The following is a 57,671-nucleotide window of genomic DNA, read 5'->3' as shown; positions in this document are numbered from 1 at the left end:
GTTTCGAGGCCCGCCGGTCCGGTCGGTCCGGTGCACCATGCCTGACCTCCGGACGACCGGCCGCCACACCGCCGACCTCGCACCCGCCGACCTCGCCCTGATCGACCCCGCACCGGTCGCCCAAGAGCCGGTCGTCCAGGAGCCACTCGCCCACGAGCCGGTGCCCGGACGGGAGGCCGCCTTCCCCCGACAGCGAACCGGACACCACACCACCCCACCCGGCCGGCACCCCACTCCGCCGCCCCGAGCCACCGACCTCCACCGGCCCCGCCCGCTGCCCCCCGACCCGTCGAACCGTCCGCTGCCCCGCGCTGCTTCGAGCCGTCCGTTGCGGCCCGATCCGTCGAGCCGCCCGTTGCCCCGCGCTGCTTCGAGCCGCCCGCTGCGCCCCGATCCGTCGAACCGCCCGCTCCGGCCCGACCCGTCGAGCGGGCAGCCGGTCGTGGGTCGGCGCGGCGGTCACCGGCGCCCCGCCGGTCGCGCGGCGCGGTTCGGTCCGATCGTCGCGGTCGGTGTCGGCTGGCTGGTCGTGGTGCTCATCGCACCGCACCTCACCGTCGGGCCGGGCTGGCGGTCGTTCGCGCTCTTCTGCCACCTGACCTGTCTCGTGGTGGGCTTCGGGGCCGTACTCACCGTGGACTGGTTCAGTCTGCGTTGGCTTCTGCGCCGGGAACGGCTCGGCACCGTACTGGGCATGGCGAAGGGGGCGCACCAGTTGATCTGGCTCGGGCTGTTGGGCCTGGTCGCGAGCGGTGCACTACTGCGCCCGGACACCTCGTCCGGGCTGGTGCAGATCAAGTTGCTCGCCGTACTCGCGGTGGGGATCAACGGGCTGTTCCTGGGCCGCGTACGCGATCGCCTGGCCGGCCTCGGCGACGCCCCCGCCCCCTGGTACCGGCTACTCCCCGGCGCCCTCGCCGCGACGGTCTCCCAACTCGGCTGGTGGACCGCCACCCTCATCGGCTTCTGGAACTCCACCCCCTAACCCCGCGCCCCCACCACACCCCACGCCGCCGATCTAGGGCAGATGGGGGCTACTTGATCTCTGCGTACACGTATTTGCCCTAGATCGGCGGGGTGGGGGGCGGGGGGCGAGGGGCGAGGGGTGGGGGCGGGGTGGGGGCGGGGTGGGGGGCGCGGGGGAGGGGTTAGTTCATGGAGAGGTGGACGTGGTTGGTGTGGTCGCTGGAGGGGTCGCCGCCGCCGTTGTAGGCCTTCCAGCCGCTGCCGGGTAGCCAGATCTGCTTGAACCAGATCACGTAGAGCACACCGAGGCGGCTGGCGTTCTTGACGTAGTACGCCGCCAGGTTGTTGCCGTACGTCTTGTCACCGCCGGTGGCGACTCCGCCGAAGCCGCTCTTCTGCGCCGCGAAGTCACAGGCCCGGCCCTTCGGGTGCTCGCCCGAGCCGCCGCTGCGGAAACAGGAGACGAAGCGGGTGAAGCCGGCCGCCTTGGCCTGGTTCATCGCGTTGAGGGTGCGCGGGGTGATGCAACCGGTGGTGGTCGGGTCGTTGACGCTGCACGACTCCTTCGGCCACGAGCCGTCCGAGTTGCGGGGCGCCGGCTTGGCCGAGGGGGAGGTGGTGCTGGCGGTGACGCCGGGGCTGGAGCCGCCGCTGCCGGCCGCCGCCAACGCCCGTTCGGCCTGCTGCTTGCGCTTGGCCATGATGTCGAGCTGCTTGCGTTGCTCGCGTACCTCGTTGTCGATCGCGGCCTTGGCCCGGGCCTCCTGGTCCCGTACCGCGATCAGGTCGCGCAGTTGGCGGTCCTCGTTGGCGGCGACCGTGCCCAGGGACGAGGCGCGGTCCAGGAAGCCGTCCGGTGAGTCGCTGTTGAGCAGGGCGGTGAGGGGTCCCAGTCGGCCGGTGCGGTACGCCATGCCGGCGAGTTCACCGACGGTCTGGGACCGGGTGGCCAGTTCGGCCTCCAGGGTGACCAGGTGGGCGGCGAGTTGCTGCTGCCGCTTGGTGGAGTTCTCCAGTGCCGCCTGGGCGTCGAGGTAGCCCTTGGCCGCGACGTCGAGCTGCTCTCGCAGGCTGGCGCTGCCGCCCTCGTCGTCGGTGCCGCCGGGAGCGGCGCCGAGCACGCCGGGAGCGGCGGCGATCGGGGTGGGGGAGGCCACTGCGGCGGCACCGGGGGTGATCAGCCCGGCCAGCAGGGTGAGGGTGATCGCGATCGCGAACCGGGCCGCGCGCGGATAGCGGGGTCGTACGGGTGCCAACAATGGCATTCGGTGCACGTCCTTCCGTCAGCCGCCGACCGGGTTAGCTGACGGGTTCGGGACGGAAGATCCCTACCGCTGACGCGGATGCACCCCAATGACGCGATGGTTCCCCGGCTCGCACGTGCGATTAGGCGACGGTCACCGCAGGCGCCGGAGGGCGCCGCCCGGCGGAGACCGGAGCCGAGCCTACCGGCCGGGTCCAGTACGGACAGTGTTGGCTCGTCGAAGGATCAAAGCGAATCGAAGTGATATGCCGGATATAACCATAAAAGATCACCCGGTCGGGGGACAAAAATTAAGGACCAGGTAAGCGAAGAGTGGTCGCGTTGCGGTGCCCGGTAAGGGGCGATCGCCCCGGTGGCACCTAACTGGATCACCAGTCGGTGGGGCCGCAACCCTCGGTCGTGCTGCCCGGTTCGACCTGGAGGGTGGCGTGCGCGATGTCGAAGTCGTCGTGCAGCGCCCCACGGGCGGCGGCGAGCACCGCGCCGACCTCGGCGCCGGCCGACAGGGTGAGATGCGCCGAGGCGACCTCCATCCCCGAGGTGAGGGTCCAGACGTGCAGGTCGTGCACGTTGGCGACACCGGGTACGGCACAGAGTCGGGCCGCCACCGTGGGTACGTCGAGGTGCTCCGGCGCGGCCTGCACCAGGATCCGGATCGCGGCTCGGGCCAGTCGCCACGTCCGGGGCAGGATGAACACGCCGATCGCGACCGCGACCAGCGGGTCGGCCCACCACCAGCCGGTGTTCGCGATCACCAGGGCGGCGACGATGACCCCGGCCGAGCCGAGCATGTCGCCGAGTGCCTCCAGGTAGGCGCCGCGCAGGTTGATGCTCTCCCGCGCCCCGGTGCGCAGCAGCCCGAAGGCGACCAGGTTGGCCAGCAGGCCCACGATGGCGACCACCAGCACCGGCCCGGCCAGCACGGTCGGCGGGTGCTCCTGGCCGAACCGGCGGGCCGCCTCGACCAGCACGTAGATCGCGACGCCGAAGAGCAGCACCGCGTTGGCCAGTGCCGCGAGCACCTCCAGCCGGTAGAGGCCGAAGGTCCGCTGCGGGTCGTCGGCCGCCCGCCGGGTCGCGGTCATCGCGGCCAGCGCCATGCCGATCCCGAGTACGTCGGTGAACATGTGCCCGGCGTCGGAGAGCAGGGCGAGCGAGTCGGTGGTCAGCGCGGCGACCGCCTCGACGATCATGACGACGACGAGCAGACCGAAGGCGGACCAGAGCCGCCCCCGGTGCCGCTCGACGGCGCGCATCGCCTGCGCGCCGTGGTCATGACCAGCGCCCACGCACACACCCTCCGTCGCCCGTGCCGCTACGACCTAACATATGCTGATATCGCAATATGTGCCAGCAGGTTGGACCGGGTCGAACCGGACAGGCACCGGGTGGGTCCTCAGCCCTCGTTCGCCATCGCCGCCACGATCGGGGCCCGGCCGGCCCGACGGGCCGGCAGCAGCCCGGCCAGGACCGCCGCGCCGCAGGCCAGGCCCGCGCAGAGGGTCAACTGCCCCACCGGTACGACCGGCAGCCCGTGTCCGTAGCTGCTGATCAGCCCGAGCGCGGCGGTCCAGCCGACGCCCACCCCCAGGGCGATCCCGGCCAGCGCGCCGACCAGGGCGATCAGCGCCGCCTCGACCAGCAGCATCCGACCGAGCTGCCGCCGGGACAGCCCCAGTGCCCGGAGCGTGGCCGACTCCCGGGTGCGCTCGAAGACCGACAGCGAGAGCGTGTTGCTGATCCCGAAGAGCGCGATCAGCACCGACATGCCGAGCAGTGCGGCGAAGATGCCGAGCAACTCGTCCAGCGAGGCCGACAACGCGTCCGCCTGGTCGGCCGCGCTGCTCAGGCGGACCACCGGGTAGGCGCGCAGCAGCCCGTCGAGGGCCTGCCGGCCGGCTGCCGTACCGACGCCGGGGGCCAGGTCGATCAGCAACTGGTTCGGCCCGCCCGGCCCGTACGCTGTGGTGAACCGGCTCCAGTCGACCAGCGCCGCACCGCCGGTCGGGGCGTCGTCGTAGAGCGCGACCACCACCAACGATCCACCCGCGTCGGTGCCGCTCGGGTCGGCGGGCAGGCCGAGCGGGAACGGGTCACCCAGGCCGATGTCGCGGGCCTGCGCCACCCGCCGGCTCACCGCCACCGTGCCCGGCCCCAGCTCGGCCAGGTCCCCCTCGGTCACCTCGGGGCGGATCGGCCCACGCAACTGCTCCGGCGGCACCGACCAGACCCGAACCTGCGGGTCCGCCGGAGCCGGTGCCAGCCGCACCTCGGCCACCGTCGCGAACGCCGGGTCGGCCCGGAGTACGCCGGCCAGCTCCGCCGGCAGCGCGCCCCGGGTCACTCCCGGCGTGCCGTCGATCCGGGCCCGGTCCAGCACGAAGTCCACCGGGAAGTTCTCGGTCAGCTCCCGCCCGGTCTGGTCCCGCGCGGTCTCCAGCAGCACCGCGAACATCGACATCAGTGCCACCCCGACGGTCAGCGCCATGGTGGTCGCGGCGGCCCGGCGCGGGTTGCGCCGCGCGTTCGCCACCGCCAGCCGGGCCACCGGTCCGAACAGCCGGGCCGGCAGCCACCCCAGTACGCCGACCGCGCGCGGGACCAGCAGCGGCGCCGCCACCACCGTCCCGAGGAAGACGATCATCCCGCCGCCGAGCACCAGCGGCAGCCCCGGAAAGGCCAGCGGCACCCCGACCACGATCGCCAGCAGACCCGCCCCGGCCAGCCCGGCGGCGACCAGCAGCCGGACCCGGACCGGGCGACCGGTCGACCCGGCCAACTCGGCGGAGGCGCTGCCGTGCAGCGCGGCCAGCGGCGGCACCCGCCCCGCGCCCAGCGCCGGTACGAGCGCCGCCAGCACCGCCACCAGCGTGCCGAAGCCGATCGCCACCGCCACGGTCGGCCAGCGCACCACCGGCGCGTGCAGCGGGATGTCGGTGGCGACGAGTTCCCGCCCCCAGATCAGCCCGTAGCCGACCAGCAGGCTCATCGCCAGCCCGCCCAACGAGGCCAGTACGCCCAGCGCCAGCGCCTCCAGCAGCACCGCGATCCCGACCTGCCGGCGGGAGGCGCCGACGCAGCGCAGCAGGCTCAGCTCGCGTACCCGCTGGGCGGCCAGGATGGCGAAGGTGTTGTAGATGACGAACGCCGACACGGTCAGCGAGACCAGCCCGAATCCGATCAGCACGGCGAGGAAGCCGTCGACGTACTTGCCGGCCTGCTCGGCGAGCTGCCGTCGGAGCGTGTCGCCGGTGGACACCACCAGGCGTGGATCGCCGGTCACCTCGGCCACCCGGTCGGCCAGCGTCTCCGGGTCGACGCCCGGCGCGGCCCGGATCACCACCTGGGCGTACCGCTCGGTGCCGGTGAGCAGGGTCAGGTCGCCTCCGGTCAGGGCGGCCACCGGTGAGCCGCCGAAGAGCCGGTTCACGCCGAGGTCGAGCACCCCGACCAGGGTCAGCCGGTGCTGGGCGCCGGCCTGGTCGAGCAGGGTCACCGGGGCGCCGAGCGCGTAGCCGGTGCCGGCCACCGTGGTCTTGTCCACCGCGACCTCACCGGCCGTGCGGGGCAGCCGCCCGGCCGCCACGTCGTACGGGGCGAGCGACGCCACACCGGGCACCGAGAGTCCGTAGCCGACGTGCCCCTGCTGGGTCAGCAGCCGGCCGTCCCGGTCGAGCAGCCCCAACCAGGCGATCACCCGGCCGTCCACCTCGGCCACCCCGTCGACCGCCCGGATCCGCTCCACCGTCTCGGCCGACACCAGTGTCTCGGCCGGTTCCACCACCACGTCCACGTTCCGTGCCGAGCGGGCCAGGTCGTCGTAGAAGGCGGCCCGCGCGGTGTCGCCGTAGACCAGTGTGCCGGCGAGGAAGCTGACCCCGACCACCACCGCGAACGCGGTCAGCAGCAGCCGTACGGCATGGGCCCGCAGCCCGGCCGCGGCCAGGCGCAGCAGCGGCCAGCTCACGCCGCCCCGTGCCCCGTCATCGCCCCATGTTCCGTCACCGGCCCATGGTCCGTCACCGACGGCCGTCCGCACCACGACCGGACGTCCCGTCCCGAACCGGCGTTGGTCCACCCTTGCCCGCCACGGCGGTGCCCCGGCCGCTCACCCGCCGCCCCGGTAGCGGGCCGGCGGATGGCCGGGCAACATCGAACCGGCACACACACCGACATCAGCCGATGCCCGCCGTGACGGCGGGGGAGGAGATCGAGGATGCGAGTTCGACCCCGCACCACCGTCCTGTTTGCCGTGATGACCCTGGCCGGCGTACTGACCGCCGCCGCCCCGGCGGGTGCCGCTCCGGCCGGTTCCGTGCCCTCGGCCGCTGCGGTGCGCGCCGGCACGATCTTCCCGACCACGTTCGCGCTGCCGGACGGGTTCCAGCCGGAGGGGATCGCGATCGGGGCGCTGCCGTACGCCTTCTTCGGCTCGCGCGCCTCCGGTGCCATCTACCGGGTCAGCCTGCTCACCGGCCGGGGTGAAGTGATCAACTCCGGGTCGGGCACCCCGTCCCTGGGGATGAAGGTCGACCTGCGCGGGCGGCTCTTCGTCGGCGGCGGTAACACCACCACCGGTGCCACCGCCAAGGTGTTCAACGCCTTCACCGGGGAACTGCTGACCACGTACCGGTTCAACAGCGTGCCCAGCTTCGTCAACGACGTGGTGCTCACCCCGGACGCGGCCTGGTTCACCGACTCGACCAACCCGGTGCTGTACAAGCTGCCGCTGGACCGGTGGGGCGGCCTGCCGGACGCCGACGAGGCGGTCACCCTGCCGCTGACCGGCGACATCGTCTACGGCGCCGGGGTCAACGCCAACGGCATCGAGACCACCCCGGACGGGCGGGGCCTGCTGGTCGTCCAGTCCGTCACCGGCCAGCTGTTCCGGGTCGACCCGGCCACCGGGGTCGCGCGGACCGTCGACCTCGGCGGCGAGGTGCTCACCAACGGCGACGGCCTGCTGCGCGACGGTCGCACCCTCTACGTGGTGCAGAACCGCCTGAACACGGTCGCCGTCTACCACCTCGACCAGGCCGGCACCACCGCCCGCCTGCTGGAGAAGCTGACCTCTCCCACCTTCGACATCCCCACCACGGTCGCCGCCTACGCCAACCGCCTCTACCTGCCCAACGCCCGCTTCACCACCCCCGTCACCCCCACCACCCCGTACACCACCACCTCCATCCCCCGCCCCTAACCACACGCCCCCGCCCCTAACCGCGCGCCGATCTAGGGCAAATACGTGTGGTTATAGATCAACTAGCACGTATTTGCCCTAGATCAACGGGGAGGGTGGGAGGGTGGGGAGGGTGGGGAGAGTGGGGGAGGTCGAGGGTGGTGAGGCGTTGGGTGGCTCGGGAGAGGGCGACGTAGAGGGTGCGGATGCCGGACTCGGAGTCGGTGCGGATCTCGGTGGGGGCGATCAGCGCGACGCCGTCGTACTCCATGCCCTTGGCCTGGAGGCTGGTGACCACCTGGAGGCGCGGTCCGGCCAGGTGCTCCAGCCAGCCGGCGACCTCGTCCCGGCGCGGCACCGGCGTGATCACCCCGACCGTGCCCTGGACCTCCGCGAGCAGGTCGGTCACCGCCCGGACCGTGGTCGAGGCCAGCTCCTCCGGCGGTACGGTCAGCGCGATCGGCTCGACCCCGGTGGTACGCACCGCGACCGGCAGCGGAAGATCGGGTGCGACCTCCCGGATCACCTCGGCGGCCACCGCGAAGATCTCGGCCGGGTTGCGGTAGTTCGTGGAGAGCGTGAACTCGTGCCGGGCCCGGCGGCCGAGCGCCTTGTCGCGGGCCTGGGACAGCTCGTGGGCCTCGCCGGTCCAGGCGGTCTGGGCCGGGTCACCGACCACGGTCCAGGAGGCGAGCCGGCCGCGTCGACCGAGCATCCGCCACTGCATCGGCGACACGTCCTGGGACTCGTCGACCACCACGTGGGCGTACTCCCGGTAGTCCTCGTCCCGCTCGACCGGGGTCCGGGCGGCGCGTTGCCGGTCGGCGTACGTGCTGACCTCGCGTACGCCGCCGGAGAGCAGGTACGGGTCGCGGCGGCGCTTCGCCGGGCGCATCGGCTTGCCCAGCAGCTCGTCCAGCTCGTCGAGGAGGGCGACGTCGGCGATGGTCGGTCCGTCGGTGTCCAGGGTGCGCAGCGCATCGCCCAGGGCCCGGATCTCCCGGTTGGACAGGATTCCCGAGGCGTACGCCCGCAGCCGCTCCGGCCGGGTCATCCAGCCGAGTACGTGCCACGGGTGCAACTGCGGCCACCAGGCCCGGATGAAGTCCCGGAAGTCGCCGCGTTCGGCCAGCTCGCCCTCGAAGTCGCGCCGCTGCGGCAGCCGGCCGGCGCGCATCCGCTGCGCCTGGGTCCAGAGCGCGTTGAACAGCCCGTCGATGCCGGCCCGGCGGACCTCGTTGCGCCGGGCGCCGCGGGGCAGGGCCCGGACCCGGATCGCGTCGAGTTCGCCGGCCCCGAGCCGGAGCAGTTCGCCCCGGTAGAGCAGGCGCAGCTCGGTGGGGCCGTTCGGGACGGTGTCGTGGGTCGCCCGTTCCAGCACCCGGCGCATGCGCAGCGAACCCTTGATCGCCGCGACGGCGGTCGGGTCGGTACGGGTGGCGACCACGCCGGGGAAGAGTGAGCCGAGCGAGTGCAGGGTGGCGGTCTCCTCGCCGAGCGACGGCAGCACCGAGGCGATGTACTCGACGAAGACCCCGGACGGCCCGACCACGAGTACGCCGCCACCGGCGAACCGGTTCCGGTCGGAGTAGAGCAGGTACGCGGCCCGGTGCAGGGCGACGGCGGTCTTGCCGGTCCCCGGTCCGCCGGAGACGATCGTCACACCACCGGCGGGGGAGCGGATCGCCTCGTCCTGCTCGCGCTGGATGGTGGCGACGATGTCGCGCATGCCCCGGCCGGTCGCCTTGGCCAGCGAGGCGAGCAGCGCCCCGTCGCCGACGACCCGCATGTCGGGCGGTGCGGCGGCCGGGTCGAGCAGGTCGTCCTCGATCCGGGTGATCTTCTCGTTGGCGGACTGGATCATGCGGCGCCGAACGACGCCACGCGGGTCGGCGGCGGTCGCCTGGTAGAACGCGGCCGCGGCCGGTGCCCGCCAGTCGATCACCAGCGGCTCGGACCGCTCACCGCGTACGCCCAGCCGGCCGACGTGCAGCACCTGCCGGTCGCGCAGGTCCAGCCGCCCGAAGACCAGCCCCTCGTGCTCGGCGTCGAGGGACTGCCGGCGCCGGGCGGCGTGGAAGACCATCGCGTCCCGTTCGACGAGTGCGCCGAAGTTGCCCACCCGGGCGAGCTGATACCCCTCCTGCTCAGCCTGGACGGCGGTCTGGCGCAGCTGGGCCAGCCGGCGGTAGACCAGGTCGAGATGCCGCTGCTCGGCGGCGATCTCCTGTTGCAGGGTGGTGAGGTCGGTCAACGTGCAGACTCCCGGTTGTGCGGTCGCGGGCCGCGACGCCGAGCCCGGCCGATCGGGCCGGGCGGGCGCGCGGACGCGCAGGATGGCCAGGAAGCGAGGGTACGGGGTAACGGTCCGGCCGTTCCGCGCCGATCGCCTGATCGGACCCGGACGGGTCAGCCGGCGGCCTCGTCCGGCCCCGTCCGTCGTTGGGCGGGGATCGGGGTGAGGACCCGGCGGATCACCTCCAGCAGGGCGGTGTTCACCTCGTCGGGGCGTTCCAGCATGAGCATGTGCCCGGCGCCCGGACAGACGGTCAGTCCGGTGTCCGGGAGGGTCGCGACGATCGACTCGGTGCAGGGTGGCGGGGTGAGCCGGTCCCGGTCCCCGACCAGCGCCGCCACCGGCAGGTCGCCGAGGGTGGCGAGGGTCTCCAACCGGTGCTGCCGGCCGATCGAGGTCCGGAGCCCGCCGATCGACACCATCGCGGCGCGGGCGACCGCCGACGTGGTGAGCCGGATGTCGTCCGGCTCACACTCGTCGCCGAAGAGCAGCCAGCGCAGGGCCGGCCGCAGCGCCTGCAACAGCGGTCCGGGCGTACGCAGACCGCCGCAGCGGGCCAGTACGCCGGCCCCGGTGGTCTCGGCCAGCCGGATCAGCCAGGCCAGCCGTGGGGGCAGGCCGTAGCCGGTGTGGGTGTGGCCCTCGGCGGTGGTGGCGACGAAGACCAGGCCGGCGGTCCGGGCGGCGAAGTGGTCGGGGTGCCGGTGGGCGTACTCCATGATCGTCATGCCGCCGAGCGAGTGGCCGGCCAGCACCACCGGACCGGTCGGCGTCATCAGGTCGAGCAGTTCGGCGAGGTCGTCGCCGAGTCGGGCGAGGGTGGCCGTACCGAGGTGGCTGACGCCGGAGCGGCCGTGGCCACGGGCGTCGTAGCTGATGATCCTGACCGTGTCGCCGAGCTTCTCCACCAGCGCGGACACCTGCCGGTGCCAGATCCGGTGGTCGAGGGTCCAGCCGTGCAGCAGCACGACGGTGACGGGGGCGGTGGTCGGTCCGACCTGCTCGACCCGGAGCCGGACCCCGTCGGACAGCTCGACCCCGGCCGGGTCGGGCAGGCGCGGCTCGACCGTGTCGACCCGGGCGCGTGGAGTCGGGGGATGGACGGACATGGCTACCTCCCGATCGCCCGGGGTTGCCGTACCCGCGGGTAACAATCGTACCCGCGATCTTGCCCGCTCGCCGAGACCGTCACTCCCCGGTCACCCCGGGTCAACCCGGCCGGTGTCGGTGCTGACTCGTCACCTGGTGCGAAAAGCGACAAACGCCCCGGTCCGGCGTGTCGGCCGGACCGGGGCGTCCGCCCGGAACAAGTGCGATCAGGCGGTGAAGACGCCAGCCTCGACGAGCCGCTTCTCGGCGGTGTCCCAGCCGTCGCCGGGGAACGCCGTGGCCAGGCCGGCGATCTCGGCCCGGATCTTGACGGCGTGGCCGGCACCGGCCAGCTGACGGACCTCCTCGACGAAGGCGTCCGAGTCGGTGCGCACGTGCACGGTCTTGCCGTTGGTCAGGTTCCGCACGTAGGCGTGCTTACCGCCGTTGAGCGGGATGAGGTACTTGAACTCGCCGAGCACGCTCAGGGCGCCACCCTGACCGGCCTGGCCGGCGCGGACTGACGCGCGCGCGGTCTTAGAGGTGTTGCTCGCCACGGAAGTACTCCTTGCCAGACATAACGGGAGGACGGAATGCGCGACGGCGACACGCCGGACGCGCCTGGTGGCCGGAAGGCCGCCGAACTGCTGTTCGGTGACCGGGGCCACCGAGAACCTGCTGCTTGGTGGCCGGAGCCACCGGGGGAACCTGCTGCTTGGCGACCCGAGCCACCGGAGATACGAACGCACGGTGACACAGGACGCCGACTGAACTTTACACGACCACGAGAGCCGTACGGCGACCGCGGCCTGTCGTGAGGAATGAACACCCACTAGCGGGACGGCTATTCCGGCATGCCAAAATTCCGATTCTCTGGCGCACCATCCGTCACAGCAGTCATCATGTGTTCCAGCATCGCCTGGTGATCGAGGTCGTAGGGGAAGACGCACCTCGCTCTCCGGGAGGTCACCGTGCCAACGCGTGGCGTCGTATACGTCCACTCGACCCCACTCGCCGTGTGTGCACACGTCGAGTGGGCGATCGCGCGCGTCCTTACCGTGCCGGTCAATCTGCACTGGACGGTTCAACCCGTCGATCCCGGCGCACGCCGGGCGGAGTGCAGTTGGTCCGGCCGGCCGGGGACGGGTGCGGAACTGGCTGCTGCCCTGCGGCAGTGGCCGATGATCCGATTCGAGATCACCGAGGAACCGAGCGCCGGGGTCGACGGCGAGCGGTTCATGTACGTCCCGGGACGCGGGCTGTTCCGGGCCACCACCGGCGCGGCCGGCGACATCCAGCTCGGCGAGGACCGGCTGCGCGCCATCATGGCGGCGGCACGGGCTCCCGAGGCGCTGGCGCACGCCCTCGACAAGGCGCTCGGCACGGCGTGGGACGCCGAACTGGAGCCCTACCGGTACGCCGGTGACGGGGCTCCCGTGACGCTGCTCACCAGGGTCGGCTGACGGTGCGGCCACGGCCACGGGCACCGGTGCCGGGGCGTCTTGGTCAAGTTGCCCTGATAAGGGGGAAACTGATGGGATAGCCGGATGCCGACCCCCCTCCGGCGTACCATCGCCGCGCTCGCCGTACTGGCCGCGCTGACCGCGACCGGCTGTGCCGGTCGACCCGACCAGGGCACCATCGCGGGCGCGAGCCGTACCACCCCGGCCAGCCCCACGGCCGCCGCGAGCCCCTCCGGCGGTGCGGACCCGGCGACGCGGGCGGCCGAACTGGTCGGCCGGCTGACCGACGAGGACCTGGTCGGCCAGGTCCTGATGCCGTACGCGTACGGCAGCTCGGCCACCAAGGTCACGATCGGTTCGGCGACCGGCAACAAAGCGCTGGCCGGAGTCGAGACCCCGGCCGAGATGATCGCCAAGTACCGGTTGGGTGGCCTCATCCTGGTCGGCTTCTCCGCCGACGACCCGACCGGCAAGAACCAGGTCACCACGAACGTCGACAACGTCGAGCAGGTGCACGGACTGACCGGCGGGCTGCGCGAGGCCGGTGCCAAGCTCCCGGCCGGTGCCGCGCCGCTGCTGATCGGCACCGACCAGGAGTTCGGTGTGGTCACCCGGATCGGCACCGGCGTGACCGTCCTGCCCAGCGCGATGGCGTTCGGGGCGGCCCGGAACCCGGCCCTGACCGAGGCCGCCTGGCGGGCAGCCGGCACCGAGCTCGCCGCCCTCGGGATCAACGTCGACTTCGCCCCCGACGCCGACGTCCTCGGCGCGCACAGCACCGTGATCGGCTCCCGGTCCTTCGGCGACGACCCGAAGAACACCGGCGACCAGGTCGCCGCCGCCGTACGCGGACTCCAGGGGGCGGGCGTCGCGGCGACCCTCAAGCACTTCCCCGGGCACGGCCACACCGCCGCCGACTCCCACGACGACCTGCCGCAGCTCACCCAGGACAGAGCCGCGCTCGACAGCGGCGACCTGCCGCCGTTCACCGCCGGCATCGCCGCCGGCGCCGGGCTGGTCATGTCCGGCCACCTGGACGTACGGGCGATCGACCCGGGCGTGCCGGCCACCTTCTCGCACAAGGTGCTCACCGACCTGCTCCGCGGACAGCTCGGCTTCAAGGGCGTGCTGGTCTCCGACGGGATGAACATGGCACCGGCGATGCGCTACCCGCCGGGCGAGGCAGCCGTCCGGGCGATCAACGCCGGCAACGACCTGCTGCTGATGCCGCCGAACCTGACCCAGGCGTACGACGGGCTGCTGGCCGGCGTACGCGACGGGACCCTGCCCCGGACCCGGCTGGTCGAGGCGGTCACCCGGGTACTCACGCTGAAGTTCAGCCTCGCCGGGAAGCAGATGCCGTCGATGGCGTCGCTGGACACGGCGACGCACCGGGAGGCGGCCCGGAAGGTCGCCAACGCCTCCGTCACCGCACTGCGCGGCACCTGCGCGCAGGCGGCCGTACCCGGACCGATCACCGTCACCGCCGCCAACGGGCGGGAGAAGACCGCCGCCACGCTCACCGAGGCGCTGCGCGCGGCCGGGGCCACCGTGGTCGCCCAGGGCGGCACGATCGTGCACCTGGTCGGGTACGGCGACGGCGCCGCCGACCTCAACGCCGCCGCCGGGGTGACCGTCGCGATGGACACCCCGTACCTGCTCGACACGGCGAAGTCACCGGTGCTGCTGGCGACGTACTCGTCCACCGCCGTGTCGATGGCCGCACTGGCCGACGTACTCGCCGGCAAGGCCCGGCCGACCGGCCACTCGCCGGTGCCGGTGACCGGCCTGCCGCGCAGTTCCTGCACCGCCTGAACGCCGCCGCGGCAGCGGGATGCCGGTCGGTCATCGGCCCGCCGGAATCCCGCTGCTGGTAGCGTTCGGACGTCCGCCGGGTCGACCGGAACGGGGGGTGCGCGGGCCGTGACGCAACCGGGACCGGCACTGTCCGTGGTCGTGCCCATGTTCAACGAGGAAAGCGTGCTGCCGCTGCTGGTCGAGCGGCTCCGCGGCGTCCTCGACGGGCTCGGCGAACCCTACGAGGTGGTCGCCGTCGACGACGGCAGCACCGACGGCACCCACACCGCGCTGACCGGGATCCGGGCCCACTGGCCCCAACTGCGGATCCTGCGGCTGCGCCGCAACAGCGGACACCAGGCGGCCCTCGTCGCCGGGGTGCTGCGGGCCCGGGGCGGGCACGTGGTCAGCCTCGACGCCGACCTCCAGGACCCACCGGAGACCATCGCCGAGATGCTCCGGGTCGCCCGCGCCCGGCAACTCGACATCGTCTACGGCGTACGCGCCGACCGGAGCAGCGACACCGTCTTCAAACGGTGGACGGCCGGGCTCTACTACCGGCTGATGCGGCGACTGGTCGGCAAGCAGGTGCCCGCCCAGGCCGGTGACTTCCGGCTGCTCAGCCGCGCCGCCGTGGAGGCACTGCGGGAGTTGCCCGAACGGACCCCGGTGCTCCGGCTGGTCGTACCCTGGCTCGGGTTTCCCAGCGGCGAGGTGACCTACCTGCGCGACGAACGGGCGGCCGGGCGGACCAAGTACCCGGTGTCCCGGATGGTCGGCCTCGCCGCCGACAGCGTGACCAGCTTCTCCGCCGCCCCGCTGCGCTTCGCCACCTGGCTCGGCCTGGCCGGCGTCGCGGTCTGCACCCTGCTGGTGGTGGTCGCCGTGGTCGCCTACTTCTTCGGCGCGACGGTCAGCGGCTGGCCCTCCCTCTACGTGGCGGTCCTCTTCCTCGGCGCCGTCCAACTGCTCTGTCTCGGCCTGCTGGGGGAGTACGTGGCCCGGATCTACACGGCGGTACAGGCGCGACCGGCGTACTTCGTCGCCACCGACACCGCCGACGGCCCGCCGCCCCCGCCCACCGGCTCGACCGGCACCGCCGCCGACGGTGACGTGGCCGCCCTCGCCGACACGCTGCGTTGACCGCCCTCACCGAGGGCACGCCGGCCCTGCACACCCCGACCACGCGGTCCGGGGCCGCCGTCGACGCCCTGCGCCGGTACGCGCCCGCCACGACCGTCCTCGTCGTCCTCACCGCCGTCCTGCTCGACACCGGCACCCCCGCCGCCGACATCGCCCGCTACACCGCTTACGCCCTGCTGGCCGTCGTCCTGCCCGGCACCCTGGTCTACCGGGCACTGCGCGCCCGAGCACACACCCTGGTCGAGGACCTGGCCGTCGGCGCCGCCGTCGGACTGATCCTCGAACTCGGCGCCTGGGCCGTCCTGACCGGACTCGGCCTCGAACACTGGCTGCGGTACTGGCCCGTCGCGGTGCTGCTGCCGTTCCTCGCCGTACCCCGACTGCGCCGACACTGGCGGGTGCGCGACTACACCCCGGTCCCGACGGGCTGGGCCTGTGCCGTCGCGGCCGTGATCGTCGGCCTCACCGCCTACCTCGCCGAGTCGTTCCTCTACCGCAACCCGATCCTGCCCACCGGCGAGGGCCAGGCGCAGTACATCGACCTGCCGTTCCAGCTCGCCATCGCCGGCGCCGCCACCCACCAGATGCCGCCGGACGTGCCGCAGGTGGCCGGCGAACCACTGCACTACCACTGGTTCGGCTTCGCCCACATGGCGGCGGCCAGCCTGGTCAGCGGGGTCGACCTGCCCACGGTCTTCTTCCGGCTGGCCGTACCGGCGCTCTGCCTGCTCGCGGTGCTGCTGGTCGCGGTCGTCGGCTGGCGGATCACCGGCCGCCCGTACGCGGGCGCGGTGGCGGCGGCACTCATGTTCACCATCGGCGAGTTCGGCTACGAGAACGGGATCCGCCAACTCTTCGGCACCCAGGCCACGTTCATCGTCTGGGGCAGCCCGTCGATGACGTACAGCTGGGTGTTGCTGCTGCCGCTGATAGCGGTCCTGGCCGACCGGATCGGCCCGGCCCGCGACGTCGCCGTGCCACCACTGGGCCGGGGCGCCTGGGTCCTCGCCGCGCTCCTGCTCGCCGCCTCCACCGGCGCCAAGGCCAGTACGGTCCCGGTCGTCGCCGCCGCCCTCGCGCTGACCGCCCTGGTGACCCTGCTGGTACGCCGACGACCGGCCTGGCCGGTGATCGTCGCCGGGCTGCTGACCCTGGCCGCCCAGGGCTTCGCCACCGCGATCCTGTTCGCCTTCGAGAGCCACGGCGTCACCGTCGACCCCTTCTCCGGCCTGCGGCCCTTCGTCGGCACCGTCGACCGCCCGGCCGGCGCCACCGCCCTGCTCTGGGTCGCCGTCGTGCTCGCCTTCCTGGTCAACCTGCACCTGCGCCTGGCCGGCATCGTCGCGCTGATCCGCCACCGCCGGTTCCGGCTCGAACCGGTGCAGGTGTTCCTGCTCGGCGGCGCCCTCGCCGGCCCGGCGATCTACCTGCTCGTCGGCCACCCCGGCAGCAGCAACCAGTACTTCGTCCGGGCCGGTTTCGCGTTCGGTGTGATCGCCTCCGCCTGGGGCTACGCCGAACTACTGGAACGGGCCCGGCTGTCGCGGCGCAGCCGGATCCTGCTCGCCGTCGGCGCGGCCGGGCTCGGGCTCGTCCTGAGCCTGATCCAACTCGGCTACCCGGCGCAGGTGTACTCCGTGCCCACCTGGGATCCGCTCCGGCCGCTGTTCTGGTGGGCGGCGGCGCTCGCCGGGCTCGCCGTACTCGGGCTGCTGCTCTGGCCGGCACTGGCCGGACGCTGGCCCCGGTTGCGGGGGCGGGGAGCGGCGATCCTGCTCACCGGCGTGCTGGTCGCCGGGGCACCGGGACTGGTGCTCGACGCGGCGGCAGGACGTCAGTACCCCAACGGCGGCGCGTACGCGGTGGTGCCGATGCCGGCGTCGCGGGTGGCCGCCGCCCGCTTCGTGTACGAGCACAGCGACCCGGACGACGTCGTCGCCACCAACGTCCACTGCCGGGCCATGGTCAACGGCTACTGTGACGCGCGCTCGTTCTGGCTGAGCGCCTACACCGAGCGCTCGGTGCTGGTCGAGGGGTGGTCGTTCGCGCCCCGGATGGTCGGACTGCCCGGCGGCCCGTACGCCCCGTTCTGGGATCCGGAGCGGTTGCGGGCCAACGACGAGGCGTTCACCGCCCCCACCCCGGACGGCCTGGCAACTCTCCGCACCCGCTACAACGTCCGCTGGCTGGTCGTCGACCGCACCGTCGGCGAAGAGTCCCCCGACCTGGCCGCCCTCTCCACCCCCCGCTTCGACAACGGCACCCTGGCCGTCTACGAACTCCCCTAACGCCCCGCCCCCCCCGCCCCCCGCCCCCCGCCCCCGTTCCGTGCCCGGGGATGAGGCGCCACTCTTTCACTGAATGAGTGGTAATTCCGCGCCGGATTACCACTCATTCTCTGTATTAGTGGTGATCAAGGGGGAGAGGGGAGGGGGGAGGGGAGGGACGGAGTTAGGGGCGGTGGGCGCGGAGCATGAGGGAGACGCCGGGGAGGGACTTGACCGGTAGGTAGCGTTCGGCGGTGATGACCGCGCGGAGGCCGAGGTTGATCACGCCGGGCAGGTCGTCGAGGTCGCTGCCGGTGGACTTGCGGCGGCGCCAGGCGGCCACCGGGCGGAGCACCACGTTCCAGGACCAGAGTTCGTCGACCACCAGGCCGGCCCGCTCCAGCACGGAGACCAGCGAGGTCCGGTCGTAACGGCGTACGTGACCAACCGCCACGTCGTGCGCCGACCACAGTCGCATGTCGCACGGTACGGCGATCAGCGCGGTCCCGCCCGGCCGCAGCGTACGCCGGATCTCCGCCGCCGCGAGATCGTCCTCGTCGATGTGTTCGAGGATGTCGAAGGCGACCACCAGACCCAGGCTCGCCGACGGCAGTGGCAGGTGTCGGGCATCCGCGCGCAGCACGTGCAGACCGCGCTCGGCAGCCACCTGTGCCCCCTCGGGGCTGTACTCCAGTGCCACCGGCCGCCAGCCGTGCGCCCGCAGCACCCGCGTGTTGCCGCCCCCGGCGGCACCGATGTCCAACGCCCGGTCACCGGCCGGTTCCGGCCCCGTCCCGGCGGGAGCCGCCGATCCATTCACCCCGGGGGGAGCCGCCGATCCATTCACCCCGGGGGGAGCCGCCGATCCATTCACCCCGGCGGGAGCCGCCGATCCATTCACCCCGGCCGGAGCCGCCGCTCCATTCGCTCGGGCGGGAGCCGCCGGTCCGCCCGCCCCGGACGGGTGCGGGCCCTGGCCGGCGGCGGCGAGCCGGCGCAGCGAGCGGGCCAGGAGGGCCCGCCGCTCCCGGTACCACCAGTGGGTGTCCTCCAGGGCGGCCAGCTTGCGGATCTCGGTCGCTTCCACGGGGATTCACCCTAGGCCACCGGAGTTCGGAGAAAGCCACAGGAGTAGGCCGCCGGCCTACGGAGAACGGCACAGGAGTAGGGACAAAGAGGAGCACGGCGAAGGGGCCCCGGAGGTACCGGAGCCCCTTGACGTACCGGGAGAAACTACAGCGGGATGTTGCCGTGGGCGCCGCGTGCGGCCGGGGCTCCGGCCAGCGCCTCGGCGATCCGGCGCCGGGTCGAGCCCGGCTCGATCACGTCGTCGACCACGCCGATCTCCAGCGCCCGGTTCACCCCACCGGCGGTCTTGGTCTGCTCCTCGATCAGCCGGGCCCGCATCGCCTCACGCTCGGCGGCCGGGGTGGCGGCGATCTTCTTGCGGTGCAGGATGTTGACCGCCGCCGACGCGCCCATCACGGCGACCTCGGCGTTCGGCCAGGCGAAGACCGCGGTGGCGCCGAGCGATCGGGAGTTCATCGCGATGTACGCGCCGCCGTACGCCTTGCGGGTCACCAGGGTCACCCGGGGCACGACCGCCTCGGCGAAGGCGTGCAGCAGCTTGGCGCCGCGGCGTACCACGCCGTCCCACTCCTGGCCCAGACCGGGCAGGTAGCCAGGCACGTCGACCAGCACGATCAGCGGTACGCCGAGCGCGTCGCACATGCGCACGAACCGGGCCGCCTTCTCGGCGCTGGACGCGTCCAGGCAGCCGCCCAGCCGCAGCGGGTTGTTCGCGATCACGCCGACGGTACGGCCGGCGAACCGACCGAGCACGGTCACCACGTTCGGCGCCCACTTGGCGTGCAACTCCACCCCGGCGGCGTCGAGCAGCGCCTTCACCACCGGCTTGACGTCGTACGCCCGGTTCGGCTCGGAGGGCATCAGCGCGGCCAGGTCGTGGCCCGCCTCGGCGGTGGCCGGGATGTCGGCCGGGCTCAGCCGTCCCTGGTGACCCAGGAGCGCGGCCAGCTTGCGGGCCTCGACCAGGGCCGACTCGTCGTCCTTCGTGGTCACGTGCACCACGCCGGAGCGGCGGCCGTGCGGCTCGGGGCCGCCGAGGCGCTCCATGTCGACCTGCTCGCCGGTGACGCTGCGGACCACCTCCGGCCCGGTCACGAAGATCCGGCCAGCGCCGCTCATCACCACGATGTCGGTCAGCGCCGGTCCGTAGGCGGCACCGCCGGCCGCCGGGCCGAGCACCACCGAGATCTGCGGCACCTGCCCGGAGGCGCGCACCATGGCGGCGAAGACCTGGCCGACCGCGTCGAGTGCGACCACGCCCTCGGCCAGCCGGGCGCCGCCGGAGTGCCAGAGGCCGAGTACCGGCACCCGTTCCCGTACGGCGGTGTCGATCGCGTCGACGATGTGTTGGCACCCGACGGTGCCCATCGCGCCGCCCATCCGGGTCGCGTCGGTGGCGTACGCGACGGCGGGGGTGCCGTCGATCTCGCCCCGGGCCCAGAGCACGCCCGAGTCGTCGCGCGGCACCAGCAGGCGCAGCGAGCCGGCGTCGAACAGGGCCCGCAGCCGCAACTCGGGGTCGCGGTGGTCGACGGTCGAGGAGTCAGCGCTGACAGAAGTGGTGGTCACGTACGCCTCCAATCACACCCCGGCCGGGTACGCGGGCGTACCCGACCGGAGCAGGCAGTTGGTCTCAGGCCCGCGTGAAGATGAGAGCCACGTTATGCCCGCCGAAGCCGAACGAGTTGTTCAGAGCTGCGGGGATGTCCAGATGACGCGCCTTGTGGGCGACCACGTCGAGCAGGCCGTCCTCCGGGTCGTCGAGATTGATCGTCGGCGGGACGATCGAGTCCCGGATGGACAGGATGGTCGCGATCGACTCGACCGCGCCCGCCGCGCCGAGCAGGTGCCCGATCAGCGACTTGGTGGCGGTGAGCACCGGGTGGTCGCCGAGGGCGGCGCGCAGACCGGCCACCTCCAGCATGTCGCCCACCGGGGTGGAGGTGGCGTGCGCGTTGACGTGCACGATGTCCGACCGGTCGAGGTCCGCGTCGGCCAGCGCGAACCGGATCGCCCGCTTGAAGCCGGCGCCCTCCGGGTGCGGCTGGACGATGTCGTACCCGTCGGAGGTGATCCCGGCACCGGCGAGCCGGGCGTAGACCCGCGCGCCGCGAGCGGCGGCGTGGTCGGCCCGTTCGAGGACGAGCACACCGGCACCCTCACCGAGGACGAACCCGTCCCGGCCCTTGTCCCAGGGGCGGGACGCGGTCAGCGGGTCGTCGTTGCGGATCGACATGGCCCGCGCCGAGGCGAACCCGGCGATCGGCAGCGGGTGGATGACCGCCTCGGTGCCACCGGCGACGACCACGTCGGCGCGACCCGACCTGATCATGTCCAGTCCGAGGGCGATCGCCTCCGCGCCGGTCGCGCAGGCGCTGGCGACCGAGTGCACGCCCGCCTGGGCACCGAGTTCGAGCCCGACCCAGGCGGCCGGTCCGTTCGGCATCAGCATCGGGACGGTGTGCGGGGAGACCCGCCGCGGTCCCTTCTCCTCCAGGATGTCGTCCTGGGCGAGCAGGGTCTGTGCGCCGCCGATGCCGGTGCCGACACTGACCCCGAGCCGCTCCGGGTTCAGGCCGGAGTCGGCCAGCCCGGAGTCGGCCCAGGCCTCGTGGGCGGCGATCAGGGCGATCGCCTCGGACCGGTCGAGCCGGCGCAGCTTGACCCGGTCCAGTACCTCGGACGGGTCGACCGCCAGCTCGGCGGCGATCCGGACCGGCAGTTGCGCGGCCCACTCCTGGGTGAGCGGTCCCACCCCGGAGCGGCCGGCGAGCATGGCGTCCCAGGTCGACGCGACGTCCCCGCCGAGCGGGGTCGTCGCGCCGAGCCCGGTGACGACGACGTCGGGGCGAGTCATGATCAGGACTGCGCCTCAATGTAGGCGACGGCGTCGCCCACGGTCTTGAGGTTCTGTACCTCGTTGTCGGGGATCTTCACGCCGAACTTCTCCTCGGCCGCGACGACGACCTCGACCATGGAGAGCGAGTCGACGTCAAGGTCGTCGGTGAACGACTTCTCCTCGGCGACGTCGTCCGGGTTCACGCCGGCAACCTCTTCGAGGATCTCGGCGAGGCCGGCGGTGATCTCGTCACGGGTCGTCATGGTGCTGGTTTCCTCTCGATAAGTGGATCTGCGCTGGCGGACGATACCGCCTGCACCGGACCGCGCGTGCCGGCCGGTGGGGTCTGCCGGTCCGCCGGGGTGGCGTACCGGGGGAGGGGGTGCTCAGGGGCAGCGGACGACCTGGCCGGCGTAGGTGAGACCGCCGCCGAAGCCGAAGAGCAGGACCGGGGCGCCCTTGGTGATCGCCCGCTGCTCGACCAGCTTGGACAGGGCCAGGGGCACGCTCGCCGCCGACGTGTTGCCGGACTCGATGATGTCGCGGGCGATCACCGCGTTGGGCATGCCGAGCCGCTTGGCGATCCCCTCGATGATCCGCAGGTTCGCCTGGTGCGGCACGAACGCGGCGATCTCCTCCGGGGCCACCCCGGCCCGCTCGCAGGCCTGGAGGGCGAGCGGGGCGAGCGCGGTGGTCGCCCAGCGGAAGACCGTCTGGCCCTCCTGCTGGATGTACGGGCGCCAGCCCTCGATCCGTACGGCGTCGCTCTTCTCCGGCACCGAGCCCCAGACGACCGGGCCGATGCCCGGGGTGTCGCCGTCGTCCTCGGCGCTGACCACCGCGGCGCCGGCCCCGTCACCGAAGATGATGCAGGTCGAGCGGTCGGTCCAGTCGGTGAAGTCGGAGAGCTTCTCGGCGCCGATGACCAGGGCGTTGCGGGCCGCTCCGGCGCGCAGCGCGTGGTCGGCGGTGCCGAGGGCGTAGGAGAAGCCGGAGCAGGCGGTGTTGAGGTCGAACGCGGCCGGGGCGTCGATGCCGAGCTTGGCGGCGACCCGGCAGGCGACGTTCGGGCTGCGGTCGACCGAGGAGCAGGTGGCGACGACGACCATGTCGATGTCGGCGGCGGTGAGCCCGGACTTGGCCAGCGCGGTGTCGGCCGCGGCGGTGGCCATGTCGCTGACGGTCTCGCTGTCGGCGATCCGGCGGGTGACGATGCCGACCCGGTCCCGGATCCACTCGTCGTTGGTGTCGACGATCTTGGCCAGGTCGTCGTTCGTGAGGACCCGGGATGGCTGGTAATGCCCCATGGCGACGATGCGACTCATGAGAGGTGTCCTCCGATGCGGGCGAGGGGTTGGCCCGGGGCGACCGGGTCGTCGGGTGAGGCCAGCCACTCGGTGAGCACGCCGGAACAGTGCGCTGCCACCTCGCTCGGCCCCTGTCGGGTGGTGACGTGGCCGATGGACTGCCCGGACTTGACCGTGTCGCCCTCGTTGAGGTCGACGGCGGGTACGAACGTACCCGCGATCGGTGCGACCACCACCCGGAACTGCATGGTGGGTTCGTGACTGGGGGCCATCCCGTGCCGCGCGATCAGGTCGCGGGCGGCGGGCAGGTCGTCCGGGGTGTTGAGGGTGACGATCTCCGGCACCCCGGTCGCCTTGAGTTCGCGCTTGACCAGACCGGCGAGAGTGCCGGCCGGCGGGAGTTCGATCACGCCGGTGACGCCGAGGTCGGCCAGGGTGGCCATGCAGAGGTCCCAGCGGACCGGGGCGGTCACCTGCCGGACCAGCCGCTGGAGCATCTCCCGGCCGTGGTTGACGGCGGCGCCGTCGAGGTTGGACAGGAGCAGCCGGGCCGGGTCGGTCGGCACGATGCCGGCGGCGATGCCGGCGAGGGCCTGCTCGGCCGGGGCCATGTACGGGCTGTGGAAGGCACCGGCCACCTGGAGCAGGCGTACCCGGGCACCGGCCGGCGGGTCGGCGGCGAGCTTCTCCAGCCGGTCGACGGCCCCGGCGGCGACGATCTGGCCGGCTCCGTTGTAGTTGGCCGGGTGCAGGCCGTGGGCCTCGATCGCGGCGGTCACCTGCTCCGGGTCGCCGCCGAGTACGGCGGCCATGCCGGTCGGTTCGAGCGCGCAGGCGGCGGCCATCTCCCGGCCGCGTACGCCGGCCAGGGTGATGGCGGCCTCGGCGGGCAGTACGCCGGCCAGGGCGGCGGCACCCAGTTCACCGACGCTGTGGCCGGCGGTGAGGCTGACGTCGTACATCGGGAGGTGTTCGGCGGCGAGCAGTGCGGCGGCGACCAGCAGCGGCTGGGTGCGCGCGGTGTCCTTGATCTCGTCCGCGTCGGCGGCGGTGCCGAGGTGGACGAGGTCCACTCCGGCGAGTGCGGACCACCAGCGCAGTCGCGCCTCGGTGCCGGTCAGGTCGAGCCACGGAGTGAGGAAGCCGGGCTTCTGTGAGCCCTGGCCAGGCGAGAGTACGGCGAGCACGCCTATGACTCTGCTGGATACTGGTCGGTCACGTGCTTGCCGCAACTCACCAAACCACACTACGACCTTTGTAGGGTTCCTACAATGATCGGCAGTGGTGATTCGGGTTATGAGCCCTTTGTCGTGAACGACCGTTCATGTCCGGGTGCGTTCGGCCCCGGTGCGGCCGGGTCCAACCGGCCGATCGTCAGTGCCATCCGCAACGCGAACGCGTCCCGTGGGGTCAGTGGCGAGAACCCGGTCACGTCGGCGATCCGGCGCAGACGGTAACGCACCGTGTTCGGATGGACGAACAGTGCCCGCGCCGCGCTCTCCAACACCCCACCGGCGGCGAAGAACGCGTCCATCGTCTCCAGCAGCTCACCGCCGGCCCGCACCAGCGGCGCGTAGACGTCCTGCCGCAGCCCGCGCCGGGCCTCCGAGTCGCCGGCCAGGGCCCGCTCCGGCAGCAGGTCGCTCGCGGCCACCGGGCGCGGCGCACCGGGCCACGCCGGAGCCGCCCGGAACCCGGACAGCGCGGCCCGCGCCGAGTCGGTCGCCTCGTCCAGGCTCGGCACGGCCGGACCGACCACCACCGGGCCGTCGCCGAAACCGCCGAGCAGTCGCCCGGTCGCGGCCAGCGGGTCCACCGCCCCGCCGAGCACCAGCACCAGCCGGTCCCCGTGCACACCGCCGATCGTCTCCACCCCGATCCGCCGGGCGGCCCGGTAGAGGGTGTGCAGCACCGCGGCCACCTCGCCACCGGGGGAGCGACCCACCGCGACCGCCACCGGCGGGGCGTCCGCCCAGCCGAGCGCGGCGGCCCGACTGGCCAGCACATCGGAGGAGTCGCCGCGCAGCAGGGCGTCCACCAGCAGGGCCTGCAACCGGGCGTCCCAGGAGCCGCGCGTCTCGGCGGCCCGCGCGTACACCCGGGCGGCGGCGAACGCGATCTCGCGGGAGAACTTCAGCACCACCTCGCGGAGCAGTTGCTCCTCGCCGGGCGCGGCCAGCTCCGGCACCTGCTCCTCGACCACGTCGATGGTCACCTTGATCAGGGCGACGGTCTGTTGCAGGCTGATCGACCGGGCCAGCGCCCGGGGCGCCGAGGCGAACACCTCGTCGGAGACCTCCTGCGGGTTCTCCCGCGCCCCACCGCCGTGGCGCAGCCACTCGACCAGGGAACTGACGCCGGACTGCGCGACCAGCATGACCCAGGCCCGCTGCTCGGCCGGCAGCCCCCGGAACCAGGGCAGCGTCTCGTCCATCCGGGCCATGCTGGCGGTGGCCAGGGTGCCCGCCGCGCGTTCGATCCGGCGCAGGGTGGCGGCCAGCTCCCCACCATCCGCCTCGGCCACCACCCCGTCACCCTGTCACGCCGGCTCGTGCGCCACCCGTCCGGGTCGGTCCGGGCGTGCCATCATGCTGGGATGATCGCCCGCCCGCCGATCGCGCTGCCGTTGCTCGCGCTGGTCGCCTTCCTGACCCTGTTCGGACTGGTGGTCGGTGGCTGGGCGCCGCTGGACGGCTTCGACGCCGCGGTCAGCGAGGCCTTCCGGGGGTACGGCGACCAGCGCCCCGCCCTGGTCGAGGTGCTGCGGCTGGCCACCGACGTGGCCGCCACGATCCCGTTCCTGGTCGTCGGTGCGGTGGCGACGGCCGCCCTGCTGGCCCGGGGCGAGCGCCGGTTCGCCGCCTGCTGTGCCACGGTCACCGTGCTGGTGCCGGTGCTGTGGAGCCTGATGCACCTGTGGGTGCACCACCCCCGCCCGGTGGACGGCTTCGTGGTGGTGCACAGCAACGGCTTCCCCAGCGGGCACACCAGCAACGCCAGCGCGGCGGCGCTGCTGGCCGTACTCCTGCTCTGGCCCCGGCTGGCCCGGACCGGGCGGGTCGTCGCGGTCTCGCTCGCGGCGGCCTTCGCGATCTTCATCGGACTGACCCGGCTGGCGTTGCTGGCCCACTGGCCGGCCGACGTGCTCGGAGGCTGGCTGCTCGCGCTCGCCGTGGTCCCCCCGGTGCTGTACGCCGTGGACCGGGTCGTGCCGCGCCGGCCCGTTCCGGTGCTCGCCGCGAACCGGCCGCCCCGCTGACCGGACGGGATGTCGTTGACCGGCCCCGGATCCGGCCGCCCCGCCGGGGTCGACTCTTCGTGATCATCAGATGTCCCTCCGTCGATTGACGGAGCCGGGGGCCGCACGCGTCAACGATTCGTCGGATGGCAACGGACCGATGGTGTGGTGGGATCGACGGATGGCCGTACAGCGTCGTACGAGCGGTCAGCGCGAGGTTCTGCCGAGCCGGGGGTCGACGCGCGGCCGGGACCGCTCCGCAGCGCCATCCCGATCTTCAGCCACGGCGGCGTGAGACCCGTCAACCTGGGCCAGTACGGTGAGAGTGCCTGGTACGGCATGCCACAGTCCCGCGATGGTCACCACCACCGATGAGCTGGGCCGTCCCGGGGGATCGCCCACACGGCGACGGTGACAAGAGCAAGAGGAGGCCGGATGGCGCACGGGGAGGCCGAGCACGGCTGCGCCCGCGGCGAGCAGCCGCTGTTCCGGGGTGACCAGGACGAGCAGTCGACGTCCTTCACGGGTAAGCCGATGCGTTGGGTCTGCGGCGCGGTGCCGGCCGGGGCCGAGGTGGCTCCCGGTGCGACCGGCTCCGGCGCGACCGGGGTGGGCCCGGCGTTGACCGGCTCGACCGGCGCGGGTCCCATCGGCACCGGCGCGACCGGCGTGGGAGCGGTGGGCCCGGGCGCGACCGGCGCGGGACCGATCGGTGCCGGCTCGGGTCTGGCCGGCGGGGTCGGCATCGGCTCGGGCGGTACGCCGACCCCGGAGCCGCTGGCCGACGAGGGTGCGGTCGAGGTGGTGGTCGGTGCCCTGGTGCCCCGGCAGCGCACCGCCGAGCCGATCGGGACCTCCGGCACGCTGGGTCCCACCACCGCCGACGTCGACCCGGCGGATCCGGCCGACCAGGTCGGTGGCGACCTGCAACGGGCACCGTCCTGCCAGCCAGACCTGCCCGGTTGGGCCGGTGGGCACCGGCACGGCGCGGTCCGGCCACGGGTGCGCGGAGACCGGCGCCAGCGCCCACCGGACCGGTGGTGCTGAGCGGCCCTGACGGGTACCGGTGGGGTGCCGAGGGGCCCTAGCGGGTGCGGCGGCGGACGAGCAGCGCGATGCCGGCCAGGCAGATCGTGATCGCGACCACCACCGCGCCGTTGAGCAGCAGCAGGCCACGCAGGTCGGTGAGCATCCGGCCCAGGTCCTTGCCCGGGGTCAGCGAGTCCTCCCGGATCACCCGCTCGCCGCCGCCGATGCCGCCATTGACCACATTGGTCTGTGCCGGCAGCGGCACCCCGGCGGCCTGCAACGTCTCGGACATCGAGAGCCGGCCGAAGAACCAGGCCGGGGCGACCGTGCTGCCGTCCGGCTGCTTCGCCGGCCGGAACGCCCGGGGCCCGCCCTTGGCGAGCGGGTAGAGCTCGTAGCCCTGCTTCGGTGCGTCGTTGATCAGCACCGTCACGATGAACTTCGGACCGAGGTCGACGGCGGCCGGGGAACTGGTCTGCCCGCTGCCCCGCAACCAGCCGACCTGGTCGAGCACGGCGGCGAAGATCTCCTGGTCGCCCTCGGCGCGGATGATCAGCGGGGCGGCGACGCCGTCACCGGTGATGGTGACCGAGTTCGGTGCGGGAGGCGGTGCGGCCGACGCGGGTGCGGCCAGGCCGAGCCAGGAGCCCACCGTGATCAGCAGTGCGACGACGATGGTGAGTCGGTGTCTCTGCCCTCGGATCATCGCTGACCTCCTCGCCCCGTTCGATGGATGGCCTTGATGCAGGTCACGCACTGGGTTGTTCGGAGTGCGGTCTGCTGCCGGGGCAGGTTCGTCGCGCTCACTACACAGACTCCGCAGAACGCCGCTCGGTTGCACCTGTTCGAGCAGTATTTGGAACTATCTGCGATCTAGGGTCGACTTAGTGACGAGCCGTTGATCGGTGGCCGAATCGTATCTTCGCGGAGGACTCCATGGGGGGCAAATTCACCCGGGCGACGGGCCTGCTACTGGCCGCCATCGCCGGTGCTGCCTGCGTACTTCTGACGGCCGGACCGGCCGCCGCGCACAACTCGCTGACCAGCAGCGATCCGAAGGACGGGGCGAGCCTGGACCGGGCACCGGGCCAGGTGACCCTGACCTTCCTGGCCCGACTCGACCCGCGGGCCACGAAAATCACCCTGACCGGGCCGGATAACGTTTCGGCCGCAAGTGCCGAACCGACCTTCGCCGGATCCAGGGTGACGGTCGGCTTCCGGCCCGGACCGGCCGGTCTCTACACCGTCGGGTACGAGCTTCCGTCCAGTGACGGGCACCCGATCAAGGGCCGGATCCGGTTCACCCTCACCGTCGGCGCGACCCCGAGCGCCGCACCCACCCCGTCCGCGTCACCAACGCCGTCCCAGCCGACACCGGCCCCGTCCACGGCGGGACCGGACCTCAGCCCGCTCGCCGGCACCGGTCAGGACGAGCAGGGCGAATCGGCCTGGTGGCCGTGGGCCCTCGGCGGCGCCGTCCTGCTGGTCGCCGTACTGACCGGCGCCATCCTGCTCCGCCGCCGCCCCCGCACCACCTGACCCACCACTGAAGCAGCACAGGGGTGGGGCCCGCCGTGACCGGCCAGGGGATCAAGCCTGTCGACCCTCGCCGGGCACGGCGGGCCCCACCCCCACCAAGAATCAGGGTAGACGAACCCGAGCCGCCCGCAGCCGAGCGAGCGTACGCTCACGCCCCAGCACGACCAGCGACTCGAACAGCGGCAACCCGACCGTACGACCGGTGACCGCGACCCGTACCGGTGCCTGGGTCTTGCCGAGCTTGAGCCCGCGTTCCGCGCCGACCTGCTCCAGGCTCGCCTTGAGCGGCTCGGTGTCCCACGTCTCCAGCGCCTCGAAGGCGACGATCGCGGCGTCGAGCAGGTCGGCCGCGCCCTCCTTCATCGTCTTGGCCCAGGCCGCCTCGTCGATCAGCGGGCTGGACAGGAAGAGGAAGTCGACGTTCGGCACGATCTCGCTCATGACCGCGATCCGGGTCTGGGCCAGCTCCGCGACGGCCGCGAACGCGGCCGGGTCGAACTCCTCGGGCTGCCACGGCGGCGGGGCGATCGTGTCGGTGCCGGTCAGCCACGGCTGGCAGGCGGCGATGAACTCGTCCACCGGCAGGGCCCGGATGTAGTCGCCGTTGAAGGCGCGCAGCTTCTTCTCGTCGAAGAAGGCCGGCGACGGGTTGACCTCTTCCAGCCGGAACTCCGACTCGATCACCGACCACGGCACGATCTCCCGGTCGCCGGACGGCGCCCAGCCGAGCAGCATCAGGTAGTTGCGCATCGCCGAGGCCAGGTAGCCCTCGTCCTTGTACGCCTCCAGCGCCACCTTGTCGCGCCGCTTGGAGAGCTTCTGCCGCTTCTCGTTGACCACCACCGGCACGTGTGCCCAGACCGGCGGCTTGACCCCGAGCGCCTCCCAGAGCAGTTGCTGCTTGGGGGTGTTCGGCAGGTGCTCCTCGGCCCGGATGACGTGACTGATCTCCATGATCATGTCGTCCACGACGTTGGCCAGCAGGAAGACCGGCGAACCGTCGCCCCGGGCGATCACGAAGTCCTCGATCAGCTTGTTCTCGAACGTCGGCTCGCCCCGGATCAGGTCGACCACCACGGTCTCGCCCTCGTCCGGCGTACGGAAGCGCAGCGCGTGACCCTCGCCCGGTCCCAGGCCGAGGTCGCGGTGGTAACCGTCGTACCCCTGGTACTGCGAACCGGTGCGGGCCTGGACCGCCTCGCGGGTGCAGTCGCAGTAGTAGGCGCGGCCGGCGTCGTAGAGCCTGGCGGCGGCGGCCCGGTGCTGCTCGGCGTTGGCCGACTGGAAGTACGGGCCCTCGTAGCTGCCGCGTTCGATGCCGATCCAGTCCAGCGCGGAGAGGATGCCCTCGGTCCACTCGGGCTTGTTCCGGGCGGCGTCGGTGTCCTCGACCCGGAGGACGAACACACCGCCCTGCTGCCGGGCGTAGATCCAGTTCTGGAGGGCCGAGCGGGCACCGCCGACGTGGAACATGCCGGTCGGGGAGGGGGCGAAGCGTACGCGAACAGTCACGAGCCAAGCCTACGGGCGGACCCGTACGCCCCCGCCACCAGGTTTGCGAACCGCCCGATTATCGTCGCCTGCGGCCGTGACACCGCTGATCAGCGGCGACGACGCAGGACGGGAGAGGCGCGGATGGACCGGTTGGCTGCCGTACGCCGGATTCACCCGCTGCGGCGGCTGGACTGGTCGGCGTGGCTCGCGCTGGGTCTGTTCGCCCTCGGGCTGCTGCTGCTCGCCACCGGGCTGGTGCCGGCGGCCGACGCCGGTGCCACCCTGCGCCGGATCGCCCCGATCCTGGTTTTCCTCTTCGCGGTGCTGATCCTGGCCGAGCTGGCCGCGCGGGCCGAGTTCTTCGACGTGCTGGCGGCCCGGATGGCGATCGTCGCCGGGGGCAGCTATCCGGCGCTGTTCGGGCTGAGCGTGGCGCTGGCCGCGCTGACCACCATGATCCTCAACCTGGACACCACCGCCGTCCTGCTCACCCCGGTGATGCTGGCGGTCGCGGCCCGCGCCGGCATCGCGGCGCTGCCGCTGGCGATGACCACCATCTGGCTGGCGAACACGGCGAGCCTGCTGCTGCCGGTCTCCAACCTGACCAACCTGCTCGCCGCCGACCGGGTGGGGCTGCCGGTGCTCGGCTTCGCCGAACGGATGGCGCTGCCGCAGCTGGCCGCCCTGGCGGCCACCTCGGTCTGCCTCTGGGTCTGCTACTGGCGGGCGGGGCTGCGACCGGACCGGCGGTACGCGCCGCCACCGCGCCACCGGCCCCGCGACCGGGTGCTGTTCCGGGTCGCGGCGGCCACCTGCGCCCTGTTCGTGGTGGGCATCCTGGTCGGGGTGCCGATCGCGGTGGTGTCGGTGGCCGGCGCGGTGGTGCTGCTGGTGGCGTTCGCGGTCCGGGACCGGGCGCAGGTGCGCTGGGCCCTGGTCCCGTGGCGGCTGCTGGCGCTGGTGAGCGGGATGTTCCTGATCGTGGACGCGGTCGGCCGGCTCGGCCTGTCCCGGCTGCTGACGGCGGTGGTCGGGGCCGATCCGGGAGTGGTCGGGGTGTGGCGTTCGGCCGCCGCCGGTGGCGTACTGGCCAATCTGGTCAACAACCTGCCGGCGTACGTGGCCGCCGAGGCGGTGGTGCCGCTCGGCCACACCGATCAGTTGCTCGGCCTGCTGATCGGCACCAACGCCGGACCACTCGTGCTGCCCTGGGCGTCGCTGGCGACGCTGCTGTGGCTGGAGCGGTGCCGGGCCGCCGGGCTGAGTCCGCACTGGCCGCGTTTCGTGCGTACGGGCGCGTTGACCGCGACCGTCACGGTCGTCGCCGCCGTGACCGTCCTGCTGCTGGAACGCTGACCGTCCTGCTGCTCGAACGCTGACGTTCCCCGCGGTACGGATGCTCCCGCTCACGGCACGGAGCGGATGTTGACCACCAGGATGCTGCCGAGCAGGGTGACGGCGGCGGTGACCGCGTACAGGGTGGGGTAGCCGCCGAGGTGCACCACGATCGGGGCGGAGAGCGCCGGGCCGAGCACCTGCGGTGCGGCGTTCGCGATGTTGATCACGCCGAGGTCCTTGCCCCGGTCGGTGGCGATCGGCAACACCTGGGTGATCAGGGCCGCGTCGACCGCCAGGTAGACGCCGTACCCGGCACCGAGCAGCAGCGCGGCGACCAGGGCGGCCGGCCAGACCGGCCAGGCGGCGAGCAGCAGCGCGGCCACCGCCATGATCACGCCGGCCCAGATGACGAACACCCTGCGCCGGCCGGTGCGGTCCGACAGCCGCCCGGAGACGACGGCGGTGGCCATCATGCCGACCGTGTAGAGCAGGATCATGATCAGCAGGCCGGCTTCCGGGTCACCGTGGCGGACCTTGTCCTGCAAAAAGTAGAGCAGGTAGAGGGTGCCGAGCGCGTTGCCCATCTGGACCAGGAAGCGCGTGCCCCAGGCCCAGGCGAAGTCCGGGTGCCGGCGCGGGCTGACCCACATCCCGGCGAGCAGGTCCCGAAAGCGCAGCGGCGGCCGGTGCGTACGCGGCAGCGGGTCGTCCGGGGTGAGCAGTGCGAACGGCAGCGCCAGCAGCAACAGGGCGACCGCGATCACCAGGTAACCGGCGCGGGTGCCGGTGACCACGGTGGTGACCAGCACCGCCCCGACCACCAGCCCGAGCGCCTGCGGGATGCCGACCCAGCCGGAGACCCCGCCGCGCTGTGCCACCGGCACCCGGTCCGGGATGGCGGCGGTCAACGCCGCGAGCATCGCGTTGAGGGTCAGCTGCGCGGCGACCCAGGCCAGCGCCACCCCGAGGATCGTCCGCTGCTGGGCCAGGAGCAGGAACGACCCGGCGGCGAGCAGCGCGCCGAGCACCGTCCAGATGTGCCGGCGGCCGACCACCCGACCGCCCAGCCGCAGCGACGTACGGTCCGACAGCGCCCCGGCCAGCGGATTCGCCAGTACGGCGGCGAGCGCGCCGAACCCGGTCACCACCGCCAGCATCCCCTCCTTGCCGACCGGTGAGATCGACTCCACCTGCTGGGGCAGCAGGATCTGGATCGGGGTGAAGAACGCCATCCAGACGCCGAGGTTGGCGCCGAAGATCAGCGCGATCCATCCGCGCCGGACCGGCACGGTCGGCTCGGCGAGGGCGGCGGGCAGCGAGGCCGGAATCGGCTGCACGGTGGTCATGCCTGGCCGGCGATGGCGTCGCGGTACCAGGCGTACGAGGTTTTCGGGGTGCGGGTCAGGGTGTCGAAGTCGACGTGCACCAGCCCGAAGCGCTTGGTGAAGCCCTCGGCCCACTCGAAGTTGTCCAACAGCGACCAGACGTAGTAGCCGCGTACGTCCACGCCGTCGGCGATCGCCCGGTGCAGGGCGCGCAGGTGCCCGTCGAGGTACGCCACCCGCTGCGGGTCGTGGCACCGGCCGTCGGCGTCGAGGGTGTCGTCGTACGAGCAGCCGCCCTCGGTGACGTGGATCGGCGGGAGGGCGTCGCCGTACTCGCGGTGCAGTCCGGTGAGCAGTTCGTGCAGCCCGTCGGGGTCGACCGGCCAGCCGAAGCTGGTGGTCGGGTACGCCGCCAGCGGCACCAGGTCGAACGGGAGCGGGTCGGCCGGGTCGGTTGGCGCGCGTACGCCGGTGGGGTTGTAGTAGTTGACGCCGAGCGCGTCGATCGGCGCGGCGATGGTGTCGAGGTCGCCTCCGTGCACGATGGACGGATCGGTGCCGGGGATCTCGGGGTAGCCCCGGCCGAGGATCGGATCGGTGAACAGCCGGTTGTGCAGCGCGTCGTACGCCGCACCGGCGGCCCGGTCGGCGTCGGTGGTGCCCTGGACCCGGACCGGTGAGTAGTTGTTGGTGATGCCGATCGGGGCGGTGGTCAGCGCCCGCAGGGCGGTCACCGCGAGCCCGTGCCCGAGCAGTTGGTGGTGGGCGACCGGGAACGCGTCGAAGAGTTGCTGCCGGCCGGGTGCGTGGACGCCGAGCCCGTAGCCGTAGCTCATGTGGACGAACGGTTCGTTGAGCGTGATCCAGAGGGTGACCCGGTCGCCGAGCCGGCCGGCGACGAGGGCGGCGTAGTCGGCGAACCGGCCGGCGGTGTCGCGGGTCAACCAGCCGCCCTTGTCCTCCAGGTCCTGCGGCAGGTCCCAGTGGAACAGGGTGGCGACCGGGTCGATGCCCCGGTCGAGCAGGCCGTCGACGAGCCGGTCGTAGAAGCCGAGTCCGGCGGGGTTGGCCGGGCCGGTGCCGTCGGGCTGGATCCGGGGCCAGGCGATCGAGAACCGGTACGCCCCGACGCCGAGCCCGGCCAGCAGCCCGATGTCCTCGGGGTAGCGGTGGTAGTGGTCGCAGGCGACGTCGCCGGTGCTGCCGTCGACCACCGCTCCGGGCTGCCGGGTGAAACTGTCCCAGATCGACGGTCGGCGGCCGTCTTCGCTGGTCGCGCCCTCTATCTGGTACGCCGAGGTGGAGACGCCCCAGGTGAATCCGGCGGGAAACTCGGGCAGTGGAGCGCTCATCCACCCCTCCTCGAAACGCGAAAGTTGTTCGGAGAGTAGTCCTTCGGCGTGTCGTTGGATAGGCGTCCGGTTTGGTGCCAATATGCGCATAAGCAATGAATGTTCGTACGATGTCGTCAATGGAGGCAGCTAGAGATGATGCTCATTGAACGCAGCGTGCGGGTGGCGGCAGACATCGACGCGGTGTGGGACGTGGTCCAGCGCGCCGAGCGGCTGCCGGCCTGGCTCGCTGGGGTAAGACAGGCCGAGGTCCTCTCCGGCGAGGGATTCGGCCGACGGCAACGGGTCCGGGTCATCCGGGGACCGGCCGTGGACGCCGAGGTGATCGCCTACCAGGCGCCGACGCTGATCGCCTGGCGTGAGCGGACCGAGGGGTCCGGCGCCCGCGCCGAGGCCCGTACCGAGGTGTACGTCGAACTCGCCCCCGACGGCGACGACGCCACCGCAGTCCGGCTGATCATGGTGCGCTGGCCGGCCGGCCCGATCAGCGGCGCCCTGCTGCGCTGGGGCATGCGCCGGGTCGGCGCCAACCTGGAGGGCTCACTGGAGCGCCTCACCGGCCTCGCCACCGTCAGCTGAGCCCACCAGCACTCCCGCCCACGCGTGCGCCGATCCCGCCCGACCCCGACCCTGCGCAATCCGCTCGACCGGACCCCAGAAACGATCCGGGCCCGTCCGGCTGAGCTGGAGAACCAGCCAGCGGACGGGCCCGCGTGCGTGCGTACCCGGCGACTATCCGATCAGGAGTCGCCGCCGGTCTCGCCGACCGGAGCCGCCGCGATGTCGTTGATCGCGTACTTCGCGGCCGCCTCGGCCGGCACCTCGGCCGGTACTACCCCGCGTAGCGCGAGCTGCCGCAGCGCCGCCACGGTGACCGACTCGGCGTCGACGTGGAAGTGCCGGCGCAGCGCGTGCCGGGTGTCGGACAGACCGAAACCGTCGGTGCCGAGCGAGGTGTAGTCGCCCGGAACCCAACGCGAGATCAGGTCCGGCACGGCCCGCATCCAGTCGCTGACCGCGACCACCGGGCCGGGCGCGTCCGCGAGCTTCTGCGCGATGTACGGCACCCGCTGCTCGCCACCGGGGTTGAGCAGGTTGTGCTCCTCGGCCTGCACCGCGTCCCGGCGCAGCTCGGTCCAAGAGGTGACCGACCAGACGTCGGCGGCCACACCCCAGTCCTGGGCCAGCAACTGCTGTGCCTTCAGGGCCCACTGCATGCCCGTACCGGAGGCCAGCAGGTTGGCCCTCGGCGTCTCGCCGCCGCCGGAGTTCGAGACCGACGGTGCCGGCGCGTAGCGGTAGATGCCCTTGAGCAGCCCCTCCACGTCGACGTCGGCGGGCTCGGCCGGCTGGAGGATCGGCTCGTTGTAGACGGTGAGGTAGTAGAAGATGTTCTCCGGGTCCTCGCCGTACATCCGGTGCAGGCCGTTCTCCAGGATGTGCGCCATCTCGAACGCGAACGCCGGGTCGTACGCGACGACGGCCGGGTTGGTCGCGGCGAGCAGGTGCGAGTGGCCGTCCTCGTGCTGGAGACCCTCACCGTTGAGCGTGGTCCGCCCGGCGGTGGCGCCGAGCACGAAACCGCGCGCCATCTGGTCGGCGGCCGCCCAGAACGCGTCACCGGTGCGCTGGAAGCCGAACATCGAATAGAAGATGTAGAGCGGGATCATCGGCTCGTCGTGGGTGGCGTACGACGAGCCGGCGGCGGTGAACGAGGCCACCGAACCGGCCTCGTTGATCCCCTCGTGCAGGATCTGCCCGCTGGTCGACTCCTTGTACGACAGGAACAGCTCCCGGTCGACCGAGGTGTACTTCTGCCCGTGCGGCGAGTAGATCTTCTGGGTCGGGAAGAGCGAGTCCATACCGAAGGTACGGGCCTCGTCCGGGATGATCGGCACCCACCGCTTGCCGAACTCGCGGTCCTTCATCACGTCCTTGAGCAGCCGGACGAAGGCCATCGTGGTGGCGATCTTCTGCTTGCCCGAGCCCCGCTTGACGTCGGCGAACCGCTCCGGGCCGGGTATCGCCAGCGCCTTGTGCGCGGTCCGGCGCGACGGCAGGTAGCCGCCGAGCTGCTGCCGGCGCTCGCGCAGGTACGCCAGCTCGTCGGACTTCTCACCCGGGTGGAAGTACGGCGGCAGGTACGGGTTGCTCTCCAGCGCGCTGTCCGGGATGTCCAGGTAGAGGCGGTCGCGGAACGACTTCAGGTCGTCCAGCGTCAGCTTCTTCATCTGGTGCGTGGCGTTGCGGCCCTCGAAGTGCGAGCCGAGCGTCCAGCCCTTGATCGTCTTGGCCAGGATCACCGTCGGCTGACCGGTGTGCTCGGTCGCCGCCTTGTAGGCCGCGTACAGCTTGCGGTAGTCGTGCCCGCCCCGCTTGAGGTTCCAGATCTCGTCGTCGCTCATGCCCTCGACGAGCTTGCGGGTACGCGCGTCCCGACCGAAGAAGTGCTCCCGGACGTACGCGCCGGACTCGGCCTTGTACGTCTGGTAGTCGCCGTCCGGCGTGGTGTTCATCAGGTTGACCAGCGCGCCGTCGGTGTCGGCGGCGAGCAGCGGGTCCCACTCCCGACCCCAGACGACCTTGATCACGTTCCACCCGGCGCCCCGGAAGAAGGACTCCAGCTCCTGCATGACCTTGCCGTTACCGCGGACCGGGCCGTCCAGCCGCTGGAGGTTGCAGTTGATCACGAAGGTGAGGTTGTCCAGCTCCTCGCGGGCGGCCACGCCGATCGCGCCGAGCGACTCCGGCTCGTCCATCTCGCCGTCGCCGAGGAACGCCCACACGTGCTGGTCGGACGTGTCCTTGATCCCCCGGTTGTGCAGGTACCGGTTGAACCGGGCCTGGTAGATGGCGTTCATCCCACCGAGCCCCATGGAGACGGTGGGGAACTCCCAGAAGTCCGGCATCAGCCGAGGGTGCGGGTACGACGGCAGGCCGCCACCCGGATGCGACAGCTCCTGCCGGAACCCGTCGAGCTGGTGCTCGGAGAGCCGCCCCTCCAGGTACGCGCGCGCGTACATCCCGGGGGAGCCGTGGCCCTGGTAGAAGATGTGGTCGCCGCCGCCGGGGTGGTTCTTGCCCCGGAAGAAGTGGTTGAAGCCCACCTCGTAGAGCGACGCCGAGCTGGCGTAGGTGGAGATGTGTCCGCCGACACCGATCTCCGGCCGCTGCGCGCGGTGCACGAGCATCGCCGCGTTCCACCGGATGTACGCCCGGATCCGGCGCTCGACGTGCTCGTCGCCGGGGAACCACGGCTCCCGCTCGGGAGGGATGGTGTTGATGTAGTCGGTGGTGGTCAGCGGCGGTACCCCGACCTGGCGCTCTCTCGCGCGCTCCAGCAGACGGAGCATGACATAACGGGCGCGTTTGGCGCCCCGCTCGTCGATGACTCCGTCAAGCGACTCGACCCATTCGCTGGTCTCTTCAGGGTCGATGTCCGGAAGCTGGCTCGGCAGGCCGTCGCTGATTACCGGGCGCTTGCGTTCCGTGGCCACAGGCGTTCCCTCGGTTGTGTGTGGGATTAGTCTCTGGCGCCATCCTGCCCCCTCATGCCCGGTTCCGTCACGCCTAGTGGCCGCAGACGCGACACTCGACACACGTACCGCCCGGTAACTTGGCGGCAACATGTTTGTCAGCTAACCGACGGTGGCGCCGCGATCCGCCCGGTTTACGGGAGGAACGGATCGTTCCCGACCGCTCGGGCAGACTGTCCCCCATGCAGACCGAAGTCATCACTGTCCGGACCGGCTCCCGTCCCGTGGTCCGGGACATCACCCGGGAGGCCCAACGGTTCGTCGACGGTCGGGGCGACGGACTGCTGCACGTGTTCGTACCGCACGCGACCGCCGGGCTGGCGATCGTCGAAACCGGCTCCGGGTCCGACGACGACCTGCTCAGCGCCCTGGACGACCTGCTGCCGACCGACGACCGGTGGCGCCACCGGCACGGCTCGCCCGGCCACGGCAGAGATCACGTGATGCCCGCCTTCGTGCCCCCGTACGCGACCGTGCCGGTGCTCGCCGGGCAGTTGGCCCTCGGCACCTGGCAGTCGATCTGCCTGGTCGACCCGAACGGTGACAACCCCACCCGCCAGGTCCGCTTCAGCTTCCTCCCCGCCTGACCCACCCCCCGCTCCAAATCACTCTCCGCACACCCCCAACTCCGCACACCCGAAGAACCCCGCCCCGCCCCTGCGGGTGCGCGCCCGCACATGTAGAGAAAGAGGGCGTATTCGCCGCCGAATACCCCCTCTTTCTCTACATGAGTGCGGATCTTGGGGTTACGGGGTGGGGGTGGGAGGGGTGGGGGTGGGGGTGAGGGGGCGGTCGTAGGTCTGGTGGAGGCCGGGGACGCGGTCCTCGATGACGAACGAGGCGCGGGTGTGGGCGGGGGCGTCGGGGGTGCTCACGTACGGGAGCACCTCGAAGTCGGCCTTGAGCTGCTCGTTGGTGATCTTCGTCAGGACGAAGCCGCGCTGGTTGTTGTAGAACCGCAGGTGCGGGTTGATGCCGAGGAACGGGTGGTCCGACGGGTTCGAGTCGGCACCGTCGCCGCCGGAGGTGATCGACGAGCAGACCAGCTCGGTGCCGACCGTACGCGAGGTCGGGTCGGCGTAGTCGAGCTTGAGGTCACTGGCCCAGTGGGCGTGCACGTCGCCGGTGAGCACCACCGGGTTGCGTACGCCTGCCGCCAGCCAGCCCCGGGTGATCCGGTCGCGGGAGGCGACGTACCCGTCCCAGGAGTCCATGCTGGTCACCGTCGCCGGGCCGGCGTTGTTGTCCCGCTGGGCGAAGAAGACCTGCTGACCGAGGATGTCCCAGCGGGCCGACGAGCGGCGGAACCCGTCGAGCAGCCACCGCTCCTGCGCGGCACCGGTGATCGAACGGGCCGGGTCGACCGCCGCCGGGCAGTCCTTGTAGCCGTCGCCGCAGCCCTGGTCGTCCCGGTACTGCCGGGTGTCGAGCATGTGGAACGTGGCCAGCCGGCCCCACTGCACCCTCCGGTAGAGCTGCATGTCGATGCCGCGCGGGATCGACGTACGGCGCAGCGGCATGTTCTCGTAGTACGCCTTGAACGCCGCCGCCCGCCGGGACGGGAACTCCGGGTCGGCCGCCTCCGGCACGTCGTCGGCCCAGTTGTTCTCCACCTCGTGGTCGTCGAAGACCACCAGCCACGGCGCGGCCAGGTGCGCGGCCTGAAGGTCGGGGTCGGTCTTGTACTGGGCGTGCCGCTGCCGGTAGTTGGCCAGCGTCCGGGTCTCCGGCCCCTCGTGGTCGCGCGGGTTCCCACCGGGGATGTTGTACGTGTCCGGGGCGTACTCGTACTGGTAGTCGCCGAGGTGCAGGATCAGGTCCGGGTCCGCCTCGGCGAGCCGCTTGTACGCGGTGAAGTAGCCGTGCTCGTACTGCGAGCAGGAGACGAAGGCCATGGCGAGCGCCCCGCCGACGCTCCACGGTGGCGGGGCGGTCCGGGTCCGGCCGACCGGCGAGGTGTACCGCTCGACGTGGAAGCGGTAGAAGTACTCGCGTCCGGCCGCCAGGCCGTCGAGTTCGACGTGGACACTGTGCGCCGACTCGGGGCGGGCCAGCGCGGTGCCGGCGCGTACGACCCGGCGGAACCGCTCGTCGGCGGCGAGTTCCCAGCGGACCGCGACGGTCCGGGCCGGCATGCCGCCGAGACCGTCCTCGGCGAGCGGCTGCGGGGCCAGCCGGGTCCAGAGCACGAAGCCCTCGTGGTCGGGATCCCCGGAGGCGACCCCGAGCGTGAACGGGTCCTGGCGCAGCGGCCGGGCCGGTGTCGCCCCGGCGGCGGCGGGCAACCCGCCGACGGCGCCGACGGCACCGACCGCCGCCCCGCCGATCAGCAGAGTACGTCGAGAGACAGACATGGAAGCTCCCCAAGATCCGGAAATACGGACCCCCGAACCCTCCCGATCCCCGGTTCACACCCCCATGCGCGTCGATTGCCACCACCCAAACACCAGATGACTCCTCCCTCCTCCCTCCCCCCTCCCCCCTCTCCCCTCCCCCCTCCCCCCTCCCCCCTCTCCCCTCCCCCCCCGCTCTGCTCGTGGATCTAGGGCAAATACGTGTTTGTTGATCTCTACCTACCACCATTTGCCCTAGATCAACGAGGAAAGAGGGAGGGGGAGGGTACGGTCCTGGCATGGTGCTGAGCAGCGATCCGGCGCGTGTGGCCGGGGCGGAGGTGGGTGGCTCGGTGGGTGCCGGTGAGGTGGGCGGTGGGGTGGGCGGTGAGGTGGTTCGGCGGATCATGCACGTGGCGGGGGCGATGCGGCACTTCATGGATGTGGACCTGGCCGAGTTGGGGCTGACCCCGGCGGTTGCCAACGCCCTGCACGAGTTGGACCCGGACCGCCCGCTGCCCGCCCGCGACCTGGCCGAACGGCTCGACTGCGACCCGTCGAACATCACCGTGCTGGTGGACAAGCTGGAACGCCTCGGCCTGGTCCGCCGCCAGGTCGACCCGGCCGACCGCCGGTTGCGCACCCTGGTGGTCACCGACGAGGGCCGACGGGTACGCGACCGGGTCGGCCGGATCATGTCGGACTCCCGACTGCTGGCCGGGCTCACCGACGACGAGTTGGCCACCCTGCGCACCCTGATGTGGAAGGTTTCCGACGGCGGGTGCCCGGCGGAACCCCCGCTGGGCTGATCAGCGGGGCACATCGGCAGCGCCAGGATCGTGTCTGAGTGGCCGGGGGTGGCAGGAGTCGGTAATGCTGTCCGACGTGACCACCCCTCAAGATCTCGACGATCGGTTCCGGGAGGCGGTCGGCGGTCTGGTCGTACCGACCCCGGTGCGCTCGGCCGACGGGCCGGTCCGCGACGGCGCCACGCTCACCGGCGCCCGTGCCCTAGAGCTGTTCGACGCCCAGCTCACCAGTCGGCACCTCGACCTCGCCGCGCGTTGGCTGCGCAGCTTCGGTGAGGGTTTCTACACGATCGGTTCCGCCGGCCACGAGGGCAACGCCGCGGTGGCGGCTGCCGTACGCGCCACCGACCCGGCTCTGCTCCACTATCGCTCCGGTGCCTTCTACGCGGCGAGGACGGCTCAGGCGGCCGCCGCCCCGGCATCGGGTAGCGACTCGGTGAACGGCCGCCCCGACGAGGCTCTCAGCAGGCCGGACGCGGGTGCCGCCGGTGGCGACCCGATCACGGACGCGGCCCGCGACGTGTTACGCGGGATCGTCGCCTCGGTCGAGGAGCCGATCGCCGGTGGGCGGCACAAGGTCTTCGGCAACGCCGCCCTCGACATCATCCCGACCACGTCCACGATCGCGTCGCACCTGCCGAGGGCGGTCGGGGTCGGTTTCGCCATCGAACGGCAACGCCGGGCCGCCGCCGGTCCCGCCGCCCGGCACCGGGCCGGCAACTCGTCCCGGCTGACCGACGCCCGTAGCGTCGCCGCCGAGGCGCGGGCGAACTGGCCGGCGGACGCGATAGTGGTCTGCTCGTTCGGGGACGCGTCGGTGAACCACGCCAGTGCCACCGCCGCGTTCAACACGGCCGGCTGGTGCGACCACACCGGCCTGCGGATCCCGGTCCTTTTCGTGTGCGAGGACAACGGGCTCGGGATCAGCGTCCGGTCACCGGACGGCTGGGTGGCCGCCGCGCTGTCGGCGAAGCCGGGGATCCGCTACTTCTCCGCCGACGGCTGCGACCTGGCCCGGGCGTACGACGTGGCGAGCGAGGCCGCCGCCTGGGTGCGCCGGCACCGCCGACCGGCGATCCTGCACCTGTCCACGGTCAGGCTGATGGGACACGCCGGGGCGGACGCCGAGGTGGCGTACCGGCCGGTGGGGGAGGTGCAGCGGGACCTGGAACGGGATCCGCTGATCGGCACCGCGAAACTGATCGTGGAGGCGGGGCTGGCCACGCCGGAGCAGGTGATCGCCCGCTACGACGCGGTCGGCTGGCAGGTGCGCAAGGTCGCCGAGGAGGTGCTCGGCGAGGCCAAGCTCGCCACCGCCGCCGACATCGTCGCCCCGCTCGCCCCGCGCCGCCCGGTCCGCGTCTCCCGTACGGTCGCCGAGGCGGGCGCCTGGGCGGTCGGGCCGGGGGCCGGGGCACGGGCCGCCGCGTTCGGCACCAAGCTGCCGGAGGAGGCGGGACCGCTCACCCTGGCCCAGACCATCAACGCCGCGTTGGCCGACGGGATGCTCGACTACCCGGCGATGACCGTCTTCGGCGAGGACGTGGCGGCCAAGGGCGGGGTGTACGGGGTGACGAAGGGGCTGCGGGACCGCTTCGGCCCGTCCAGGGTCTTCGACACGCTGCTCGACGAGACCAGTGTGCTCGGGTTGGGGCTCGGTGCAGGGCTGGGCGGGATGCTGCCGGTGCCGGAGATCCAGTATCTGGCGTACCTGCACAACGCCGAGGACCAGTTGCGCGGCGAGGCCGCCACGATGCAGTTCTTCTCGAAGGGGGCCTACCGGAACCCGATGGTCGTACGGGTGGCGGGGCTGGCGTACCAGGAGGGGTTCGGCGGGCACTTCCACAACGACAACTCGGTTGCCGTACTCCGGGATGTTCCCGGTCTTGTGCTCGCGGTGCCGTCGCGGCCCGACGACGCCGCGCCGATGCTGCGCTCGTGCCTGGCCAGTGCGGCGGTGGACGGGACCGTCTGCGTCTTCCTGGAGCCGATCGCGCTCTACCACACCAGGGACCTCTACAACGAGGGCGACGACGAGTGGCTGGCGCCCTACCTCGGGCCGGGCGGCTGGGCCAGTGGGCACGTGCCGATCGGCCGGGCCAGGGTCTACGGCGTGGGGTCGGCCGAGGACATCACGATCATCACATTCGGTAACGGTGTGCGTATGTCCCTGCGTGCGGCATCGACGCTCGCCGTAGAGGGCATCGGGACGCGGGTGGTGGACCTGCGGTGGTTGGCGCCGTTGCCGGTCGCGGACATCTTCCGGGAGGCTTCCGCTACTGGTCGGGTGCTGGTTGTGGACGAGACACGCCGGTCCGGCGGGGTGGGCGAGGGGGTTGTCGCCGGCCTGGTGGATGCTGGATATGTGGGTGTTGTGCGGCGCGTTGCGTCGATTGACTCGTTTGTACCATTAGGTCCGGCCGCGCGCGAGGTGCTGGTGTCCGAAGATGCCATTACCCAGGGTGCCCGTACGCTGCTGGCACGGTAAATTCGCATCCACTCGGTGCGCCACTTGCGCCGGGCGGCACAACTGTGTGGACTTTGCCCTATCAGGCACCGACTGGTGCCGGGGTGTAGCTGAGATGAGGAGGCACGCGACAGTGAGCGCGACCGCTGGTCAGGCCGCCGACGGAGTACGGAGCCTGGCGGACCGGTTCGGCATCGAGCCGGGCATGGTCGTCATGGAGATGGGTTACGACGAGGATGTCGACCAGGAACTCCGTGACGCCCTGACCGACCGCTGCGGGGAGCTGGTCGACGAGGACACCGACGAGGTGGTGGACGCCGTACTGGTCTGGTACCGGGACGGCGACGGCGACCTTTTCGAGCTTCTCGTGGATGCCCTCGGCCCACTGGCCGACAACGGCGTGGTGTGGCTGTTGACGCCCAAGGCCGGACGTGACGGCCACGTCGAGCCCAGTGAGGTCAGTGAGTCGGCACCTACCGCCGGCCTCCAGCAGACCTCCACGATCAACGCCGGCAAGGACTGGAGCGGGGCCCGACTGGTCCTGCGCCGGGGAGCAAAAGTGAAGAAGTAACACCCCGCCCGTGGAAGTTACGGAGTGCCGGTCGGCGGGCCGGCGCTCGGTTACACCCTGTGCCACCGTGACAGGAGCCGACACATGCCGATCGAGGTTGGTGCCGAGGCGCCCGACTTCGTGCTGAAGGACCAGAACAACCAGGAGGTACGCCTGTCCGACTTCCGGGGACGGCGTACCGTGCTGCTGGTCTTCTACCCGCTGGCCTTCACCGGCACCTGCCAGGGCGAGCTGTCCGAGGCACGGGACAACCTCGACGAGTACGTCAACGACAACGTCCAGTTGTTGACGGTCAGCGTCGACTCGGTCTACAGCCACAAGGTCTGGTCCATCGAGCAGGGCTACGAGTTCCCGCTCCTGGCCGACTTCTGGCCGCACGGCGAGGTGGCCCGGGCGTACGGCGTCTTCAACGACGTCAAGGGGTACGCCAACCGGGGCACCTTCGTGATCGACAGGGCGGGTGTGGTCCGCTTCGCCGAGATGAACGAACCCGGCGTGGCGCGCGACCAGGCAGGCTGGCGCAAGGCGCTGGCCTCGGCGACCGCCTGAACCCAGGGTCCTGACGTGGTCTTGGGAGGTTCCCCGCCGTGGGGGTGCGGGGAGCTTCCAAGATCTCTACTGCTCGGGCTCACCAACCGAGGTGACCCGGAACCACGCGGCAGGGTAAGCTTGCCGCCGCCGGACGCCGTACGTGTGGGCGTTCCGGGCGCGTAGCTCAGTGGGAGAGCACTCGCCTTACAAGCGAGGGGTCGCAGGTTCGAAACCTGCCGCGCCCACCGTTTGGGGCGAAGGGTGAGACGGTGCCCCGAGCAATTTGTCTAGCTACTGAAGCACGTCTATGTTGCGTTCCGCGAACTGTTCACCACCTGGTACGACAGCCGGATCTCGTCACAACAGTCCGTCCCTCTCGCTGGACTTGTGGCATTCCCCATGTTTGTCGTCGCCCTCAGCTTCGGGCCGATCGGCGCGTTGAAGCGACTGAGGGCTAACTCCCAGAGTTGTCACCCGCTGTCGGGTCCGAAAGTGGTTGAGGTGACGAGCCACATCCCGAGCGTCGCCAACCGAGGCGAAGCTGGGTGGAGAATTCGTCCGACCCGCCAGCCTCTGTGTGAGCCGTCGAGGTTTGCTGGTCGAGTTGCGGCTGCTCGACGACAGGCGGGATGTTACTCCGCAATGTGGCTCCCGTAGTACCTCAACGATGCGCCGGAGGTGTTGGGCCCCTGCATGCCCGCGCGACGCGGCGCGGAGCGGCCTGCATCCGCTAAGGCGGATCTCCGGCCCCCGCAAACCAATCGACGTCGTCGGCGCGAATGTAGTAGGGCGGAAGTACGTCGTTAAATGCCCGCAACAAAGGGTACCCCACGTCCGGCTCAATCGCGGCTATGTAGCAGGACCAGCCCAATAGGCGTTGGGGTAACATATTGTCGCTTTCGCCGCCGAAATCCGACATGTAGGTCTCGTAGCCAAACTTCTCGATGATGTGCAGGATCCAGCGCATTCGTCGTTTGGTTGCGCGTGGGATACGGGGGCGATCGGCAGCCCCTACGTAAAGTCCGGTGACGTATTGAGGCCCGCCGCGACGCATGAAGGCAGTCTTGTGTGCATTCACGGACCAACCGAAATCGTTTAAAATTAGTTCAATGGCGATGAAATTCTTATCAGCTACCTCGCCGGAAAATACGAGGTCGTCTACGTAGCGCGTAAATGAGAGATTATTTGAATGGGCGTAGTCTGCAAGAGCGCGGTCTGTGTCCTGGAAAGCGAGGTTCGATAGGAAAGGTGACGTGCTGAGGCCAATTGGCAACTTGTCAAAGATTGTAACGAGGCTAACGCCAAGGTCCGCAGCCTTTTCGTCGTATCCCTGCTGCTGTAAAGCGGTTTTCAGCTTCGCTGAACGGATCGATGGAAAGAAGTCTTCGAGGTCGACGCGTAAGACACATTGCTTGTCGAGATGTGTGGCGGCGTTACTGAATATCGAGCGCCCTCGAACGAACCCGTGAACGTGATCGGGTGGACGGTACGGCAGTAGTGTTGAGAAGCTTCGGTGTAGGTTCTTGGTTACGGCATCAAGCACTGGTGCTGGTTTGATTATTTCGCGCAATCCTCCGCGCTTCTTCCGAAACGATAGAGCCTGAAAAACCTGCCCGGTACCGCCAGGAAGACGATCAGAGAGCATTTCCAATATTCGAACCGACACGCCTGCATGCTGGGATAGATCATCGACTGAGAAGGGCATTGCTCAGCGACCCCGCCTCTTTGGGAGAGTGAAGAGTAGGGTTGCACTCCCTGTGCAAGAACTATTCTGCAACGTACGCGAACTCGCGCACTAGGCTGACTGCAACCCTACTCGGCCAAGCACGGTACCATACCCTAGTGAAGCGGTGTTTTGCGGCTAGAAATGGTGCCGTGTTCCAGAGAGTGCAGAATTGAGATGAATGACTCGACTTCGCGGAATGCCCGGTAACTCCGATTTTTGGGATCTGTGCTATTCCCGTCCCTCATCCATCTGCTCACGGCCAACATTATGTAGTCGATGATGGCCATCGACAGCGCCTCGGTCTTGGTGACCATCGCAATGTTAAGTCGGGGTAACGCAATTTTGTGACCGAGCTTTAAGTGTGCTCGGCGAGTCGCATTTCTCGGAAGCTTTTGAATGAACGTCTTTAGGGTGTCGTTCTGCTCAATGTGGCATAACAGTTCTGTGTTCTTCCGGTGTCGTAGCAGAAGATCGCCCAACAAGTTTTCGTACATGAACTCAAGCTTCTCCGATTCGGTGCCTCCGCCTCGGACGTCAGTCCTGTCGGTCACCAAAATGTATGCCTTAAATGAAGTATCCTGCATGAGGTCCAGGAAAGGTGCTGAGATCTCCAGTGGGTCAGTCGAAGCATGGAATCCATTCTTGCGAAAATCCTCAAAGCTGCGAAGTCCAGACAGGCTCCGTCGAGCAGATAAGTGGCGAAATAGCTCCTCGATGCGCCGTTCGACATCCTCAAAGTCCTCATCCGTTTCGACTGCGCCGACGATCAGTGGCTGTGACGGGTTTCCATTGCCCGACTCGTCCATGTATAGCTTCACTGCCCTGTATCTTCCTCGAAGTGGGGGTAAGGCTTAGGTTGACTGTGGGAGATGTTCACGCCGGCCATTCTGGTCGAAGAAGCGAGTGCGAGGCAAACCGGAATCGACCACAAGGGCTGAAGTGGTCGTGGCGGCACCTGTTTCGGCAATGTGGGAGTCAGTTCCGACAGCAACGCGGGCGGCAGCCGGCACGAAGATGACGACCGGGACGACGCAGCGGCAGGCGGTCGTCCGAGGTGACGGCGGCAGGTGGATGTGGCTAGTGCGATCGACAGATGTTGGGTGTCTAATTGGATGGCGATCGAGGGCCACGAACGGTGCATAACCATGGAAGCCGTTGGATAATTTGGGCAATTCGGGATAGCTGGGATGCGGGTCAAGATGCTAGTCGTTCCTTGATGCGCAAGAAATCAGCCGGGCGGATTCGATCGTCCTTCGTAAGACCCGGTGCCGTGCATGAGTCGGCGGATAGCGCGACCAAAGCTCGACGGCTTCGTTGTCGAGTGAGGGTAATTGGTTCCACATCATCACCGGATCGCTCTTGTTTATGCCGGAAGCTGCAGTGATCTACAAGGGCGTTGGCCGGCGGCGAAGACGCCTCGTCCGGTATGGCCCTCGACAAAGCCCTCGTCCTTCAGGATGCGTAGCGCTCGCTGCACGGTCTGGGTGGTGACGCCGTACTGCTTGGTGAGTGCAGTGGTGATGGGATTTGTTCGCCGGGTGCGAGGTCTCCGGACAGGATGAGGGCGCGCAGATCGGCCGCGATCTGTTGCTGTCGGTCGCGGATATGGTGGCCCGAGGGTTCAGTCAACGACGGGTACCTGCATTTGGTAGGTGAAGCCGGGGGACAGGCGAGCAACAGTGTGGGTCACGACGTACTCGACCGGCCGACCGTCGGCGTCTCGGCTCAGCCGCCTCATCACGAGCAGGGGTTCGTCAGGACCGATGCCGAGCAGCGTTTGTTCCGCCTCGGTCGGTTGGCGGGCGGTGACGTGCTCGGTGACGGTGGCCGCTGTGTGCCCGAGTTGCGCGAGTACGCCGATCGCGCCGCCTCGGATCTTCCGATCTTCGGCGAGCGGAGTGCCGAGGGCCAGCCACAAGGGGTAGTAGGAGTTGGCCAGTTCCACCGGATCGTCGTCCTCCAGGATCAGCCGGCGCCGCACCACGGCCTGACCCTCTTCGCCCAAGGCGAGAGCTGCTCGGATGGCCGATTCGGGGGTGAGCGTCTCGACGCCCAGGAGTTGTTGGGTGCCGGTACGGCCACGAGCCGCAGCCTCGTTGGCCCACGCGTCACCGGCTCCGGGCGTGACGTACGGGTCGGATGTGCTGGTCCAGCGCGGTGGGGTGGTCATCTTGTAATCAATCGAGAGGCGCTGATCGGCGCGAACAGCAGCTCGTCATCGGCCCGCCCGTTCGACCTCTTGAAGCACGAGGCCGAGGGTCTGGGAGCGGCGATCTGCTGGTAACGCCGCCCAGGCTCGCCGAGCATGGGTGACGCCGCCGGCCTTGTCGCCGGCCTTGGCCATCATCAGACCCCTGTGCAGCTCGATGTGGGTCGCGAAGCGAGTCAAAGCTGTTGGCCTCAGTCGGTCGGCTTCATCCTGCGCTTCGCTGCCAGGGCCGACGATCCCGAGCCGGGCGTAAAGCATCGATCGGAATGTGGCCATCCGCCATGCCGGCACCGCGAAGTCCGAGACCAGTTCGTCGGACGCGACTCGATCGAACACTCTGCGAGCGTCCTCGTCCGAGGAGACCGCTCCGGTGAGGTCGCCTCGCCCAGCGGCAACGTGCGCCCTCGCCATGAGTGCGTTGAGGCGTCCGAGCGAGGGCGCGTCAGACAGCCCGATCGCCTCGTCGGAGTAGCGCTTCGCAATGGGCAGGGCCGCTCCTTCGTACGCGAGGGCGATTGCAGCCCGCCCCCGGACCCATACCCGGACGCCGAGGTCTTCGGAGCGGTCGGCGGCTGTCGCGGCGAGGTCGTACCACCTGATCGCCTCGCGGGGGTCCTTCGTGGTCTTGCCGTAGACCGCGAGCGCCCGTGCCGCGTTCGCCCACATCACGGGGGTGTCGAGGTGCTGTTGCATGACGACCAGATCGCCAGCAAGCCGGCTTTGGAGGGCATCCGCGCCGATCTCCATGTAGTCGCGGCCGTACTGGGCGACCCGCTCCCGCCAGTCCTCTCCCGCGCCTCGGCCGACGAGTGCGGCGCTGAAGCCGGTCCGGATCAGTTCACTCGCCGCGACGGGGCCGACCAAGCCCGCCGCGAGTAGCTGCCTTCGGTTCACGGCCGCGTCTCCCAACGCCCGCGCGTAGGCGAGCATGACATCGTCCGTCGCGGTCCGGCGTCCTGCCTCGACGTTGCTCAGGTGGGTTGCCGAGTAGCTGGAGCGGGCCGCGATGTAGGCCAACGTGACGCCGGCCTCGGTCCGAGCCTGCCGTAGCTGGGCGCCGAGATCGCTCACCGGGTGCTCCTTCTCCTAAGGTCCCGAGAACATCGTCTGCCCTTCGCATAGATAGCTCAAGGGCGGTGATACACGGCTAGGACAAGGTCAAGACCTCGGCCACCCACGAGAATCACGTACGGCATGCGGCTGGCCGGGCGCACGAAGCGCGCCCGGATATTCGAGTTGATCTCGTGACTCATCGGATCGTCGCCGGTACTGTCCGAAGTGGCGGGCCGTTGGTGTAGAGGACCGGCGGTCCCGCCGCCCAGCCTCTACCTGGGAGATCAGCATGGAAGCGAATAACCTGCCCACGTTGACCGTTGGTCAAAGGATCAAGCTTTACCGCGAGCGTGCCGGGAAGACGCGAGCGGTTCTCGGCGGACTGGTCGGTCGTAGCCCCGAGTGGGTCAAGGCGGTCGAGACCGGTCGGCTCCAGACACCGCGTCTGACGATGCTCAACCAGCTTGCGAAGGCGCTGCGTATCGACGTGGCCGCGATCGTCGAGGTTGAGCAGGCGCCCGCGACCATTGGTAGTCCTGGCCATGCTCATCTGCCCGCCGTGCGGGAGGCGCTGAATCGGTGGCCCATCGCGGTCGACGGGGAGCCTCAACCGCTCGAACACATTCGTACGAGGCTGGAGACTGCTTGGGCGGCGCGGCACTCAGCGCCCGATCATCGGACCGTGATCGGGGCACTGCTTCCGGCTCTGATCCGGGACGCCCAGGTCGCGTGCCGCGCCAACGAGGGCGACGAGCGTCGGCAAGCTCAGGCGTTGCTCACCGACGTGCTCGGCCTGACTCAGATGTTTCTCGCGTACCAGCCTGCAGGGGATCTGATCTGGCGCACCGTCGATCGGTCCGCTCTGGCGGCTCAGGAGTCCGATGACCCGCTGGCGTTGGCGACTGCGGTGTGGTTCGGCGGCACTGCCCATCGCGAGGCCGGCGACTGGGACACGGCGATGGCGATCACCACGGACACCCTCCAGGCGATCAAGCCCGCGCTGCCCGACGCCTCCGACAATCTGCTCGCGATGTGGGGGGCGTTGCAGGTGGAGGCGTCGCATACAGCTGCGCGAGCTGGCGAGGCGGGCCGGGCGTGGCATCACCTAGACATCGCCCAAGGGGTCGCCCGCCGACTCCCGGCAAAGTTCTTCCAGCGCACGACGAGCTTCAGCCGTGCGCTGATGAGCCCTCATGCCGTGACGGTCGAGGTGGAGCTGCGCAAGGGTGGTCAGGCGCTGCGGGAAGCGGACCGGACGGATCCGGCCTCCATACCGTCCCGCCCACGGCGAGCACGACACCTGATCGAAGTCGCCCGCGGCCACCACCTGCGCAACGACCCCACCGCGACCATGGGCGTGCTTAATCTCGCGTACGAGACGGCACCGGAGACGATTCGCTACAACGGGCACGCCCGGTCGATGGTGCTAGAGATGTTGGACGGCCCGCCGGGACTCCGCAGGTCAGCGCACGATTTGGCGGCCAAGGTCGGGCTGCTCCGATAGGGGTAGGAAAGTTACCCCTCCTTGGATGTCGTGCCACCTACGTTCGGTGCCTGCGCGATTACGGAGACGATCAAGACTCAAGTCCGAGTAGCACCGAAGACGGGTTTGTAACCGCGCTCCATCAGCGGACGCTGCGCCTGATGCCTTCCCGCATCAGTAGCGGCGTTCTGGGGTGCGGTGGCCGCAACCCGAACAGGCGGCTGCCGTACCCCTCCGACGGAGGAGGTACGCGATGCGATGGCGTTGGTACGTGCGAGCTGTTGCCGAGCCGGATTCGGATCCGGTCGGTCCGGCGACCCAGTACGCCGGTCGGTCCGGTGGTTACCTGAGGGCTGTGCCGGGTCCCGTCGAGGCGCGGCCCGTACGGTGTGCTGAGGGGGCTGCCGCCGAGCGGGTTCGGAGCCGGTTGGCGGCGAATCGTGGGTCGCACTGGCGGTCGGTATGAGTGAGCCGGGTCCGGTTCGTCTCACCTACCGTCGGTCGCTCTGGCCCGTGCTGATCCGGCAGGCGCGCAACGTCGTCGCCGCCCACAAAGACAACAAGATGTGTGAGCGCTGTGCCGGGCCCGGTGACTGCCACCGCCTGCGCGGAGCGCGGTTTCGGCTGACCGATGAGGAGATGCTGGCCGCCGAACACGAGGCCGAATCATGACCGGGCTTCCCGGCGTACGTCGGAATCACGCCGAGCCCGACGCGGGCCGGCCTCGGCCACGGCATCGTGCCGCACCACCCACCCGCGTCCGCTCGACCGGGGCGTTCCGTCGCTGGTGGTGCCGCCTCTGGCCGTGGGCGGTCGAGCAGGGCGTGCCACCGTCGCCCGCGCCCCGGTCAACGGCACCGCCACCACCGCCACCGGCTCCGACGTGGGCTACGGCACCGACCGTGCACCTCGGGCCGCTGCTCAGCTACGGACGGCAGAACGGCTACCGGGCACGTCACCGACCGGGCGGTGACCTCCGATGAACGAACAAGTCCCGCCCGGCGTGGCTCGTCCGCTGCCCTACGGGGCCAAGCCGCACCTACCGCTGCGCCCGCTCTGGATCTGCCGGATCGACGCCTACCCGTGGCCGTGCGCCGACGCCCGACTCGACCTGACCAACGACTACCGAGGGAAGACGACCAACTTGACCCTGTTCCTCGCCACCCAGTTCGTCGACGCCCTCGGTGATTTGAACACGATCGACCCGGCCCTCGGGCCGCCACCCGACCCCCGGGCACTCTACGAACGCTTCATCGGCTGGGTTCCGGTCAGGCGTACGCCATGACCAACCTGACCAAGGTGACCGTCAACCTCACCCCGGCAGCCGAAGCGGCCCTGACGAAACTCGCCGCCGTGCACGCGAACCGTACCGACGCACTCAACTTCGCCCTACGCCTGGCCGCGCTCATCACCGATCTCGCGCCCGAAGGCCACTTCACGATCGTCCAACCAGACGGCTCTCTCGACCGTATCCACCTGATCTAGGTGAGTGTTTGAGAGGGCGTCGAACGGCTTGTCCGTCGGGTGAGAGCTCCGCGCCGGTGGACGCGCGGCCGGTGGCAGCACTGTCAGCAGGCGCAGCATCCGTTCGCTCACATCCGCCATACCCCCATGGACAGGGAGGATGCGGCCAAGATCTGGCCTCATTTGTCGATAGCGTCGAGACACGACCGACGCCATGCGTCCCAGAGGGGGACCCGATGGGAGGAGATCGAACGATGATTGTCGGAGTAGCGGCCCCGAGGGGCCATGTCGGTGCACACGTGCTACGCCTGCTCGTCCAGGCCGGGCACCGGCCGCGTGCCCTACTGCGCGATCCCGCCATGTTGGATCCGCAGGTCGCCGAGTATGTCGATACTGCGGTCCTGGATGTATGGGATGCCGCGACGGTGATCGAGGGGACCCGTGGGCTGGATACCATCTACTGGGTCAGCCCGACCGCTACTGACCGTGACCCGCTCGACGCCCACGCCGAAGCCGCGCAGAGTATCCGCGCCGCCGTCGAGGCGAACCGAATCGAGCGGGTGGTGTTCCAGTCCAGCGGCGGCGCCGAGAAACGCCACGGTGTCGGAGAGATCGACGGCCTGGCGGACACTGAGGTCGCACTCGACGCCACTGGTGCGGCGGTGACGCATCTGCGTTGCGGGTACTTCTTCACCAACTTGCTCCTGGACGCCGACGCGATTCACAGGGGCATGTTGACCACGGCGATGGACTTGGACCGGCCGCTACCGTGGGTCGCGCCCGAGGATATCGCCGCTGTCGCTGTCGCACGACTGCTCTCGACCAGTTGGAGTGGGTCGCAGGTGCAGGCGGTCCACGGCCCGGAAGATCTTTCCTTCACCCAGGTCGCCGAGCACCTCACGGCCGTCCTCGGGCATGAGGTGACGGCACGGCGAGTCAGCGACGACGATGTGCGTACGCAACTGAGCAGCCTCGGTCTGTCCGAGGCGCAGGTCGAGGCCATCGTCATGATGACCGCCGGAATCAGAGACAACTTCACCCCGGAGCATCCCCGCTCCTACGTGACCACCACACCAACCACACTCCGCGGATGGGCGGTGACCCATCTGAGTTCGTTCGCCGGCTGAAATCTGACCGGGTGTTTGAGAGTGAGTCGCACGGCGTGTCCGCCAAGGCGCAAGCTGATCTGACCGAAGGGGCACCGATCAAGCAGTGCATCGGTAACCATGGATGGAAGTGCGCCCGCTCCATCTGTCCGGGGCGCCTCACGGGGAAGTGAGAAAGTCCATGGCAGAAGACCACCACCACCGGCGGGGGCGTACGTCCGTCCTGGGTGTTGTCGCCCTCGCCGCCGCGCTCGTCCTCGCGGCCGTCGGCCCGGTCGCCCCGGCGTACGCCGCCGTGGCCGACACCGAGCCACCGTCCCAGCCCGGCCCGATCGAGGTCGCCGAGATCAGCACCACGTCGGTGACCCTGACCTGGGAAGCTTCCACCGACAACGTCGGAGTCGTGCAGTACATGGTGCACCGGCGCGACATGGACATGATGTACGGCGCCACCACGACGACGAACAGCGTCACCTTCACCGGCCTCAGCCCGACCCGAACGTACTGGTACCGCGTCTACGCGCGGGACGCGGCCGGCAACCAGTCGGCGACGATGCCCGAGGTCAGGGTCACGATGCCACCGGGTGACCCGCAGCCACCGACGGTGCCGACCCAACCGGTCGTGGCGGACCTGGCGGACGTCTCCGTGCGACTGTCCTGGGGACGCTCCACCGACAACATCGGCGTGATGCGCTACGAGGTGGTGTCGGTGCGCCCCGACGGTGACCAGGTGGTCGCGGTTGTCGACACGACGCTGCCGGGTGGTCCGCGTACGGAGACCAGGGTGACCGGGTTGACCCCGGAGACCACGTACACGCTGGCGGTGCGGGCTGGGGACGACGCCGGCAACTACTCCGCGCTCTCCGTACCGGTCACCATCACCACTTTGCCACTGGACCGTACGCCGCCGACACCGCCGGGTACGCCGGTCGCGGGCACGCTCAGGCCGACCGAGGTCTACCTCGAATGGGAGGAGTCGACCGACGTCGGCGGTGTGGTCCGGTACCTCGTGTTCGACGAGGCGGCACCCGGTGGACCGGCCGAGGTCCGTCGCAGCAGCACCAACTCGACCTACGTTCCGCTGGTGCCGGGGCGGTCGTATGCCTTCGTGGTCTACGCCGAGGACACCGCCGGTAACCGGTCGGCCGCCTCGGGAGCCCTGCCCCTGACCGCGCCCGACCTGCCGCCGCCGGACGAGACGCCGCCGACCGCGCCCGGTACGCCGGTCGTGTCCACGCTCGGCCCGACCGAAGTGGTGCTGGACTGGGAGGCGTCGACCGATGCCGTCGGTGTGGTCCGGTACCTCGTGTTCGACCAGCTTGCACCCGGTGGGCCGGCCGAGGTCGGCCGGACCGACACCAACCGGTCCTACACCCCGCTGGTGCCGGGCCGGTCGTACGCCTTCGTGGTCTACGCCGAAGACAACGCCGGCAACCGGTCGCCGGCATCGGGGACCCTGAACCTGACCGCGCCCGATCTGCCGCCGCCTCCGTGCCGGGTCGACTACCGGATTGTCGCCGAGTGGCCGGGCGCGTTCCAGGCCGAGGTGACCGTGCACAACCTCGCGTCGAGTGAGGTCGACGGCTGGCGGCTCGACTGGGATTTCCCGGCCGACGGCCAGGAGGTACGCCAGCTCTGGAACGCGGTGGTGCAGCCGTCGACCGGCACCGACGTCAGCATTCGCAACGCCGAGTGGAACGGCCGGATCCCGTCGAGCGGCACCGTGTCGTTCGGCTTCATCGGGGACCGGGCCACCGACAACCCGCCGCCGGAGCTGTTCACGCTCAACGGCGTACGGTGCCGGGCGGCTGCCCGGTAGCCGGTGCGCCGCATGCGATCAGGGGGCGGGCGGTCGCGGTACGAGCCGGATGCGTACGTCGGTGTGGTGCCGGGCACGATCGTGCGGCTCTGCCCGGTCCACTCGACCGGCATCGGGTAGAGCCGGCCGTCCGCTTCCTGGCGCGAGTGCGGTTGTCACGGATTCCGAACGCCGGGCCACCGGCGCTCGTCGGGGCCCCGCACCCGCCGGGTGGCGGGCGGTGGTGTGGAACTCGGTATTGGGTGGCAAGTTCCACGGAGGAATATCCGAACCGGATCTCGTTTACGTTTCGAACCCGTGAACCCGAACGTCGGCAAATACGTGTCCGGGACGCCTCCGGTGCAATTTGCGGTACGTCCGTCCGGGGGCGCCGAGGGTGTGGACCTGGCCGAACCGCGTCCGCCGTGCCGTGTTGCCCGGTGCTCCGGTCTTCCCGCCAAGATTGCCATGGTCGGCGGAACGAATATGTCACTTGAAATGGAATCACGGCTTCCCTGGTGACGAAATCTGACAGATATGCTTCGATGTAATTGGAAGCATCAGAGGAGGTTCGATGACGGCCGGTTCGATCTCGTGCCGGCCCGTCGTCCGGGGTGGGTCGGGGGCTGTGCCTCGCGGCGGTGGGGGCCGCGGCCATGGTGCTCGTTGGCGGGGTCGCCCGCCGGCGCGTCGGCTCCGTGACCGTCCACGCCCGGCCCGCCTCCGTGCCGTACGCCCCGAGCGCATCGATCCGGGTGAGCCGCCTTCGCGGTCGGCCACGGGGATCGAGTTGATATCCGAAGGACATTCACGATCGACCGGCTGGAGGGTTCCCTTGAGCGCCGCCAACCGATCTGATCGAGGGTAGCGCGATCGTCACTAAAAGGAGCGGAGAGTCATCGCCATGAGCCGCAACCAGGAGCCGATCAACGCTGGCGTGATCCGTACGTCGGCCGACCTGACCTGGCAGCAGCACCAGCCCGGTGGCAACAGCTGGCAGCCGGGCACCTGCCGGCAGTGCACCCGCGACGGCTGTCCCCAGCTGGCCTGGGCGATCCGGGTACGCGCCAGCGGCCTGGCCGCGGAACGCGCCGCGGGTTGACCGGTTCACCCGCTCGGCGGCCCCGCCGCTCGTGGCGGGATGACGGCTCCTCCCGCGCCGCCCGCCGCCTCCGGCCGGCGGTAGCCGAACCTCGGGTGGCGGGCCGGCGTTTTCCACCGCCCGGTTGCGAAACGGGCCCGGTTGCGGAACGGGTCAGGGAACCAGGTTGACGGTGTGGTTCTCCGAGCGGATGTCCACACCGCGCAGGCCCAGGTGCCGGTCGCCGATCCGCTGGTTCCAGATGCACGAGTCGAAGGCGAAACCGGGCGCGAACATGGTCGGGTCCGAGCCGGCCCAGAAGGCGCCGTCTGCGGCCTCCGCGAAGAAGTACGCCACCCGTGAATCGGTGACCAGGACGAAGGCGGTCTGCCCGGAGTCGATGATCCACCAACCGCGGGTTCCCCACATTCCCCAGGCCGAGCAGGTGACCGGGCTGTAGTAGGCGATCACGAACTGGATCCGGGGACCGTAGCTGTTGCGGAACGACAGTCGCCGGGTGACGTTGACGCTCTGCTCCGGCCGCGCCTTCGGATCGAAGGCCGGCGTGGGCGCCGGGGCGATGCCGGGGGACTCCCCGACGTAGAGCCCGGAGGGGTGGGTCGGCTGGCTCGACCGGAGCACGACCTCACGCGACGGCGCGTCGCCGTACGCCCCGGTGGGGTCGGTTCGTTGGAGTTGACCGGTGTCGGTGGTGCTTGCCGCCTCGGCTGCACCCGTGCCGAGCAGGCCGCCGGCACCCAGGCCGAGCAGGGCGCCCGTACGGAGAACTGAACGTCGGTTGATCGGTGCGTCGTCTGATCGGCTCACGATTGTCCTTCCGGTTGGCCGATGAGCCCCGGTCGGTGGTCGAACCCGCCTCGGAACCCATGTTCGAGGTCCGAACGCGACAATCGTCAGTGCGTGGCGGGCTGTCCGAGCAGATCCCGGACAGCCTGGAGGGCCCGGGCACGGTGCTGATGTCGCAGGTCGGGCCGACGAGCCAGGCCGAGATGCTGAAGCGGCACGGGTGCCGGTCGGGGCGGACGCGTTCGTCGACGTCTGTTCTGCGCGACCCCGCCACCGTGCGGCTGGGTCGTCGGCCGCTCGCACGTGATCGCCGGCTGCCCGTGCACACCGTCAACGGTGGTTGGTCGTGTGCCCCGGGCAGCCGACGATCAACGACGCGGACCCAGCCTATCCGGGTGCCTCCGCGTCGGCGTCGGCACGGGGTCCCGCTGCCGCCGCAACGTGATCGGGAGCGGGGGCAGGGGCGGGAGCTACATGATCGTTGTGCACTGAGGCACGTTGCCGTCGGCGTGTCACGTGCCTGGGCGACAAATGATCGAGGGACCGGGGTAGGTGGCGGGGGGGGGGGGGGGGGGGGCCCCCGCCACCGGGAGGGGGTTGGCTCTGGGGTTTGGTCCAAGCGGTTCTGGAGTAGACACTTGCACCCGGGTCGCCGTGTTTCCCGTGCCCTCTCGGGGTGACCC

Annotated in this window: 46 protein-coding genes, 1 tRNA gene, 3 pseudogenes and 1 riboswitch; of the genes and pseudogenes, 25 read left to right on the top strand and 25 right to left on the bottom strand. The window is 70.7% G+C overall.

The window, feature by feature from the left end; genetic code table 11:
- Positions 1–37: 37 nt before the first annotated feature.
- Complete coding sequence (locus ACZ6QQ_RS17840; protein ID WP_465877454.1) at positions 38–985, top strand: hypothetical protein; 948 nt, start codon at positions 38–40, stop codon at positions 983–985.
- A 163-nt stretch (positions 986–1,148) separates the two neighbouring features.
- On the opposite strand, the gene ACZ6QQ_RS17835 is transcribed toward ACZ6QQ_RS17840, so the two are convergent.
- From ACZ6QQ_RS17835 to ACZ6QQ_RS17825, 3 genes are all read right to left on the bottom strand, one after another.
- Entirely contained in the window at positions 1,149–2,222 is a 1,074-nt protein-coding gene (locus ACZ6QQ_RS17835; RefSeq protein ID WP_465877565.1) for a coiled-coil domain-containing protein, read from the bottom strand.
- A gap of 16 nt (positions 2,223–2,238) precedes the next feature.
- Positions 2,239–2,369: riboswitch (cyclic di-AMP (ydaO/yuaA leader) on the bottom strand.
- Positions 2,370–2,598: 229 nt separating this feature from the next.
- A complete protein-coding gene (locus ACZ6QQ_RS17830; RefSeq protein ID WP_465877453.1) occupies positions 2,599–3,519 on the bottom strand; it encodes a cation diffusion facilitator family transporter in 921 nt (306 codons plus the stop codon).
- 107 nt (positions 3,520–3,626) lie between these two features.
- Positions 3,627–6,197 carry an ABC transporter permease gene (locus tag ACZ6QQ_RS17825; RefSeq protein WP_465877452.1) on the bottom strand — a complete coding sequence of 857 codons (2,571 nt, stop codon included), beginning with the start codon at positions 6,195–6,197 and terminating at the stop codon, positions 3,627–3,629.
- A gap of 249 nt (positions 6,198–6,446) precedes the next feature.
- Between ACZ6QQ_RS17825 and ACZ6QQ_RS17820 the strand changes: the two genes are divergently transcribed.
- Positions 6,447–7,430: an SMP-30/gluconolactonase/LRE family protein gene (locus ACZ6QQ_RS17820; RefSeq protein ID WP_465877451.1), complete on the top strand. Its 984-nt coding sequence runs from the start codon at positions 6,447–6,449 to the stop codon at positions 7,428–7,430.
- A gap of 127 nt (positions 7,431–7,557) precedes the next feature.
- On the opposite strand, the pseudogene ACZ6QQ_RS17815 reads toward ACZ6QQ_RS17820, so the two are convergent.
- The 3 genes and pseudogenes from ACZ6QQ_RS17815 to ACZ6QQ_RS17805 all read right to left on the bottom strand — a co-directional run.
- Positions 7,558–9,663, bottom strand: a pseudogene (locus ACZ6QQ_RS17815) (HelD family protein); the annotation flags it as partial.
- A 155-nt stretch (positions 9,664–9,818) separates the two neighbouring features.
- On the bottom strand, positions 9,819–10,760 hold the full coding sequence (locus ACZ6QQ_RS17810) for an alpha/beta fold hydrolase (RefSeq protein ID WP_465877564.1): 942 nt from the start codon (positions 10,758–10,760) through the stop codon (positions 9,819–9,821).
- A gap of 261 nt (positions 10,761–11,021) precedes the next feature.
- Positions 11,022–11,351, bottom strand: a complete 330-nt coding sequence (locus ACZ6QQ_RS17805; protein ID WP_465877450.1) for a hypothetical protein — start codon at positions 11,349–11,351, stop codon at positions 11,022–11,024.
- 414 nt (positions 11,352–11,765) lie between these two features.
- Between ACZ6QQ_RS17805 and ACZ6QQ_RS17800 the strand changes: the two genes are divergently transcribed.
- The 4 genes from ACZ6QQ_RS17800 (at position 11,766) to ACZ6QQ_RS17785 (ending at position 17,485) form a co-directional block, all read left to right on the top strand.
- A complete protein-coding gene (locus ACZ6QQ_RS17800; RefSeq protein WP_329102935.1) occupies positions 11,766–12,257 on the top strand; it encodes a DUF3145 domain-containing protein in 492 nt (163 codons plus the stop codon).
- Between the two features lie 84 nt (positions 12,258–12,341).
- Complete coding sequence (locus tag ACZ6QQ_RS17795; protein WP_465877448.1) at positions 12,342–14,072, top strand: glycoside hydrolase family 3 protein; 1,731 nt, start codon at positions 12,342–12,344, stop codon at positions 14,070–14,072.
- Between the two features lie 108 nt (positions 14,073–14,180).
- Positions 14,181–15,197, top strand: coding sequence for a glycosyltransferase family 2 protein (locus tag ACZ6QQ_RS17790; protein WP_465877446.1), 1,017 nt, complete (start codon positions 14,181–14,183; stop codon positions 15,195–15,197).
- On the top strand, positions 15,194–17,485 hold the full coding sequence (locus ACZ6QQ_RS17785) for a hypothetical protein (protein ID WP_465877445.1): 2,292 nt from the start codon (positions 15,194–15,196) through the stop codon (positions 17,483–17,485). Before ACZ6QQ_RS17790 ends, ACZ6QQ_RS17785 begins: the two co-directional genes overlap by 4 nt.
- 163 nt (positions 17,486–17,648) lie before the next feature.
- On the opposite strand, the gene ACZ6QQ_RS17780 is transcribed toward ACZ6QQ_RS17785, so the two are convergent.
- The 7 genes from ACZ6QQ_RS17780 to ACZ6QQ_RS17750 form a co-directional block, all read right to left on the bottom strand.
- Entirely contained in the window at positions 17,649–18,551 is a 903-nt protein-coding gene (locus ACZ6QQ_RS17780) for a class I SAM-dependent methyltransferase (RefSeq protein WP_465877443.1), read from the bottom strand.
- 146 nt (positions 18,552–18,697) lie between these two features.
- Positions 18,698–20,122, bottom strand: coding sequence for an acyl-CoA carboxylase subunit beta (locus tag ACZ6QQ_RS17775; protein ID WP_465877442.1), 1,425 nt, complete (start codon positions 20,120–20,122; stop codon positions 18,698–18,700).
- Between the two features lie 64 nt (positions 20,123–20,186).
- Positions 20,187–21,410: a beta-ketoacyl-ACP synthase II gene (gene fabF, locus ACZ6QQ_RS17770; protein WP_465877441.1), complete on the bottom strand. Its 1,224-nt coding sequence runs from the start codon at positions 21,408–21,410 to the stop codon at positions 20,187–20,189.
- A 2-nt stretch (positions 21,411–21,412) separates the two neighbouring features.
- Entirely contained in the window at positions 21,413–21,655 is a 243-nt protein-coding gene (locus tag ACZ6QQ_RS17765; protein WP_326556500.1) for an acyl carrier protein, read from the bottom strand.
- A 123-nt stretch (positions 21,656–21,778) separates the two neighbouring features.
- On the bottom strand, positions 21,779–22,717 hold the full coding sequence (locus ACZ6QQ_RS17760) for a beta-ketoacyl-ACP synthase III (RefSeq protein WP_465877440.1): 939 nt from the start codon (positions 22,715–22,717) through the stop codon (positions 21,779–21,781).
- Entirely contained in the window at positions 22,714–23,886 is a 1,173-nt protein-coding gene (locus ACZ6QQ_RS17755; RefSeq protein WP_465877438.1) for an acyltransferase domain-containing protein, read from the bottom strand. Before ACZ6QQ_RS17755 ends, ACZ6QQ_RS17760 begins: the two co-directional genes overlap by 4 nt.
- 107 nt (positions 23,887–23,993) lie before the next feature.
- A complete protein-coding gene (locus ACZ6QQ_RS17750; RefSeq protein ID WP_465877437.1) occupies positions 23,994–25,223 on the bottom strand; it encodes a PucR family transcriptional regulator in 1,230 nt (409 codons plus the stop codon).
- Positions 25,224–25,295: 72 nt separating this feature from the next.
- Here ACZ6QQ_RS17750 and ACZ6QQ_RS17745 point away from each other — a divergent pair, with 72 nt between their 5' ends.
- Positions 25,296–25,958, top strand: a complete 663-nt coding sequence (locus ACZ6QQ_RS17745) for a phosphatase PAP2 family protein (RefSeq protein WP_465877436.1) — start codon at positions 25,296–25,298, stop codon at positions 25,956–25,958.
- A gap of 414 nt (positions 25,959–26,372) precedes the next feature.
- Complete coding sequence (locus ACZ6QQ_RS17740) at positions 26,373–26,984, top strand: hypothetical protein (protein WP_465877435.1); 612 nt, start codon at positions 26,373–26,375, stop codon at positions 26,982–26,984.
- Between the two features lie 37 nt (positions 26,985–27,021).
- On the opposite strand, the gene ACZ6QQ_RS17735 is transcribed toward ACZ6QQ_RS17740, so the two are convergent.
- Positions 27,022–27,672, bottom strand: a complete 651-nt coding sequence (locus tag ACZ6QQ_RS17735) for a hypothetical protein (RefSeq protein ID WP_465877433.1) — start codon at positions 27,670–27,672, stop codon at positions 27,022–27,024.
- A gap of 230 nt (positions 27,673–27,902) precedes the next feature.
- On the opposite strand from ACZ6QQ_RS17735, the gene ACZ6QQ_RS17730 reads away from it, so the two are divergent.
- Positions 27,903–28,505, top strand: coding sequence for a copper resistance CopC family protein (locus tag ACZ6QQ_RS17730; RefSeq protein WP_465877432.1), 603 nt, complete (start codon positions 27,903–27,905; stop codon positions 28,503–28,505).
- Between the two features lie 102 nt (positions 28,506–28,607).
- Here ACZ6QQ_RS17730 and gltX read toward each other — a convergent pair whose 3' ends face one another.
- On the bottom strand, positions 28,608–30,017 hold the full coding sequence (gltX, locus tag ACZ6QQ_RS17725) for a glutamate--tRNA ligase (protein ID WP_465877431.1): 1,410 nt from the start codon (positions 30,015–30,017) through the stop codon (positions 28,608–28,610).
- A 123-nt stretch (positions 30,018–30,140) separates the two neighbouring features.
- Here gltX and ACZ6QQ_RS17720 point away from each other — a divergent pair, with 123 nt between their 5' ends.
- Entirely contained in the window at positions 30,141–31,355 is a 1,215-nt protein-coding gene (locus tag ACZ6QQ_RS17720; RefSeq protein ID WP_465877429.1) for an ArsB/NhaD family transporter, read from the top strand.
- A gap of 50 nt (positions 31,356–31,405) precedes the next feature.
- On the opposite strand, the gene ACZ6QQ_RS17715 is transcribed toward ACZ6QQ_RS17720, so the two are convergent.
- Together ACZ6QQ_RS17715 and ACZ6QQ_RS17710 are read right to left on the bottom strand one after the other, a co-directional pair.
- Positions 31,406–32,683 carry an MFS transporter gene (locus ACZ6QQ_RS17715; RefSeq protein WP_465877428.1) on the bottom strand — a complete coding sequence of 426 codons (1,278 nt, stop codon included), beginning with the start codon at positions 32,681–32,683 and terminating at the stop codon, positions 31,406–31,408.
- A complete protein-coding gene (locus tag ACZ6QQ_RS17710) occupies positions 32,680–34,014 on the bottom strand; it encodes a GH1 family beta-glucosidase (protein ID WP_465877427.1) in 1,335 nt (444 codons plus the stop codon). The genes ACZ6QQ_RS17715 and ACZ6QQ_RS17710 overlap by 4 nt, the downstream gene beginning before the upstream one ends.
- A gap of 135 nt (positions 34,015–34,149) precedes the next feature.
- Between ACZ6QQ_RS17710 and ACZ6QQ_RS17705 the strand changes: the two genes are divergently transcribed.
- Positions 34,150–34,593, top strand: a complete 444-nt coding sequence (locus ACZ6QQ_RS17705; RefSeq protein WP_465877425.1) for an SRPBCC family protein — start codon at positions 34,150–34,152, stop codon at positions 34,591–34,593.
- Positions 34,594–34,754: 161 nt separating this feature from the next.
- Here ACZ6QQ_RS17705 and aceE read toward each other — a convergent pair whose 3' ends face one another.
- Positions 34,755–37,511, bottom strand: a complete 2,757-nt coding sequence (gene aceE, locus ACZ6QQ_RS17700) for a pyruvate dehydrogenase (acetyl-transferring), homodimeric type (RefSeq protein WP_465877424.1) — start codon at positions 37,509–37,511, stop codon at positions 34,755–34,757.
- 221 nt (positions 37,512–37,732) lie between these two features.
- Here aceE and ACZ6QQ_RS17695 point away from each other — a divergent pair, with 221 nt between their 5' ends.
- On the top strand, positions 37,733–38,137 hold the full coding sequence (locus tag ACZ6QQ_RS17695) for a YjbQ family protein (protein WP_465877423.1): 405 nt from the start codon (positions 37,733–37,735) through the stop codon (positions 38,135–38,137).
- A 159-nt stretch (positions 38,138–38,296) separates the two neighbouring features.
- On the opposite strand, the gene ACZ6QQ_RS17690 is transcribed toward ACZ6QQ_RS17695, so the two are convergent.
- Complete coding sequence (locus ACZ6QQ_RS17690; protein WP_465877421.1) at positions 38,297–39,904, bottom strand: alkaline phosphatase D family protein; 1,608 nt, start codon at positions 39,902–39,904, stop codon at positions 38,297–38,299.
- A 386-nt stretch (positions 39,905–40,290) separates the two neighbouring features.
- Between ACZ6QQ_RS17690 and ACZ6QQ_RS17685 the strand changes: the two genes are divergently transcribed.
- The 6 genes and pseudogenes from ACZ6QQ_RS17685 (at position 40,291) to ACZ6QQ_RS17660 (ending at position 44,506) form a co-directional block, all read left to right on the top strand.
- Complete coding sequence (locus ACZ6QQ_RS17685; protein ID WP_465877563.1) at positions 40,291–40,692, top strand: MarR family winged helix-turn-helix transcriptional regulator; 402 nt, start codon at positions 40,291–40,293, stop codon at positions 40,690–40,692.
- Positions 40,693–40,873: 181 nt separating this feature from the next.
- Positions 40,874–41,102 (top strand): annotated as a pseudogene (locus ACZ6QQ_RS17680) (hypothetical protein); the annotation flags it as partial.
- 95 nt (positions 41,103–41,197) lie between these two features.
- Positions 41,198–43,180 (top strand): annotated as a pseudogene (locus tag ACZ6QQ_RS17675) (transketolase C-terminal domain-containing protein); the annotation flags it as partial.
- A 112-nt stretch (positions 43,181–43,292) separates the two neighbouring features.
- Entirely contained in the window at positions 43,293–43,730 is a 438-nt protein-coding gene (locus tag ACZ6QQ_RS17670; RefSeq protein ID WP_326556520.1) for a DUF3052 domain-containing protein, read from the top strand.
- A gap of 84 nt (positions 43,731–43,814) precedes the next feature.
- On the top strand, positions 43,815–44,279 hold the full coding sequence (locus tag ACZ6QQ_RS17665) for a peroxiredoxin (protein WP_465877420.1): 465 nt from the start codon (positions 43,815–43,817) through the stop codon (positions 44,277–44,279).
- 155 nt (positions 44,280–44,434) lie between these two features.
- A tRNA-Val gene (locus tag ACZ6QQ_RS17660) sits at positions 44,435–44,506 on the top strand.
- Positions 44,507–44,991: 485 nt separating this feature from the next.
- Here the strand turns inward: ACZ6QQ_RS17660 and ACZ6QQ_RS17655 are convergent.
- The 5 genes from ACZ6QQ_RS17655 to ACZ6QQ_RS17635 all read right to left on the bottom strand — a co-directional run bounded on the left by ACZ6QQ_RS17655 (position 44,992) and on the right by ACZ6QQ_RS17635 (position 49,267).
- Positions 44,992–45,927, bottom strand: a complete 936-nt coding sequence (locus ACZ6QQ_RS17655) for a reverse transcriptase family protein (RefSeq protein ID WP_465877419.1) — start codon at positions 45,925–45,927, stop codon at positions 44,992–44,994.
- Positions 45,928–46,100: 173 nt separating this feature from the next.
- A complete protein-coding gene (locus ACZ6QQ_RS17650; RefSeq protein WP_465877418.1) occupies positions 46,101–46,793 on the bottom strand; it encodes a hypothetical protein in 693 nt (230 codons plus the stop codon).
- 557 nt (positions 46,794–47,350) lie between these two features.
- On the bottom strand, positions 47,351–47,509 hold the full coding sequence (locus tag ACZ6QQ_RS17645; protein WP_465877562.1) for a GntR family transcriptional regulator: 159 nt from the start codon (positions 47,507–47,509) through the stop codon (positions 47,351–47,353).
- Between the two features lie 99 nt (positions 47,510–47,608).
- Complete coding sequence (locus ACZ6QQ_RS17640; protein WP_465877416.1) at positions 47,609–48,157, bottom strand: GntR family transcriptional regulator; 549 nt, start codon at positions 48,155–48,157, stop codon at positions 47,609–47,611.
- Positions 48,158–48,202: 45 nt separating this feature from the next.
- Complete coding sequence (locus ACZ6QQ_RS17635) at positions 48,203–49,267, bottom strand: helix-turn-helix domain-containing protein (protein WP_465877415.1); 1,065 nt, start codon at positions 49,265–49,267, stop codon at positions 48,203–48,205.
- A gap of 271 nt (positions 49,268–49,538) precedes the next feature.
- Here ACZ6QQ_RS17635 and ACZ6QQ_RS17630 point away from each other — a divergent pair, with 271 nt between their 5' ends.
- The 7 genes from ACZ6QQ_RS17630 (at position 49,539) to ACZ6QQ_RS17600 (ending at position 56,202) form a co-directional block, all read left to right on the top strand.
- Positions 49,539–50,753 carry a helix-turn-helix domain-containing protein gene (locus tag ACZ6QQ_RS17630; RefSeq protein WP_465877413.1) on the top strand — a complete coding sequence of 405 codons (1,215 nt, stop codon included), beginning with the start codon at positions 49,539–49,541 and terminating at the stop codon, positions 50,751–50,753.
- A gap of 492 nt (positions 50,754–51,245) precedes the next feature.
- Positions 51,246–51,404: a hypothetical protein gene (locus ACZ6QQ_RS17625; RefSeq protein ID WP_465877412.1), complete on the top strand. Its 159-nt coding sequence runs from the start codon at positions 51,246–51,248 to the stop codon at positions 51,402–51,404.
- Between the two features lie 307 nt (positions 51,405–51,711).
- Positions 51,712–52,017 carry a hypothetical protein gene (locus ACZ6QQ_RS17620; protein ID WP_465877411.1) on the top strand — a complete coding sequence of 102 codons (306 nt, stop codon included), beginning with the start codon at positions 51,712–51,714 and terminating at the stop codon, positions 52,015–52,017.
- Entirely contained in the window at positions 52,014–52,217 is a 204-nt protein-coding gene (locus ACZ6QQ_RS17615; RefSeq protein WP_465877409.1) for a hypothetical protein, read from the top strand. The genes ACZ6QQ_RS17620 and ACZ6QQ_RS17615 overlap by 4 nt, the downstream gene beginning before the upstream one ends.
- 215 nt (positions 52,218–52,432) lie before the next feature.
- Positions 52,433–53,323: an NAD(P)H-binding protein gene (locus ACZ6QQ_RS17610; protein ID WP_465877408.1), complete on the top strand. Its 891-nt coding sequence runs from the start codon at positions 52,433–52,435 to the stop codon at positions 53,321–53,323.
- Between the two features lie 160 nt (positions 53,324–53,483).
- Positions 53,484–55,121 (top strand): fibronectin type III domain-containing protein, encoded by a 1,638-nt coding sequence (locus ACZ6QQ_RS17605; protein WP_465877407.1) that lies wholly within the window; start codon positions 53,484–53,486, stop codon positions 55,119–55,121.
- Between the two features lie 883 nt (positions 55,122–56,004).
- Entirely contained in the window at positions 56,005–56,202 is a 198-nt protein-coding gene (locus ACZ6QQ_RS17600; RefSeq protein ID WP_465877406.1) for a hypothetical protein, read from the top strand.
- Positions 56,203–56,355: 153 nt separating this feature from the next.
- Here the strand turns inward: ACZ6QQ_RS17600 and ACZ6QQ_RS17595 are convergent, their stop codons facing one another.
- The gene (locus tag ACZ6QQ_RS17595; RefSeq protein WP_465877404.1) at positions 56,356–57,009 is read right to left on the bottom strand and encodes a hypothetical protein; all 654 of its coding nucleotides are present in this window, start codon (positions 57,007–57,009) and stop codon (positions 56,356–56,358) included.
- Between the last annotated feature and the right edge of the window lie 662 nt (positions 57,010–57,671).

The sequence above is a fragment of the Micromonospora sp. NPDC049529 genome (assembly GCF_055586685.1).
The sequence above is the reverse complement of the archived record's forward strand: the minus strand, read 5'-3'. Positions and strand labels throughout refer to the sequence as shown.

Excerpts from the sequence above, each read along its gene's own strand:
- ACZ6QQ_RS17840 (WP_465877454.1), top strand. The coding sequence starts at position 38 with ATGCCTGACCTCCGGACGACCGGCCGCCACACCGCCGACCTCGCACCC.
- ACZ6QQ_RS17820 (WP_465877451.1), top strand. The coding sequence starts at position 6,447 with ATGCGAGTTCGACCCCGCACCACCGTCCTGTTTGCCGTGATGACCCTG.
- ACZ6QQ_RS17795 (WP_465877448.1), top strand. The coding sequence starts at position 12,342 with ATGCCGACCCCCCTCCGGCGTACCATCGCCGCGCTCGCCGTACTGGCC.
- fabF (WP_465877441.1), bottom strand. The coding sequence starts at position 21,410 with ATGACTCGCCCCGACGTCGTCGTCACCGGGCTCGGCGCGACGACCCCG.
- ACZ6QQ_RS17765 (WP_326556500.1), bottom strand. The coding sequence starts at position 21,655 with ATGACGACCCGTGACGAGATCACCGCCGGCCTCGCCGAGATCCTCGAA.
- ACZ6QQ_RS17760 (WP_465877440.1), bottom strand. The coding sequence starts at position 22,717 with ATGAGTCGCATCGTCGCCATGGGGCATTACCAGCCATCCCGGGTCCTC.
- ACZ6QQ_RS17745 (WP_465877436.1), top strand. The coding sequence starts at position 25,296 with ATGATCGCCCGCCCGCCGATCGCGCTGCCGTTGCTCGCGCTGGTCGCC.
- ACZ6QQ_RS17740 (WP_465877435.1), top strand. The coding sequence starts at position 26,373 with ATGGCGCACGGGGAGGCCGAGCACGGCTGCGCCCGCGGCGAGCAGCCG.
- ACZ6QQ_RS17735 (WP_465877433.1), bottom strand. The coding sequence starts at position 27,672 with ATGATCCGAGGGCAGAGACACCGACTCACCATCGTCGTCGCACTGCTG.
- ACZ6QQ_RS17730 (WP_465877432.1), top strand. The coding sequence starts at position 27,903 with ATGGGGGGCAAATTCACCCGGGCGACGGGCCTGCTACTGGCCGCCATC.
- ACZ6QQ_RS17720 (WP_465877429.1), top strand. The coding sequence starts at position 30,141 with ATGGACCGGTTGGCTGCCGTACGCCGGATTCACCCGCTGCGGCGGCTG.
- ACZ6QQ_RS17715 (WP_465877428.1), bottom strand. The coding sequence starts at position 32,683 with ATGACCACCGTGCAGCCGATTCCGGCCTCGCTGCCCGCCGCCCTCGCC.
- ACZ6QQ_RS17710 (WP_465877427.1), bottom strand. The coding sequence starts at position 34,014 with ATGAGCGCTCCACTGCCCGAGTTTCCCGCCGGATTCACCTGGGGCGTC.
- ACZ6QQ_RS17705 (WP_465877425.1), top strand. The coding sequence starts at position 34,150 with ATGATGCTCATTGAACGCAGCGTGCGGGTGGCGGCAGACATCGACGCG.
- ACZ6QQ_RS17695 (WP_465877423.1), top strand. The coding sequence starts at position 37,733 with ATGCAGACCGAAGTCATCACTGTCCGGACCGGCTCCCGTCCCGTGGTC.
- ACZ6QQ_RS17690 (WP_465877421.1), bottom strand. The coding sequence starts at position 39,904 with ATGTCTGTCTCTCGACGTACTCTGCTGATCGGCGGGGCGGCGGTCGGT.
- ACZ6QQ_RS17685 (WP_465877563.1), top strand. The coding sequence starts at position 40,291 with ATGCACGTGGCGGGGGCGATGCGGCACTTCATGGATGTGGACCTGGCC.
- ACZ6QQ_RS17665 (WP_465877420.1), top strand. The coding sequence starts at position 43,815 with ATGCCGATCGAGGTTGGTGCCGAGGCGCCCGACTTCGTGCTGAAGGAC.
- ACZ6QQ_RS17650 (WP_465877418.1), bottom strand. The coding sequence starts at position 46,793 with ATGGACGAGTCGGGCAATGGAAACCCGTCACAGCCACTGATCGTCGGC.
- ACZ6QQ_RS17640 (WP_465877416.1), bottom strand. The coding sequence starts at position 48,157 with ATGACCACCCCACCGCGCTGGACCAGCACATCCGACCCGTACGTCACG.
- ACZ6QQ_RS17630 (WP_465877413.1), top strand. The coding sequence starts at position 49,539 with ATGGAAGCGAATAACCTGCCCACGTTGACCGTTGGTCAAAGGATCAAG.
- ACZ6QQ_RS17620 (WP_465877411.1), top strand. The coding sequence starts at position 51,712 with ATGAACGAACAAGTCCCGCCCGGCGTGGCTCGTCCGCTGCCCTACGGG.
- ACZ6QQ_RS17615 (WP_465877409.1), top strand. The coding sequence starts at position 52,014 with ATGACCAACCTGACCAAGGTGACCGTCAACCTCACCCCGGCAGCCGAA.
- ACZ6QQ_RS17610 (WP_465877408.1), top strand. The coding sequence starts at position 52,433 with ATGGGAGGAGATCGAACGATGATTGTCGGAGTAGCGGCCCCGAGGGGC.
- ACZ6QQ_RS17605 (WP_465877407.1), top strand. The coding sequence starts at position 53,484 with ATGGCAGAAGACCACCACCACCGGCGGGGGCGTACGTCCGTCCTGGGT.
- ACZ6QQ_RS17600 (WP_465877406.1), top strand. The coding sequence starts at position 56,005 with ATGAGCCGCAACCAGGAGCCGATCAACGCTGGCGTGATCCGTACGTCG.